The following is a 56,011-nucleotide window of genomic DNA, read 5'->3' on the forward strand; positions in this document are numbered from 1 at the left end:
TGGTGCCCATTTAGGCGTGTATAAAACCCCCGCGCGCGAAGACGACACCCGACACTTTCCACCGAACCTCTACTTTACTCAGGAGGATTACGCTCGCACCTTGCCGGAGCAGGGTATCCGCTGGACGGCATTGCGCCCGGATATCATCATCGGTCACTCATTGGGGTCGGCCATGAACCTGGGTAACCTGATCGGCGTCTACGGCTCTCTCTGTCAGGAAATGGGCGTTGCCATGCAATTTCCCGGTTCGGACGCCGCCTATAACGCGCTGGTAAATATCTGCGATGCGCAGGTACTGGGCGAAGCCGTATTGTGGGCGGCCCAAGAGCAGAAGGAAGGGCCGTTTAATATCACCAACGGTGACCAGTTCCGCTGGCGCCACGTGTGGCCGAAACTGGCGGAGTGGTTTGATGTTGAAGTGGGCGAGCCACAGCCCATCAGCCTGCAAAACCGGGTAAATGAAGCCTGTGCCGAGCGCTGGAATGCGCTGGCGCAAAAGCATGGCCTGAAAGAAAGTAATGTTGATCAGATTGCACTGGGCAGCTTCGGCGACTTTATTTTCCACGTTGAGCGCGATGCCGTTTTTGATGTCACCAAAGCACGTATTGCAGGCTTTAACGCCATGAAAGTACGCTCGGATGAGTGCCTGTTAAATCACCTTGGCGCTATGCAGGAGCGGGAATTAATTCCGGGGCGTTGAGAACTCAGTGAGAAGTGCACCTGAGCTGGGAGGTTCGGGTGCATTGGATTTCGCTATAGCACAAAGCTCAATAGTCTCCTTCACGGCGTAAGGGTTTTAGGTACTGCAATTGTGCTCCCATCTTTCGTAAATCGTTGAATACAGCCTTTCTTCTATCGATGTCACTCAGACACTGGAACCGACGCTCCCCGCAGGCTACTTAATGTCAAAGTCCGTTAATCATCGGAAGAGACATCATGCAGGTATCAAACTTTAGCGGTGGAAATCAGCCCCCGATTGGCGGGGACAAACAGCTTGAGGAAGGGCTGAAGTTGCCTTTGCTGGGCGCTCAGAAAACCGTTGTGCAAAAGGACGGGATCACCTGGGGCTCGGCTAACTCCAGTGAAAAGAACCCGCCTGCCGAAGCGACGCTGGAATCTGGCGATGCCTCGGAGCTGTTACAAGCGCTCTTTGGTGGCATTAAGTCATTGATGGCTCGCCGTGAAGGTCAGCAGGCTGATGGCACCATGCCTCAGTCCTCTACCCAGCAGCTGCCTGTTAATAAGACGGTAAGCACGCTTCCGCAAACGACGGGTCAGGAGTCACTGGTGCCAGTGAACCGTCAGACCGATACCGGAACGACGCAGGGTGATACTCAGGCTGCCGCTACTGAGGGTGATACTTCTGCCGCCGCCAATGGCGAAGATGCGCCGATGTCTTTCGAGGAGATCGTGACGACTCTGGGCCGTCATGAAGACCTGCTGAAGAAACCTAAGGACTTCAAAGGTCTGCAAGAGCTGGCCAATGATCCTGATACCCCTTCTGATGCCAAGAAAGCCCTGGAAGCGCTCACCAAAGACGGTGAAGACGGCGCGATGTACCAGGCTTTTGATGCGGCTAAAACCGGTAAAACCGATGGCAAGATCAGCTCCAAGGACATTCGTGAGCTGCAAAAGCTGCCACAGGTGGCTGCCTATGCTGACTTCAAGGCTGAGACTTACACCCACGATTATGTGCCTTCCGATGCGAAGCCAGGTTCCGCTCCTCGTGAGATGACCACGAACGATGCCATGCGTGAGTTGTTCCAGTACTCGGAAAGCCTGCCGGGTAAAAACATTGATCTTGAGACCATGCAGAAGATCGCTGATGGCACGCAGGATATGGGCAAGTGCCCACCCCAGGTGGCAGCAGCTGCCAAGTTCTTCACTGATCACCCGGATCAGTGGCAGATCCTGACCAAGGATGACGGTGGCAAGGTGAGTCGTGATCGTCTCTGTGATCTGGCTGCACAAAATGTCAACCTGTCGCCTCAGGAAAGCAAGGCCATTGACACCTTGCAGAACAACAAAGACATCTTCTTCAAAGGCGGTAGTCTCAACACCGACAAGCTGACGAAGATCGCTAACGATGAAAGCAATAGCCAGGATGTGCGCGATGCTGCCAACCTGCTGGCGCAGCCTCACTCCATGCTGTTCTCCATGCTGGATAATGGTAAGCATGGCGCAGGCGGTAACTTCTTCAACAAGGCGAATGACAAGAAAATCAGTGAAGGCGACCTCAGTGCCTTTGTGAAGAAAGGTACTAATCAGGTAGCTCAGGAGCCTATTCTGTCTGGCGCACCGACCAACAAGCTGGAAGCGGATGCCATTAATGACATGAACGTCGGCCAGGAAACCCAGCCCGACGAGAAGAAAGAGAAAGGTGGCGGCATCTTCAAACTGCTTGAAGCCCTGAGCTGGGTAGGTACTGCAGTTGCTTCTGTCTTCACCGGCGGTGCCGCTGGCGCGCTGATGACGGCAGGTCGAGTTATCGGCCAGACAGTCGCTAAAGTGGTAGCGAAAGAAGTCGGTAAAGAAGTGCTTGAGCAGGGTGCCAAAGGCATTGCCAAGGAAGCCGGTAAGGATATTGCCAAAGAAGTGGGTAAAGATGCTGCGAAAGACATTGCCACCGGCACTGTTAAGAATGCGGCTAAAGACATCACCAAGGATTACGGCAAGGACTACACCCAGGATCAGATTGCTCGCATTGAGGGCGATGATACCGGTATTGATGCACCACGCGTTTGGGCGCAGACCTGATCTGGCGGAACCTTCACGCTGTGTACAGGCTATGTCGTTGATCTGAGAGGAGTTTGAGCGGGGACGATAATGTCATCCTGCTCATATTCCCGGTTCAGGAATAAAAAAACCCCGATTTATCGGGGTTTTTTGCTGTCAGGGGAGGGCTGAATTAGTCCTCAAGATCCTGTCCGGTAGGGTGTGCTTCCAGCCACAGGGCATTGATGATGCCGAAGCTTGAAGCCAGCAACACGCCGAGTATCCAGGCAAAGTACCACATAGTGTTTCTCCTTCCGCTTAGTAGCGAGTGGTGCTGTAAGTTTGGATTTCCTGCACGGTGACGGTGCCCCACATTTTCCAGTAGCACCACAGGGTGTAGCAGAGAATCAGGGGAACGAAGATCACCGCCGCCACCAGCATGATGCCGAGGGTTTTCTGGCTGGAGGTCGCATCCCACATGGTCAGGCTGTGACTAGGGTCAATGCTGGACGGCATGATGAAGGGGAACAGTGCCAGGCCGACCGTCAGGAGTACGCCGGTGATCGCCAGTGAGCTACCCAGAAAACCGATCCAGCGACCACGGGCACTGGCGACAACCGCCAGAATCAGGCCGACATAGGCCACCACAGGTGCAATCCAGGCAGTGGGGTTGGCTTTGTAGAAGTCCTGCCAGCCAAGATTGCTCATGGCCACGGTTTTCATCAGCGGGTTACCGGCCACTGTGTCGCTGGTGAGGCTCATGCCCATGATGCCCTGAGTCAGCCAGAGGCCTGCCAGAGTGAAGGCAACCAGTACAACGATGGCCAGAATGCGCTGCAGTTTGCGAACGCGGGCCAGCACATCACCTTCAGTACGCATCACCAGCCAGGTGGCGCCGTGCAAAGTCAGCATGCACAGGCTGATCACACCGCAAAGCAGGGCGAAGGGGTTCAGCAGTGCCCAGAAGCTGCCGGTGTAGGTAGCGCGCATGAACTCATCAAAGTCGAAAGGCACGCCCTGCAGCAGGTTGCCGAAGGCCACGCCGAACACCAGTGCAGGCACCAGTCCACCGATGAACAGACCCCAGTCCCACATGGCACGCCATTGTGGGTTGGTCAGTTTGGAGCGGTAATCAAAGCCGACGGGGCGCAGAAACAGGGCGAACAGCACCAGTAACATGGCCCAGTAGAAGCCTGAAAAGGCGGTGGCATACACCGGCGGCCATGCGGCGAACAGCGCACCACCGGCAGTGATCAGCCAGACCTGGTTGCCATCCCAGTGAGGCCCAAGAGTGTTGATGACCACACGACGCTCGCCGTCATTTTTGGCCACCCAGGGCAGCAGGATGGCGGTGCCCATGTCAAAACCATCGGTGAGGGCGAAGCCGATCAGAAGAACGGCAATCAGCACCCACCAGATCACTTGCAGTACGGAATAGTCGAGCATGATCTCTCTCCTTAACCTTGTGCCGCTGCAGATTTTTCGAAGTGGTAGCGGCCGGTGTGCAGGCTGCTTGGACCTTTCTTGGCAAAGCGGATCATCAGGTACATCTCGGCGATCAGCAGCAGAGTGTAGAAGGCGATCAGCGCGGTCAGACTGCCGATAACATCACCAGCGGTCAGGCTGGAAGCGGCCAGATGGGTGGGCAGAATCTCACCAATCGCCCAGGGCTGACGGCCATACTCGGCCACGATCCAGCCTGTCTCGGCGGCAATCCAGGGCAGAGGCAGACTGAACACGGCTGCTTTCAGCAACCAGGTTTTCTGGGTTTCCACACGCTTGGCGACGGCCCAGAAGCTGGCGATAAAGAGCAGCAGCATCAGCACGCCACAGCCAACCATGATGCGGAAGCTGAAGAACATGGGCGCCACTTTGGGGATGGAGTCGATCACCGCCTGCTTGATATCAGCTTCGGTCGCATCCACCACATCAGGAGCGTAGCGTTTCAGCAGCAGGCCGTAACCCAGATCCTGTTTAACCTCATTGAAGGCCGCTTTAGTGGCATCAGACTTATCGCCACCGCGCAGTTGTTGCAGCAGTGCGTAGGCTTTCATGCCGTTGCGAATGCGGGCTTCATGCTCGACACGCAGCTCTTTGATGCCCTGAACTTCTTCATCCAGCGAGCGGGTCGCGATCAGGCCAAGTACATAGGGGATCTCGATGGCGTAGTCGGTGTGCATGGTTTCTTCGTTAGGCAGACCGATCAGGGTGAAGGGCGCGGGCGCTTCCTCGGTATGCCATGCCGCTTCGATCGCTGCCAGTTTGGCTTTCTGTACATCACCGACTTCATAGCCGGACTCATCACCCAGCACGATGACAGACAGGGTTGCGGCCAGACCAAAGGCCGAGGCAATCGCGAAGGAGCGACGTGCGAAGGGCAGGTCACGTTTCTTCAGCAGATACCAGGCGCTGATGGACAACACGAAGATAGAGCCAGTCACGTAGCCAGCGGCCACGGTGTGAACGAATTTCACCTGAGCGACCGGGTTGAAGATCAGAGAAGCGAAGCTTTCCATCTCCATGCGCATGGTCTCAAAGTTGAATTCGGCACCGACCGGGTTCTGCATCCAGCCGTTGGCGATCAGGATCCAGAGGGCGGACATGTTCGAGCCAATGGCGACCAGCCAGGTACACATCAAATGCTGACGACGGCTCAGGCGCTCCCATCCGAAGAAGAACAATCCCACGAAGGTGGATTCGAGGAAGAATGCCATCAGGCCTTCAATGGCCAGCGGCGCCCCGAAAATGTCACCGACATAGTGAGAGTAGTACGACCAGTTGGTACCAAACTGGAATTCCATGGTGAGACCGGTGGTCACACCCAGGGCGAAGTTAATACCGAAGAGTTTGCCCCAGAACTGCACCATATCCTTGTAGACCTGTTTGCCGGTCATCACGTAGACCGACTCCATAATCGCCAGCAGGAAGGACAATCCCAGAGTGAGAGGAACAAACAAAAAGTGATATAGCGCCGTCATGGCGAATTGTAGCCGCGACAAGTCAACGACTGAGTCACTGATCATGGCTGGACTCCTCAACAGGATGGGTAATAAGGGGTGGAACGGATGGGGCCTTGCCTGCTGAAGCGATGCCATCAGCGGGCGCAGTCCCGTAAACGTGTTGGGCAAAGGTCGAAGGCGTGGCTGGCCGCATGGGAACATCGAAATATTCCATCTTGATGTAGGTCAGAATCACGCTTTTGATCGCCAGCACCACCAGTAGGTGGCGGGTCATGTGGTGGCGTAGCCAGAAGGCTTTGAACCTTTGCCAGCGGGAAGCGCCCGGCGGGGCTCCTCGCTGCAAAACCTGAGATGTCATAGGGCGGCTCCTGTGTACCCGATGAAGCCTTTCTGTCGCGAACAGCCGGAAAATGCGCATTTAAAGCCGGTTCAGGGCAGGAAGGTTCCAACATCTATATTAGATTTTGCTGATTTTGCGCCTGTCACGGCTTTGCCGCCTTGACGGAGGTCAATTTCTGGAGCGTTGTTGAAATAAAGGTGACAAAGTCTTTCAAACACCGAACCGCAGAAAGGTTGTGGGGTAATCTTGCGGACAACAGCAAATTTGCCTGCACAGGCCAGACTCTGGATGGCAGGCGAGATGAGGGAAGGATGACAGCATGGCGATGAAATCCCACGAAGTGGACTACCGTATTGTCGGCAACAGCATGCAGTTGCTGGAAATCGAGCTGGACCCCGGTGAAACCGTGATCGCTGAAGCGGGCAGCATGACCTTTATGGAGGAGGGCATTCGCTTCGAAACGCGGATGGGTGATGGCTCCGATCCGGACCAGGGCATCTTCAGCAAACTGTTCTCGGCCGGAAAGCGCTGGATGACGGGCGAGTCCATCTTCATGACGCACTTTACCCATGAAGGTCAGGGCAAGGCGCAGGTCGCTTTTGCCGCACCCTATCCCGGCAGCATTGAGCCGGTGAATCTGGCGGAAATCGGCGGCGGGCTGATCTGTCAGAAAGATGCCTTTCTCGCCGCTGCCCGTGGCACCAAGGTGGATATCGTCTTCAACCGCCGTCTGGGCTCAGGTTTCTTTGGTGGCGAAGGTTTTATTCTGGAGAAACTGACGGGCGATGGTCTGGCTTTTATTCACGCCGGCGGCACTTTGGTTCGTCGCCAACTGAATAACCAGACTCTGCGGGTGGATACCGGCTGTCTGGTGGCCTTCACGCCGGGGCTGGATTACGACATTGAGTTGTCACGCGGTCTTAAAACCATGCTGTTTGGCGGCGAGGGTATGTTCCTCACAACCCTGAGCGGCACCGGCGAAGTCTGGCTGCAAAGCCTGCCTTTCTCTCGTCTGGCGGATCGGGTATTGGCACTGGCGCCTTCTGCTGGCGGCAAAGAGCAGGGTGAGGATTAATTTCCCAGTGCATTGTTACAACAGAACCCGGCCTTGGCCGGGTTTTTTGTTTTTCCACGCAGATTGGGTCGTGGAGAAAAAGGTTCAGATGGGTGCAGAGTTTTTACGTCTGACGTACTGACTGAGTTTCTGTAGAAGAAACCCGGCCAGTAGTGGTGCGGTGAGCCACAGGGCGCTGCCCAGGCCAAAATACCAGGCTTCGGTCTGGGGATCGGTGATCATGCCAAGCTGTGTGAAGTAGTCGAGACTAAAAAGTGCCAGATAAAGCAATGGCACCAGCGCAACAGCTTTCCATGAGTTGACAACATAGCGACCGAAAATCAGCCCAATACCCATCATGCCAATACCCGCTGCAGTGGGGGCATGGTCCGTCAGTACGGCAGACAGAACCAATATTGCCATCACATAGACCAGCGCATGAATAAACCCCTGCTGCATGGAAATACCTCCAGATCCTTCTTTTGGGCGAGTGGAGTTTAGCCGACTTTGAAGCCAGCCTGCAGTGGCATGTGGCGGCATGTGGTCAGCCGCCGGTATGTCCAATCGTCGTAGAGACGATGCGCTGAGAGCGCCGGGAAGAGGGTCGATAGAATGCGTTTCGACCCTGACGCACTCCGGTTGAATGGCTTCTGTAATGACTTAAATAACTGATCCCAAAGCACTTTATTCCTTACTTTAGCGCTGCAATTGCTGCCCCTTTGGCAGAACTCCCTTCGTTCTACCTTCGCATAAACCACCAAAGTATAAATAAAAGTTCTTGTTGTCATAATAGTCATATATGACACAATAAGTATTAACGCGCATTAAGTTCGGCTGTTATGCTTTTTTCACATCATCAGGGAGCAGGTGGCAGGTTGGAAAACCTGAGCGGGCGAGGGAAGCCATGCCGCATTTCATTGCGAGAAATAACAACAAGAACCTGAGGAGAGTAACCATGGCTCTGGTGAAGAAACCCGCCCCACAAGCCCCTGTCGCCGAGGTTGTTGCGGTAGGTGAGCGTAAAGCTGCCGTGCAGGATCGTAACAAGCCTTCCGCGTCTGCGGTACGTGAGGCCGAAGCTCAGCGCAAACGTGCCCGCACCCTGGCCAAACAGCAGCAGGCGGCAGAGCGCATTGCTGCGGCGACCGGTCAGTTATCCTCCGGTATTACCGAAGCGGCGGCGGCTGCAGAAGAGTTAAAACGCGCTTCTGACCTGATTGCCGCTGGCGCCGAAGAAGCCTCCGGTGCGACGCAGGAAGCGCTGGTGTCTTTCCAGCAGATTTCCCTCGCCGTGGGTAGCCAGCGTGAAGCGGCCACTTCCAGTCGCGAGCGCTCACTGGCGATTCAATCGCTCACGGCCCGCACTGGTGAAGATATCCGCCGCCTGATTGAGAATGTAGGCCATGCCTCCAGGCGCCAGAGCAATTCCGTGGGCATGGTGGCAGAGCTTGAGAAACAGGCCTCCAACATTGGCGATATCGTCAAAGCGGTGGTGCGCATTGCTGATCAGACCAATCTTCTGGCGCTGAATGCCGCGATTGAAGCTGCCCGCGCCGGAAAGCACGGTAAAGGCTTCGCGGTAGTGGCGGATGAAGTCCGCACTCTGGCGGAAACCTCCGAGAAGAGCGCCCAGCAAATTCAGGATCTGGTGAGCCAGATTCAACAGGAAGTGCGCAGCATCGCCGATGGTATCAAGCAGTCCGCGGACACCATCGAGGGAGAAGTGAGCAAAGGCGGTGAGATTACCCAGCGCCTCGATGCCATCAGCAATGACATGCATGAGGTGGTGGAAGGTATCAGCGAAATCGCCGTGGGGGCGGATCAGTCGGACTCCGCAGCGCAGCTGGCATTAAAAGGCATCGAAGAGATTGCTTCCGCTGCGGAAGAGCAGTCCTTTGCCGCCAATGAATCCGCCCGCACCATCGACCTGCAAACCGCCGCGTTGAATGAGTGTGAGCAAACCGCGCAGTCACTCTCCGAACTGGCGGAAGACCTGAAAAACTCCACCGATGTCAGCAAAAGCGCCGAGGAAGTGGCGTCGGCCGCTGAAGAGCTGTCTTCCGCCGTACAGGAAATTAACCGCTCAGCTTCCCAGATCATGTCGGCCATTGACCAGATCCGCCGGGGGAGCCAGTCCGCCGCGGCAGCCAGCGAGCAGTCCTCCGCTGCCATTGTGCAGATTGAACGCGGCCTTGAGGTTTCCCAGACCCGTGCTGAGCAATCCAAAGCCAAGGTCACCACCATGGTGGAGGATCTCAAGATCAATAAAGCCGGAGTCGATGCGCTGATTACCGGTATTACCCAGTCCGTGGCGGCTACCCAGAACAGTATTCGGCAGGTGAAGGATCTGGAGCGGGTGTCACGCCGCATCGACAAGATTGTCGAGGCCATCACCACCGTGTCGATCCAGACCAATATGTTGGCCGTGAACGGCTCCATTGAAGCCGCGCGCGCCGGGGAATTCGGCAAGGGTTTTGTGGTGGTTTCCACGGATATTCGCAATCTGGCGCGGGATTCTGCTGAGAATGCGGACCGCATCAAGGATCTGGTCAAAAGCGTGCAGGATCAGATCACGCTGGTGAGTGGCGACCTTGAAGATATCGTCCGCTCGGCCATCAGCGAAACGGAACAGGCCAAATCCAGCACCGACAACCTTGAGCAGATGGAACGCGACATTCTGCAGATTGACCAGGGCACCGTCGACATTCTGGATGCCGCCAACAGCATTGCTGCGGCCATTCTGCAGAGCAAGCGTGGCATTGAGCAGATTGCCTCCACTGCGCAGGAGTCCGAGAAAGCCGCGACGGAGTCCGCCACGGCTGCCGAGCAGCAATCCCAGGGCACCGAGGAGCTGGCCGCTGCCATTGAAGAAATCGCCTCACTGGCGGATGAGCTGCAAAGTCTCTGAGGGAGGTGAGTGATGGCTTCATTGAATACGATGACACCGGCCGCCAATGCCCATCCTGCACAGGTGATGGCTTCCCTGCCTGAGGATGATCTTGCCACCGGCAGCCAGTACGTCACCTTCATGATCGGTGAGGATGCCTTCGCCGTCGATATGGCGCCGGTGCAGGAAATCATCCGCGTGCCCAACGTGGTGAAGGTGCCGCTGGCGCCCGGTTCACTCCACGGCATGGCGAATCTTCGTGGTCAGGTTTTGCCGATTATTTCCCTTCGTCGCATCTTTGCTTTCGCGCCTCAGGCCGAAGACGACGCTACCCGTGCCATCGTGATTGATGTGGGTCAGCCACTGGGTTTTGTGGTGGACCGTGTTGCCAGTGTGGTGACGGTCGAAGACAGCCAGATCGAAGGTGTCGAAGGGCTGAAAAGCACCATCAATACCGAGATGCTGACCGGCGTTCTTAAGAATGTGGCCGGTCACGCCATGGTCATGGTGCTGGATTTTGATCGCATCGTCGGTCAGGAGTTCGAGCAGGTTCAGGCACTGTCCCAGCATGCCTTGCTGGCCAACAGCATCGTGACGGCAGAAGACGAGGCGGCGGATGAACCCTCCGATGAGCTGCAACTGGTCAGCTTCTGTGTGCACGGGCAGGAGTACGCCATCGATATTGCCCATGTGCAGGAAATCGTTCAGGTCCCTGAAACCATTACCCATATCCCCAATGTGCCTTCCCACGTGCGCGGCATGATGACCCTGCGCGAACGCCTGCTGCCGCTGGTGATGCTGCGTTCTTTGTTCGGTCTGCCAGCCTCTGAGCTGGATGAACGTAACCGTGTGGTGGTGATTGGCCTTGGCAGGCATGCCATCGGCCTGATTACCGATAGTGTTGCGGAGGTATTGCGGGTGCCGCTGACGGATATCGACACCATGCCCGGTTTACTCAGCCGCCATCAGGAGCTGGATGATATCGAACAGATCTGCCGCCTGGATGAAGGCCGCCGTCTGGTGTCGATTCTCAGCCCGCAGAACATGTTCAACCATCCCGGTGTTCAGGATGCCCTGAATTCCATGACTGACCTGACTTCCCACGCTTCCCCAACGGTGACTGCCATGACTGACGATGCCCTCACGGAACACGACGACAGCCCACTGGATGATGAAGAGCAGATTGTGGTTTTTCGTTTGGCCGACGGTGAGTTCGGGGTGCCCATCGCCAGCGTGCAGGAGATCGTACGCGTGCCTGAAGAGCTGACCTTTGTGCCCCGCGCTCCTGCCTGTGTGGAAGGCGTGATCAATCTTCGCGGTGTGGTGTTGCCGGTGCTGGATCAGCGCAAGCGCATGGGACTCGATCCCATGGAGCGCAACGATCGCCAGCGCATCATGGTGTTTCTGATCAACGACATTCGCACGGGTTTTATCGTCGATGCCGTCACTGAAGTGTTGAAACTGCCTTCCTCGGCGATTGAGCGTTCACCGCATCTTTCAGATATGCAGGCGCAGCTGCTGGGCCGTGTGGCCAACCTCGAAGCCCGCGGACGAATGATCCAGCTGATTGACCCGCTGTTTCTCATTGATGAAGCCGATCAGCGCAGGCTCGGCACGGTCTGCCAGGGCGAGTAAGGAACGGGTGAGCCTATGATCAAGGTATTGATTGTTGATGATTCCGCGCTGATGCGCCGCCAGTTCAGCCAGCTATTGGAGGCACAGGGCGATATCCGTGTGGTCTGGGCCCGTAATGGCCAGGAAGCGGTAGAGATGAATCAGAGCGAGCGGCCTGATGTCGTTACGCTGGATATCAATATGCCCGTGATGGATGGCATCGAAGCGCTGTCGCTGATCATGGCGACCCGCCCGGTGCCGGTCATCATGCTGTCGTCTCTCTCCAGCAAGGGCGCATTACTGACTTTTGAAGCGCTGGCGCTGGGAGCGGTGGACTACATGACCAAGCCCTCCGGCACCATTTCCCTGAGCATTGATGTGATTGCCTCTGAGCTTGTCGACAAGATCCGCGAAGCGGCCAAGCTCAAGGTGGTTGCGCCTTCTCACGGAGCCGGGTTGCTGAAAAAGGTGCAGCACAGCTCACGTCAGGCGAGCAGTCGTAACCCGACGTCTTCCTATGGCATGACGCCGAACGATCAGGCCTGGGCGACCTCGTCTGACCGGCGTGGCCTGCCACGCCAGATTTCGGAAGGTCTGGTGGTGATCGGCGTCTCCACTGGCGGCCCCTGCACGCTGGAGAAAATTCTGCAGACGCTGCCCGCCGGCTTCGCTCACCCGATAGTGGTGATCCAGCACATGCCGGGCTCTTTTACCGGCCCTTTCGCTGAGCGCATCAACCGCAGTTGTGCACTTGAGGTGCTGGAAGTGAATGAGCCAACCGCGCTGCTGCCAGGCAAGGTCTACATTGCCCGGGGCGATGCCGATGCCGTGGTAACCCGGCGCATGGGCCGATTAACCATGTTGCCGCGCCCGGAGACCGACGGGCATCCCTGGCATCCCTCGGTGGAGTTGATGGGCCGCTCGGTGCTGGAGCACTGCAAGGCGACTAACGTGCTGGCCATTATGCTGACCGGCATGGGTTACGACGGCGCAGATGCTTTTGCTGCCCTGAAAGAAAAGGGCGCAAAAACCATTGCTGAGTCCGAAGCATCCTGCGTGGTTTTCGGAATGCCACGCGAACTGATTGAACGGGGCGGCGCATCCACTGTGCTCAACGCCAAGGATATTGGTGCCCAGATGATTCAGTGGGGGAACGGGTTATGGCCTTGATCCGACGAAGCCAGTCTCTGCAGTGCGAATGGGGGATTATGGAGCGCGGTATGCCGAAGGACCGTGAAGGTCTGGAAGCCTGCCTGTTCTCTGGCGATGTGTCGATTCGACGCTGGGCGGCGCGGGATCTGGTGTGTTGCTCCGAATCTGCGCCGGTGCTGGTCGAACGCTTGCTGAGCGAGCCGCATCCGGTGGTGCGCGAGGCGATTTTTGTGAGCCTGCTGCAAATCAGCGGCCCGATTGCCATCGAAGGCATGATCCAGTGTCTGCGCAGCGAAAGCGCGGCGCTGCGTAACGAAGCCATCGAAACCATGAAAAACCTGCCGGAGAGCATCGCCCCGTTAATGGCCGAGCTGCTGGAGGATGACGACCCGGATGTGCGCATCTTTGCGGTCAATATTCTGGAGTCACTGCGTCATTTCAAGGTGGAGTCCTGGCTGATCAAGGTCATCTCTGAGGATGCCCATGTGAACGTCTGCGCAACGGCGGTGGATCTGCTTGGCGAGGTCGGCAGCTTTGAGGCGGTCGAGCCGCTGCAGGAGCTGAAAGCCCGTTTTGCCGATGAGCCTTACATTCAGTTCGCGGCGGATCTGGCCCTGCGACGCATCGAAGGGGATACCCAGTGACGGCGCCGGTGATCTCGACGGAGGACTTCCGCAAGTTCCGGGAATTTTTCTACCGGAAGACCGGCATCCTGTTTGAGGACTCCAAGCGCTATTTCGTCGATAAGCGGCTGCAGGAGCGCATCGTTAAAACCGGTAGCGACAGCTTTCGTAACTACTTTATGCAGGTGCGCTTTGAGGCCTGCGGCAGTGAGCTGCAGACCCTGACCAACATCATGACGGTCAATGAAACCTACTTCTTTCGCGAGGAGTACCAGTTTGAGTGTCTGGTGAAGTCGATGCTGCCGGAGATTATCCGCCGCAAGGCACCGGGCGAGGTGATCCGCATCTGGTCGATCCCGTCCTCCAGTGGCGAAGAGCCTTACTCCATTGCCATTTATCTCTACGAGTACTGGCCGGAGCTGGCGCAGTGGGATGTGGAGCTGATCAGCTCCGATATTGACACCTCGATTCTGCAGAAGGCCAAAGACGGGCTCTACAACACCCGCTCGGTACAGAACCTGCCACCGGCGTTGCTCAACCGCCATTTTGAGGCGCAGGGCAATGGCAACTACCGCATCAGCCAGGAGCTGCGCGAATCAGTGGAGTTTACCCGGGTTAACCTCAGCAATCTGGAGGAGACCCGACAATACCGCGGCTTTGATGTGGTTTTCTGCCGCAATCTTTTGATCTATTTCGATGCCTTGTCACGCACCAAGGCAGCCGATGTGTTTTACGAGGCGTTGAATCCCGGCGGCTTTATCTGCCTGGGGCATTCGGAATCCATGAGCCGGATTTCATCCGTGTTTGCGGTTCGCAAGTTCCCCCACGCCATCGTCTATCAGAAACCGGAGGAGCGATGAACAAGACCGATAAACGCATCCTCATCATTGATGATGCCGCCACCGTCAGAATGTATCACCGCAGTATTCTGGAGGCCGAGGGCTTTCAAGTAGATGAGGCCATGAATGGCGTTGAAGCCATCGAGAAAGTGCTGGTCAACGACTATGACCTGTTTCTGGTGGACATCAACATGCCGAAACTGGATGGCTACGGCTTTCTGATTGACATGCGCGGCCGCGATATTCGTCAGGCGCCGGCCATCATGGTGTCAACGGAATCCCGCGCGAACGACTGCGCCAAGGCCTATGAGGCCGGGGCCAATTTCTATCTGGTCAAACCCTGTAAACCCGAGGCGCTGCTGGCCTATTGCAACGGCCTGCTGGGCTGCCTTGAAGCGCCCGTTGAGAAAGACAGCGGAGGTCAGCCATGAACCCGATTCTGCGTGAGTTTATTCTGGAATCCCGCGAGAGCCTGCAGGGCATCGGCAGTACCTTGCTGGCGCTGGAGTCTTCGCCTTCTGATCCCGGCTTGATTCAGGAGCTGTTCCGTCTGGTGCATACCCTCAAGGGTAACTCCGGCTTGTTCGACTTCCCGCAAATGACTCAGCTACTGCATGCCGCAGAAGATCTGATGGATGCAGTCCGCGAAGAGCAGATTCCCTTCACCCCGGAGCTGGCGGACCAATTACTGGATGCCATGGATGTGGTGGTGTTGCTGGTCGATGAGATCGAAAACACCGAACAGCTGAGCAGTCATTATCCGGCTGCCGTTGAACAAATGACGCGGCTGCGCGAGTGCCTGAGTGGTGCCGCCTCCGATCAGAACCCCCCAGCCGGGCAGGCGCCTGCCGTTATCGGTGGTCTCTTTGATGACAACGCCACGGTGTTTGTCAGCGCAGGCTCTGAGTCTGACGCCGCTGCTGTTGAGAGCCTTGACGCTGTCGATAGTGTTGCCGCTGTTGAGAGCACAGCCGCAGCGCAAGAGGTGAGCGATGTCGCCTGTCGGCAGGATCACCTGAGTGATGTGATTTCTGCGGAAGTTGCCCAGCGGATTCCTGAGTCCGTTCAACAGAATATCTGGCGTGAACTGCAACAGGGTCGTGATTTCTGGTGGGTGTTGTATCGGCCCGAGCCCGATTGCTTCTTTAAAGGTGAGGATCCTTTTTATCAGGTGCGGCAAACCCCTTCCTGCCGCTGGCAGGCCATTCTTCAGTCTGACCGCTGGCAGGATAACGACCCTGACTTTGACTGCTATCGCTGTCAGGTGGAATTCATTCAGCTGTGTGCCGGTGAGGAAGCGCCCTTGCGTGAGCATTTCCGCTATGTGCCTGAGCAGGTCGTGATTCTGCCGGTCAGTGAAGCGGATCTGCTGATGCCGGGCGGTGATGCCGATGAGAACGGTCAACACATGGCCTTTGTGCGTGATGCCCAGGCCACACTGCAGTGCGGTGATATCAAAGGGCTGGCTGAGCAGGGCTATGGATTACTGGAAAAACTCTCGCCGGATCTCTGGCGTGCCAGCGTGCTGCGTTGGTTATTGCTGGTCACCGAGGTGGCACCGTCGCGCACTCGCTTGATGGGGGATTTGCTTGCCAGTCTGGAGGCGGGGGAGTTACTGCGTCCTTCCTTGCAGGAGTCCAGGCCGTCAGGCGCGAATGAGGCGGGCGCCTGCACGCGACTTTCGGCAGAGCAGCAAGGGTTTATTCGCGAGCTGATCGAGGCGCAGTGCCGGGTGCTGGCGTGCGAAGCCACTGCGACCTGGGCCAATGGCCGTCTGGAATCGGTCATGAGCAGTGTCCACGGCCTGTTTCTTTCCATGGGCAATATGCCGGAAAGCCTGAATCACCTTTTGGCAGGACATCGGGATGCAGCGCTGGCCAGTGAGCTTAAGGCATGGCTGGAAAACTGGCTGGCAGCGCAGCCCGAACTGCCGGATGACTCATCCACTGCCGCCCCTGCGCTGATAACAGAAGAGCCTTCGATGCCTTCTTCCGCAGAGTACGCGGCTTCGCCTGTCTCTTATGAGGTCGAGGCTGCTCCTCTTTTGAACATAAGCAATGAGCCTGCGGCAGAGATAGCGGTTAACGCTCTAGAACAAACACCGCAGGAGATGCCTGCTCCGGCAACGGCGCGCAATGAAGATCACAGCGTCAAAGTGCTGAAGGTTGATCAGAGCAAGGTTGACCGGCTGATGAATCTGATCGGCGAAATGGTGGTGGCCAAGAATGCACTGCCGTATCTGGCCAACCGTGCTGAAAATCACTTCGGCGTGCGTGAGCTATCGCGGGAAATCAAAGCCCAGTATGCCGTGATCAATCGCATCGCCGAGGAAATGCAGGATGCCATCATGCAGGTTCGCATGTTGCCGGTGTCCTTTATCTTCCAGCGCTTCCCCCGCCTGGTGCGCGATATTGCCCGCAAGCTGGGCAAGGATGTGAATCTGGTACTGGAGGGTGAGGACACTGAAGCCGACAAGAACATTGTCGAATCCCTCGCTGACCCGCTGATTCATATCGTTCGTAACAGCCTGGACCACGGTCTGGAAACCGCTGAGCAACGCACCGCCGCGGGTAAGTCGGCGCGAGGCACGCTGCTGATCCGTGCCCGTCAGGATTCTGACCGGGTGCTGATCGACATTATTGATGATGGCCGCGGCATTGATCCGCAGGTCATCAAGCGCAAGGCCTATGAATCCGGCGTGATTGATGAAGCGCAACTGGAGCGCCTCACCGATAGCGAAGCCATTCAGCTGATCTTCGCGGCGGGGTTCTCCACGGCAGCAGCCATTTCCGATATTTCCGGCCGTGGTGTGGGGATGGATGTGGTGCGCACGGCGGTGGAGAAAGTGGGTGGTACGGTCACGCTCTCCAGCGAGATTGGCAAAGGCACCACGCTGCGTCTTTCACTGCCGCTCTCCATGGCGATCACTAACGTCATGATTATCGAATCCCACCAGCAGATCTTCGGTGTGCCTATGGATCAGGTGGTGGAAACCGTCCGCCTGCCTCGCGCCAGTCTTCGCGACATCAAACAGCGTGCGGTCACGACGTTGCGTGGTCGCCTGTTGCCCGTGCTTGCCCTCAATGACCTGCTGGCGATTCCCGCTGCACCGGTGGCCAACGAGGAGGATGAACTGGCGGCGCTGGTGGTGCGCATTGGCAATGAGCAGGTGGCGCTGCTGGTCGATGAATTCCGCGAAGTGGTCGATGTGATTCTTAAGCCGCTACCGGGCGATCTTTCCCGTCTGAGCTGTTATTCCGGTACCGCCTTGCTGGGCGATGGCTCGGTACTGATGGTGCTCAATCCAAAGGAGTTGCTGTGATGCCGATCCACTACAAAAAGAAGGTCGCTCATCTGCAGGGCGAGATCAGTGTTGAGGAGGCTGAAAACCTCTGGCAATGGCTGAATGAGGCCAATAAGCCGGGCCTTAATCTGAGCAAGTGTGAGCACCTTCACACCGCTAACCTGCAGGTGCTGCTGGCCTGCCGACCTGCAATTACACACTGGCCGGAAAATGCCGAACTTACGGCCTGGCTCAAACCTGTCCTTACGATAACCGAGGAGACTGCCTCATGAGCAAAACCATCATGATCGTAGATGACTCAGCCACGATGGTCATGGCCGTCAGTCAGAGTCTGGAAATGGGCGGCTTCAAGGTCGAAAGCGCACGCGATGGCACCGAGGCCCTGAGCAAGATTCAGAAGGGGTTAAAGCCTGACTTACTGATTACTGACATCAATATGCCGAAAATGGATGGCCTTGAACTGATCCAGGCGGTGCGACCCATTCTGCGCTTTATCCCGATTCTGGTGCTTTCGACGGAAAGCCAGGCCGCCAAGCGTGACGAGGCCAAGCGCCTCGGTGCCACCGGCTGGCTGGTAAAACCGGTCGCCGGTGTGGATCTGGTTAATGTGGTTAAACAAGTGCTGCCGGGCGCTTGAGGAGTGCAGTTATGAGTGAGGTCATCACACGACGTCGGGCAGGGGGCCGCTTTCTGGGCATCAGCCTTCTGATTGGGCTGGCCAGTTGGGCAGGATGGGTTTCCTTGATTCAGCTGCATGGCCTCACACTGACGCTCTGGCATCCTTCAGGCATCGTCACCGCGTTAATGATCGGCCTGCTGGCCGGGATCGTCGCTGCCTGTCCGAAGCGGGCCATGATGCAACAGGCCGAAGTAACGCCATCGCCGGAGGCTCTCCCCGAACAGATTCAGATCAATCATGAGCGACTGGCGCTTAACGCTGAGCAACTGCGCCAGTATTTGCCCGTCATGCAGAGTCACCTTGCCAGCGCCAACGATGAAACCGAGCGTGGCGCCCTGGGTATCATGACCGTTCTTAATAAAGTGCGAAAAGAAAGCTCGGCGCTGCTGGATCGACTGCGGGAAGAAGAACAGCAGGCTACCGTGCTGATGGAAGAGAACGTGGCGCATCTTCAGGAAAACCATCAGCTGCTGGATGAGATTGCCGCCATCGTGGATCAAACCAGTGATGCCATGAGTCGAGAAAATAGTGATATCGAATCCGTGCTTGAGCAGGTACAGGGGCTGGCCGGGCTGGTGGACATGATTCGCAATATCGCCAAACAGACCAATCTGCTGGCACTGAATGCGGCCATTGAAGCTGCGCGTGCCGGTGAAGCCGGGCGAGGTTTCGCGGTGGTGGCGGATGAAGTGCGCAAACTCTCGCAGGAAACTGAAAAAGTCACTGTCAATATTGATGCGGCGATTTTGCAGGTCTGTTCGGCGGTGGAGTCAAAACTGACCATGCTGCTCAACAACAGTCAGCAGGCGGAGCAGCTGCAACAGGTGAAAGGCATTTCGGAGGGCTTTGGTCGGATCAACCAGACGTTTACTGAAGTGCTGGCGTATCTCAACCGCATTACCCACGACAGCTATACCACCATGGATTCCATCCATCACGGGATTCTCGACAGTCTGGGCCACATGCAATTTCAGGATGTCTCACGCCAACAGCTGGAGTCAGTCGGTCACATGCTGGACAAGGTCGTCAGCCACATCACCCGCCTGATGATTGATATTCGTGACTCGGGAAATCACTCGCTGCATGAGCAGGATCTGGCCTGCCTTCTTGAGCAGCATCGGGAGTCCTATGTGATGTCTCAGCAGCATGATGCCCACGAGCAGGCATTGGCGAAAACCGCGGCTTCTGCTGATGAAGTGGCCGCATCCTCTGGTTTAAATGGCGAAATCTTCCTGTTTGAGAGCGCAACGGCAGAAAGTGCCGAAGAAGACAGTACTGCTGAACCAACGATGGCATCGCAGAATGATAATGCAGATGGCTGGGCGCCGCAGGAGTGGGAGATGAACCAGTGGGAAGCGTTTGAATCTGAGCAGGAGGAGGGTGACGCCAAACCTCAGGAAGTGTCTCCAGCGCTGGCGGTTGCTACAACCCCGGTGAACACCGCTCAAGCGGCGCGTCCCAATATCGAGCTTTTCTAGAGTGGTGGAATCAGGCTTCCGTCGCCTTGAAGCCAAACTGCTTGCGGTATTCCGAGGGCGAAAGATGACAGGCTTTCTTGAAGACCTTTCTCAGCGCACTTTCATCGCTGTAACCGCAGCGGTCGACAATCTGGCTAAAGCGCAGGGAAGTGGTGGACAGCAGGAGTTTGCATTTCTCAATGCGCAGCTGCTGAAGGTACTGCTGTGGGCTGAGCTGTACATGTTCCTGAAAATGCCGGATCAGGGTGCGGCTACTCACAGCAAGATGAGAGGCCAGCTCTTCAACTTTTACATCGCGGGTGAGGTTCGCCTGAATCCAGGCTTCCGCGCGAGCCACCAGCGCACTGCCGCCGCTGAAACGCTGGGCTAAATACGAACTCAGTGCCGATGGCCGGTATGCATTGCCGTAATCCTGAGCGACCGTTCGGGCGAAATTTTTACCGCAGTATTTTTCCAGCACTGCCATACAGAGATCTGCCATCGCGCTGCCATCCGGCGTACAAATCACGTTATCCGCATGAATGCCGAAGCTGCCTTCGCGCCCCTGCTCCTTGAACATCTCGCTGATGCGCTGGCGCAGTGTCGCCGGAGCCGACTGCCAAAGGCCCTGGTCGGCCAGCAGACGGCTGCCTTCAAAATTGCAGGCAAACAGCCAGAGTCGACTAAGATGAGTTCTCAACCACTCACTGAAATCCATGCCAGCATGCTGCTGGCGATCACGTTCAAGCAGGGCTGCCAGGGTATTGGCGTGAAAGAGCACAATGCTGTTTGGCGGAATCTGGTCAAATCCGCCATCACAGGGCAGGGGATAACCCAGAGAGCAGGGAGCGGCTTCGCCCTCGGCTGCAATGAACTGGAGCTTAAAGACCTGGCCCGAGGCTTCATCCAGTGAAGTTGCCACATGATTAGCGTGATTCAGCAGCTCTGCCGCACTCAGCAGAGGGCCCTGGGCAATGCCTGGGTAGGTAATCAGCGATAAGGTACAGGTCATAATGACCCCCCTTAATAGGGCAAATGGATGGCAGTGGCCTGCCTCGCAGTTCGATCTCTGTGTCGTATTTTGCCTTGTTTTAGGCAGATACGCCGGTCTTAATTGTTGCAAGGATGTCGCATAGTGGTTTGATCAGCCCGTTTGGGGCCAGAGAATCCAAGGTTTACTACAGGAGAAAACCAATGCGCAAACGTGTCGTCGTTACAGGAATGGGCGTTCTCTGCCCGTTGGGTAATGATCTCGACACTGCCTGGAGAGCCTGTCGCTCGGGCATTTCCGGGATTGATCAGATTACCCGCTTCGATCCTTCGGAATTGAAAACCCATATCGCTGGCGAAGTCAGAAACTTCCAGTTACCGGAGATTCTTTCGCCCAAGGATGCGCGCAAGATGGATGTGCTTAACCACTACGCCATCGCCGCGACCGAGCAAGCCCTTAAGGATGCCAAACTGACCATCACCGAGGATATCGCTGAAGATGTCGGCGTGAATCTTGGGGTCGGCATCGGTGGCGAAGTCTCACTGGAAAATAACGTCCTGCTCATGCAGGAAAAAGGCCCGAGCCGTCTTTCTCCTTTCTTTGTTCCCATGATTTTGCCGAATATGGCCGCTGGCCACGTATCTCTGACGTTCGGCACCAAGAATTACAATGCAGTGACCCTGTCTGCCTGCGCCTCCTCCAGCCATGCAATCGGCGATGCCTGCCGTCATATCGAACGCGGCGATGCCAAAGTCATGATCGCCGGTGGTGTCGAAGGTGCGCTGACCAAGCTGTGCCTTGCCGGTTTCTCGGCCATGCGCGCGCTGAGCACCCGTAATGATGAGCCTAAGAAAGCCAGCCGTCCTTATGACCGTGACCGTGATGGCTTTGTGTTCTCGGAAGGGGCTGCAGTGCTGATTCTCGAAGAACTGGAGTTTGCCCTGGCCCGTGGCGCACGTATTTACGGTGAAGTGGCCGGTTATGGTGTGAGCTCTGATGCGCATCACATTAGCGCGCCGACCGTGGAAGGCCCGTCGCGAGCGCTGAAAAATGCCATGCGTGATGCCGGGATAACGCCTGAGCAGGTGCACTATGTGAATGCGCACGCCACCTCAACGCCGATGGGCGATATCAACGAGTTAACAGCGATTCATCAGGTGATGGGCGATGCCAGTAGTCAGGTCTCGGTCTCGGCAACCAAGTCCATGACCGGTCACATGCTGGGTGCTGCGGGTGCGATTGAAGCCGTGTTTAGCCTGATGGCAATTCAGGATAACTATGTACCCCCGAGCATCAATATCGAGAATATCGACCCGGACTGCATGATGGATGTCACGCCGAATATTGGTAAAGACCGACAGGTGGATATCGCGGTATCCAACTCTTTCGGTTTCGGCGGCACCAATGCCACGCTGGTATTCCGTCGCTACGTGTAAACGAGCGCTAGGCTCAAAACAAAAAAGCCCTGAGTTGATCAGGGCTTTTTTATGTCCGAAGGAACTTGTCAGTCGGGGCGAATCTGACAGGCATGCAGCAGGAAAATAATATTGCGACTGATCATGGCTTTTCGCTCCATGGTCATGAAAGAGGCTTCAACGGCATTGAGTGACAGCCGCGCCAGCTCTTCATTGGTCATCCCCAGACCGTCCTGAACGGCTTTAAAGTTCTCTTCGATATAACCGCCAAAGTAAGCCGGGTCATCGGAGTTTACGGTGACGCAGGCGCCCTGATGGAGCAGGCTGCGGATGTTGTGCTCTTTGATATCGCTGAAGACTTTCAGCTTGATATTGGACAGCGGGCAGACCGTCAGCGGCATGCGTGAGGCAATCAGGTCATCAACCAGATTGTCATCCTCAGTGCAGCGTACACCGTGATCAACCCGATCCACGCCCAATACATCAACGGCGGTGCGGATATACGCCGCAGGGCCTTCCTCACCGGCATGGGCGACACGCTTAAAGCCCAGGCTTCGGGCTTTATCAAACACGCGGGCGAACTTCTCGGGAGGGTGTCCTTTCTCGGAAGAATCGAGCCCGACACCGATAAACATTGAGCGATACGGCAGGGCGGCGTTGAGAGTCGCCAAGGCATCCTCTTCACTTAAATGTCGCAGGAAGCAGAGGATCAGGTGGCTGGTAATGCCAAACTCCTGTTCGGCCTGCTGAAGGGCATCGTGAATACCGATGATGACATCCTCCATGGCAACACCACGGGAAGTGTGACTTTGAGGGTCAAAGAAGATCTCGGTGTGTACAACATGCTGATCCTGGCAGCGCTTCATATACGCCCAGGTCAGGTCGTAAAAATCCTGCCGGGTCAGCAGTACGGCCGCACCCTGATAATACAGGTCTAAAAACGATTGCAGATCATCGAACTCATAGGCATTACGCAGGCTTTCAACGCTGTCGTATGGGAGAGGTATCTGATTCCTTTCAGCCAGTTCGAACATTAGCTCAGGTTCGAGTGTCCCTTCGATATGAAGGTGCAATTCAACCTTGGGCAACACATGGATGAAGTGCTCCATGATCAAACTCCCTGTGAGAATAAAGTCATCGTCTTGGGCAACTTTGGCGAGGTATTTACTGGATAAGTTGCAAGTTGCCGCTTTCATTCAACTCTATGAGACTAGCAGCAAAAAATGTTCCGCGCCCAGTGAAGATGTAACGACCTTAGGGGTACGGTAATCCCCTATAAATAATCGTGATTTGTCAGTGAAATGCCACAATCGGGCAGTTATAATCGTCGGCTTTCTTTAAATGTACTAACTGGCCCGGATATACAGGTTTCAGCACTGCAACAAGGCATGCTGGCGGGTATGTCCGTCCCTTACGGGGTGGAGGTGACGAAAATTGTTCTTTGAAGGTTCTGAGAAAAAGGTTGAGATTGCGGTTCGTCCGGGAAGTCGTTCCCTGCGCGAACTGGGTGAGGAATACTGGGCTGAAATCGTTGCTCAGTCGAATGCGACCATCCTGTCGCGTGTCACCAACGAGGAATGCGATGCTTACCTTTTGTCAGAAAGCAGTCTGTTTGTATGGGATGACCGCTTTTTGATGCTCACTTGTGGTACCACCACACTGGTGAATGCCATTTTGCAGTTTCTTGGAACCTACGGTCAGGACAATGTTTCGATGATCGTGTTTCAACGCAAGAACGAGTACCAGTCTCACTTGCAGCATACCTGCTTCGAGCAGGACATTGTCGCGCTGGACAAGATCGTCACCGGCAAGGCCTATCGCCTTGGCCACCTTGATGCGCACCATAACTACGTTTATCACCTCGATGCGCCATTCACCCCCCCTGAAGATGACAAAACCGGCGAGCTTTTGATGTACCACATCAGCGGTCCGGTTGCTGAATACCTGCGCTCGGAAGGTCAGACGCGTGAAGGTATCCGTGAGCGCCTGCAAATTGATGCGCTGCTACCAGGCTTTGCCATCGATGACTTCGTCTTCGAGCCCTACGGCTATTCACTGAATGCGATTCGTGGTGGTGACTACGCCACGTTCCACATCACGCCGCAGGAAAACAGCTCCTACGTCAGCTTTGAAACGAATCTGACCACCGATGGAGAAAATGCGAATCTGTTCAATCAGATCCTGCAGATCTTTTGTCCGAAGAGTTTTGACGTTATCAGTTTTAATTCGTCGCCGGTGATCAGTGTTCCAGCAAACGTGAACTGCATTGGTCACTACGCGCAGCGTCTGGAGTGTGGTTACGACATGGTGTTCCGCCACTACCTTGAGACGGTTGATCAGCCCCTGCCAGCAGAGCAGATGCTGTAATTCTGTCCGCCAATCGGTGATGGTAGCCAATGCGTTGCTATCACCCTGTGAAGGAGTCTTGTGAATGTCTGTCCAGGAAAACCTGCAATCCAGACTGGAAAATGCCCTGAAGCCTGAGTATCTGGTGATCGATAACGAGAGCCATATGCACAGCGGCCCTGCGACCGAGTCTCACTACAAGGTGACTCTGGTCAGTAACCTTTTTGAAGGTAAGGGCAGGGTGGCACGCCATCAGGCGGCCTACGCTGCGGTAGCTGAGTTAATGCAAAACCCGATTCACGCGCTTGCACTGCACCTGTACACCCCTGAGGAGTGGGTGGCCAAAGGGCAGGCCAGTCCGGATTCGCCGACCTGTCGTGGTGGCAGCCTCAAAGGTTGAGCCTGAATCACCCGGAGGTTGATCCCGGTCAGTGTTTCGCACATGACCTGCGGCCATACTGCTCCTGACAGTAATCAAGACAGGAGTCTGATATGCAACAGCATGACCTGGTACATGAGTTTCCCGAGCTGCGTGATCGAATTCACGAACTAAAGGTAAACGATGCCCATTTCCAGAAGCTGTTTGATGAGTACCATGACCTGAATCGTGAGATTCAGAAAATGGAAGCAGAAGTTCAGCCGGTTTCTACCGAGCGTGAAGAAGTCTGCAAAAAACAGCGACTCAAGCTCAAGGATGAACTTTACGGCATGCTAAAGGCGAGTTAATCGCAGCGTCTAAGATGAAAAGCAGACTTTCGGGTCTGCTTTTTTTATGGACGGAAACTTTAATTGGTCTGCAGGCTGTCTGACTTCTGAGCCAACTGGCAATAAGCGCTCCTTCATTTGGCAAAGACTGTATAGCTTTTCTCAAGAGCCGGTAACATGCTGAACCGGACAGGCTTTGTCTGCAAAGCTATGATGCCTCTGGCAACGACGGCAGCCCTCTGACCATTCCCTCAGTGGCTAGAAAAGTGGCTTCCTCGGCCCCATTAAAAGCGAATCCAAGTATTCACTGCCTCAGTATCCTGCCAGGGATTCGGTAGCATCAGGTCAGTGGATGCAGCAGCAAGAACGGGAGTTTCGCCTCTGGCGACACCCACCAAGATCAATCGAGGGAAAGGGATAAATCGATGACTATGTTTACTTCTGGCCGCAAAGCGGTTGTTGCCTCCGTGCTGATCGCAGGCTCTTTATTGATGAGTGGTTGTGCTTCCACCCTGACGGGCGACACCTACAGCCGTGGCGAAGCGCGACAGATGCAAAATGTGCAGTACGGCACGATTACCAATATCCGCATGGTGAAAATTGAAGGCAATCAGAGTGCCATCGGTGCACTGCCGGGCGCGGTTGTCGGCGGTATCGCAGGTAGCACCATCGGTGGTGGTACCGGTCGTGGCATCGCTACCGTTCTGGGAGCTGTTGCCGGTGGTGTTGCCGGTTCCGCGATCGAGAAGAACGTGACGACTGCCCAGGGTATCAATATGACCATCCGTCTGGATAACGGCCAAAGTGTGGCTATTGTTCAGGAAGTGGATGCCAACAGCCCGGTCAATGTCGGTGATCGTGTTCAGGTGCTGACAGCCTCTGACGGCTCTGCACGTGCGACGCGTATTAACTAATGCCTGTTAAGGGGTGATGAAGCCTCTGGTATGAGCACAAAAAAAAGCGAGGTAGTTAACCTCGCTTTTTTATTGGCTGTGTTCAACGGATGGCCTCATAACGTTCAGACGAATGAGGCACTCACGAGAATCGGCGATTACTTGCGACCTTTCGGTGCGCCTTTCTTGGGGCCTTTGCTTTCTGCCGGAGCACGGAACAGCAGATACAGGTCCGTCAGGATGTCCGGGATTTCCTGGCAGAACTGATCCGTCAGCTTCTTGTTCTTGCGAATGGCCTGCATATCAGGATCTTCAAACAGTTCTGAAGCAACCATGATAGGCAGCATCAGCTCGGCCACTTCGCCTTCATGCTCGCCAAACCAGGCTTTTTCATCCAGATAGACGCCTTCAATAAAGGCCTGAGCCCAGGACATCAGCAGTCCTTCTTCGTCGTCCAGCTCCAGGTCGCAAGGCAGCTCTACCGGCTCTTCACCTTCCAGCTCATGCAGAATAACGCCCAGCTCACGCTCCAGCAGGGACTCGATGTACTGCTGTTGCTCTTCAGATTCCCACTTGGGCATCTCAACGAAGATTGCTTCCATCCAAGTGGTCTTGGGGACCGGGTTAGGGCAGATAGCGACAGCAGTCAGTAACGCATGCAGGCCGATGTAATCCATCGCCTCTTCGTTGACCGCAGGAGAGAAAAGAAAGTCTTCCAGCTTGTCGAATTCTTCATCCGTCAGCGGGCGAGGTTGTGTAGATAGCATCATGGCTCAGGGTGTCCTCGATAAATCAGACGGGCATTCTACTCTTTCCCGCGGCAATGAGCGATGACAGAAAGGGCTCTTTCACGGATAATGCCCGGCATGATTGAACAGGCTCGACAACTCCTCAAGCGTTTGTACGGCTACGATGACTTCATCGGCTCCCAGCAAGAGGTAATCCGTACCGTCCTTGAAGGGCAATCCGCGCTGGTATTAATGCCAACGGGTGGTGGCAAATCCATGTGCTACCAGCTCCCGGCCCTGATTCGCCCCGGCGTGGGTATCGTCATTTCCCCCTTAATTGCACTCATGCAGGATCAGGTCGACAGTCTTTGTCAGGTCGGTGTGCGTGCAGCCTGCTTTCATAATGGTCTGGACGCTCACGAAAACAGCGAACTGCTGCGTCAGTTACGTCAGGGCGAACTCGATATTCTGTATGTCTCCCCTGAACGCCTGATGCTGGGCGGTATGCTCGACATTTTTGAGTCGATCAATATCGCCCTGTTTGCCATTGATGAAGCCCACTGCGTTTCGCAGTGGGGACATGATTTCCGTCCTGAGTATATGCAGCTTAATCAGCTGGCCGGACGCTTTCCGAAGGTGCCACGACTGGCATTGACGGCGACGGCGGATAGCCAGACCCGGGAAGAGATCCGCAAACAACTGTCGCTGGAAAACAGCCCGGTTTTTATCTCAAGCTTCGACCGCCCCAATATTCGCTACCGGGTATTACCCAAACAGGGGGCGAAAGAGCAGCTACTTAACTTTATCCGCCGTGAGCACCGTCAGGATTCTGGCGTGGTGTATTGCCTGTCGCGCAAACGGGTAGAGGAAGTCGCGGCATTTCTGCGGGACAAAGGCCTTCCGGCATTGCCTTATCACGCCCGCTTACCTGCGGATGTCCGTGAAGCTAATCAGCGAACTTTCCTAAAGTCATCCCATTGCATCGTGGTGGCTACCGTTGCCTTCGGTATGGGCATCAATAAGCCGGATGTGCGCTTTGTTGCTCATCTGGATCTGCCAAAAAATCTGGAAGCCTATTATCAGGAGACCGGTCGGGCAGGGCGTGATGGTTTACCGGCGAATGCCTGGATGGTCTTTGGCCTGCAGGATGTCATGATGCAGCGAATGCGCATTCAGGAAAGTACCGTACCGGAAGATATCCGTGTGCGCGAATGGCGACGACTGGAAGCGCTGCTGGGCTTTGCCGAAGCGGCCACCTGTCGGCGCCAGCAGCTGCTTGCCTACTTTGATGAAGAAAGCCCTGCCTGCGGTAATTGTGATAATTGCCTGCATCCTCCCAAAACCTGGGAGGCGACCGATGCGGCACGCAAGGCTTTATCCTGCGTGCATCGCACCGGCGGTTTTGGTGTCAGTCATCAGGTCGATGTGCTCCTGGGTAAGTCCACCACCAAGGTCAAAAATGCCGCGCATCAGCAGTTGTCGACGTTTGGTATCGGCAAGGAGCTGAGTCAGTCCCAATGGCGCAGCGTGTTTCGTCAGTTGCTTGGCCGTGGCTATCTTGAATGGCATGGCGATGAAAATGAAGGTCTGCGCCTCAACGAGCGCTGCCGTGCCTTGCTGCGGGGTGAGGAGACGTTACGTCTAAAGCAGGATGATCTGGATGACCATCTGACCCGGCAGGAGCGCGGGCAGACCCGCCTTCATGGTGACCAGCGTAAACTCTGGGATGCACTGCGCTATACCCGAAAACAGCTGGCGCAGGAACGCGGTATCGCTCCTTATATGGTGTTCCATGATGTCACGCTGATGGAAATGGTCGAGCGAATGCCGAGGGATGAAACGGCCTTTGGTCGGTTGCCCGGCGTAGGTCGCGAAAAAACGCAGCGTTATGCCACCGCTTTTCTCGATGTGCTGGAGCGTTTCCAGAGCGTGACGTCAGGTTTGGGAATACTCAGTGAAGATGCCCATGAAAGTCTGGCGCTCTTCAAAGTGGGCATGGAGCCCCGAATGATTGCACGTCAGCGGAACCGTCCTGAGAACCGTATTTATGCGGACCTTGCTGAAGCCATACGGGAAGGGCATCTGGCGTTAACTGAAGTTGTGACTTTGCCGGGCTGGCAGGTCAAAGAGATTCAGGAAAAGCTACAAGTATTCGAACAGGACGGCGAAGGAGCAGTACTCAAGCGCGCCTTTGACTGGCTGCAAGGTGTGGTCAGTCTGGGGGATCTTCGTTGTATTCGTGCTGCTATCACGCAACAGGAATTAGCGGAGACTGGAACCTGAGTCTGCTCACAGCCTACTGGCTATTGGGCTTGTCGGCATTTTCGGCGGCGACCTTATTGCCAGGAGGCTCCGAGTTGGCGTTAACGGGTTTTGTGCTTAAGTACCCGCACGCAGTTTTTGGTGGCTGGCTGATTGCTTCCATCGCCAATGGATTGGGCTCTATGGTGACCTTTGCAATGGGGCATGCCGGTCGCAAAATTAAAAGTGCTGATCAGGTGCTGAGTGCCAACTGGCTTCAGCGATTACAGCGCTGGGGGCCGGCGTTACTCATTCTGGCCTGGTTGCCCATCGTTGGTGATGGGCTGTGCCTCGCTGCAGGCTGGCTGAAAATGCCGCGCTGGTATTCCTTTGTGATGATTCTACTGGGCAAAGCGCTGCGTTACGCACTGATAATCCTGCTGATCGACCAGTGGCCAGCGTGATGTGGTGGGATGATTTGCTGGCAGATACGATCTTGTCACCGCAGAGACTCCACAAAGGTCATCAAGCTGGGTACAATGTCAGGTCTTCTTTAACGCCACCCTGTTCCGCAGGGTGTTGTTGTTTATGGAAGCCGTTCGTGGAATGGCTTTCCCCAAGACAGAATTTAACGGGAGAGGCTGGCACCGCATGTCGGGCGTAGCGATCCTTTCATTCATAACAGACGAAGATTTCGAATCACTATGAATCCCTTGGTTGGTATCATCATGGGCTCCAAGTCCGATTGGGAAACCATGAGTAATGCAGCAGATATGCTGGAAAAACTGGGCGTCCCTTTTGAAGTGAAAGTCGTATCTGCCCACCGTACGCCTGACCTCCTGTTCTCTTATGCTGAAACCGCCCGCGAGCGTGGTATTCAGGTCATTATTGCTGGAGCAGGCGGCGCGGCTCATCTGCCGGGTATGGTGGCTGCGAAAACCAGCCTGCCTGTATTGGGTGTGCCGGTGCAGTCCAAAGCCCTGAATGGCATGGATTCTTTACTGTCTATCGCGCAGATGCCAGCAGGTATTCCTGTCGGTACGCTGGCGATCGGTAAAGCCGGTGCCGCTAATGCGGGCATTCTGGCGGCCAGTATCCTCAGCAACCATGATGAAAAAATTCTGGCGGCACTGGATGCATTCCGTACTCAGCAAACTGAAACCGTTCTGGCCAATCCTGATCCGAGGGAAGCGCAGTGAAAGTAGGTATTCTTGGCGGCGGTCAGCTGGCACGTATGCTGGCAATCGCAGGTTATCCTCATGGTCTGACTTTTACCGCGTTCGATCCTGCCAAGGGTGTTTGCGCGGGGGATGTTTGCCCGGTAGTTGAGGCGGATTATGGTGATGACGCTGCGCTGAAGCATTTTGGCGAGCAGGTGGATGTTGTCACCTTCGAGTTTGAGAATGTGGCTATCGAAAGTGCTCAGGCACTTGAGCAGACAGTTCCACTGTATCCATCAACAAAAGCATTGGCTGCAACTCAGGATCGTCTGGTCGAGAAGTCTCTGTTCCGTGATCTCGGTATCAAGACGCCCGGTTTCCAGGCGATTGATACTCGTGATGATGTGCAGGCAGCCATTGATGCTCTGGGTTTGCCTCTGGTCATCAAGACCCGTCGCTTTGGCTATGATGGCAAAGGCCAGTTTGTTCTGCGTACGACCGAGCAGATTGACGAGCTTTGGAATGAACTGGGTGGTCAGGCGCTGATCGCTGAGGCCTTTGTGCCTTTTGATCGCGAAGTGTCAATTATTGCGGTGCGCAGCCAGCAGGGTGATGTACGTTTTTATCCCCTGACGCAAAATGAGCACCGCAGTGGAATTCTTCATCTGTCACGTCCGCTGGTGAATGGCGATAGCCGTACTGCGCAGGCTCAGGAATTTATTTCTACGCTGCTGAACAAACTGGATTATGTCGGTACGATAGCGCTTGAGCTGTTTCAGGTCGGTGACGAACTGCTCGCCAACGAGTTTGCTCCGCGGGTTCATAACTCTGGTCACTGGACGATTGAAGGTGCTGAGACCAGCCAGTTTGAAAACCACGTCCGTGCCGTTGCCGGTATTCCGCTGGGCGATACCCGTGCGATCGAACACTCTGCGATGATTAATATCATCGGTGACTTCCCTGATCGTCAGGCGATTCAGGCGATCGACGGTGCACATTTCCATGATTACGGCAAAGCGCCACGGGCGGGCCGCAAGATCGGTCATGTGACAGTGACCGCACCCGATGCGGTAACCCTTGACCAGCGCATTGCTGCAGTGACTGGAGTCATGTTTCCAGCCTGATAGCCAGCGCATTTAAAGCCATAAAAAACGCCATGTCAGACTATCTGCATGGCGTTTTTTTGCGTTCAGGCTTGTTTAGTTAGAAACCAAGTACTTCTTTGCAGTGGGCCAGAGAGCGCGACTGGGTATCGGCATACAATGCCAACTCATCCAGTGTTTTGCGTCCCAGCTCTTTCTCGAACTGATCACGGTTGGCATCGGCCTGATAGTGAGACTGGGCATCATCTCCCAGATTGGACTGGAAAATACCTGCCGCACTTACCGGAAGAAAATCTTCATACACCAGCGGCTCTACAACGATCACGCCCTTGCTTAACGCTTCCTCCAGCGTATTGGCGCTAGCGCTTTTGTCAGTGATGACATAGCGGAAGTAGGCAAGTTCCTGTTCGCGCAGGGTGGTGTAATCGTCCGGAAATGCAGTGAAGGTCTCTTCAAGAATCGACATATAGTCAGCAGCATTACTTTCATTGGGGAAAGCGCCGAGGGTATCGCGTGCTTTGTTAAGTAGATCGTCATAGAGTGCGCGGCCTTTAGGCGTCAGTGCAACGCCGCGCTGTTCGATCTCACCAAAGCGAGCGGAATGGCTGCCTGCTTCTTCACCGGTAAACTCAATCGCCTCATTCAGTGCTTTAAAGCTGGTTTGGCGAAGAAGGATGGGGCAATGGCGTCTGGGCGGGCCTTCGATAACGGCTTTGGGAGTAATGTCGTGTCTTGGCATGCCAGCCTGAATGCTGTCAATGTCCAGCGTACGTGGCGTCAGGTGGTTGATGTGTGGCCCTTTAAAAGCCACCACATCGGCAATCAGACGATGCTGATTCAGCAAGCGCTGGTAATCTGCCAGTGACACTGTGGCGCTGTGGTGCCAGCGGAAAGTTTCAAGCGCTTCTGTAACAAAGGTATCGGCATCTTCTTCGCTTAAGCCGCCGTCTTGCTCTGCCTGTTCAATTAACTCAAGCGCACGCTGTGTAAAGATGGAGCGTTTATTCAGCGTCGCTTCTGCAAATGCGCGAAGTTCTTTGTCCTCGATCAGCTCCATACGCAGAAGTGAGGTGAACACACGGAACGGGCTAACCTGCAGGGAGCTTTCGTGAACGGCACGAAAGGCGGTGGAGTGAACCGGAACGCCAGCGGGCGCGAGGTCGTAATAACCTACAGGCTCCATCCCCATCACTGCGAATAAACGTGCGATGGTCGCCAGCTCCTGTGGTGTGCCTACCCGGATTGCTCCGTGGCGCTCGGCATCCAGTCGCTCCATTTCACCGGTGTTTTCCAGCTGAGCTTTAAGCTCTGGAGAGCTTTGTAATGTCGCCTGATTGACCTCTGCGACCAGTCCAAGCAAGGTGCCATAAAGAGGAACTTCGTTGCGGTACATCTCAGACATGGCCTGAGAGAAGCGTGCGCGGATCAGATCCGGATTCAGAAAGGGGGTGCTCATCGGGAATTCCCAGCCGTTCATCACAAGTAGGATATCTGCCTGGCTGAATTACCATGACGATTCAGCAAGGCTTTGATAGGTAATAAGTCTATTAAGGCGTATTTGCACAAGGGCAACAAGCGAAATCTTGGCACAACTTCATTCCTCGAGGGAATGAAGTGAGGAGGTGATCCATTCGACAAATGCGCGAATCTTGGGAACGTCTCCTTGTTGTTCGGCATGAGCAATGTAGTGAAGCCCGTGACTTGGCATCGGGGCATTAAAGGCGATCATGAGTTTGCCTTCGCCAAGTTCCTCTTCCACCAGATAGCGAGGAATCAAAGCGATACCATAGCCGGCCTGAGCCGCTCGGATACACATATAAAAAGTATCAAATCGGGGGCCGTGGTAGCTGTTGCTTGGAGTTAGCTCCAGTCGGGAAAACCAGGTGTGCCAGGCCTCAGGCCGCGAGGTGCACTGAATCAGAGTGCATTGCCCCAGCATTCTTGCATCGGTAATGGGCTGATTTTTCAGTAATGATGGCGTACAGACGGGGACCACTTCTTCACTGAATAGCGCTCTGCAACGAGCGCCGGGTAGCTGCCCCTGGCCGAAGAAAAATGCAATGTCGGTTCGCGATTGCTGAAGATCAAAAGGTTCCAGCTCATTACGAATATCCAGTTGAATATTGGGATGCAACCGGGTGAATTCAGGCAGGCGTGGAATCAGCCAGCGGGCACCGAAGGTTGGTTGTGTCGCAATCCGAAGCACTTCGGCATCGCCTCCATACGTCAGGATATAGCGGCTGGAAATATCGACCTGATTAAGGATCTTATCCACTTCAGTCAGGTACAGCGCACCTGCTGGAGTCAAATGAAGCCGTCGTCTCACCCGCGCAAAAAGCGGCTGACTAAGCATATCTTCCAGCTGAGCCACCTGCTTGCTGACAGCGCTTTGGGTCAGGTGAAGTTCTTCGGCCGCACGGGTAAAGCTCAAATGCCTTGCCGCAGACTCAAAGCATTGCAAAGCCGTTAATGAGGGCATCAGGCGTTTACGCATAGCTGACCTGCTTTTAGAAGGAGTATTTATGGATTATTCCAGTTTGGAATGAACAGTAATAGTCCAAAGCGTACTCATCTGGCGCTGGCGGTAGAAAAGAATAAGAAATAAAAAAAGCCGCTCAAGAAGCGGCTTTTCACAAGTGCTGGATTGGCGGGTCAGATTTCTGCGGCAACCACGGAAATTTCGACCAGAAGCTCCTGGCGCGCCATACGAGCTTCAACACAGGCCCGGGCAGGGGCGTGACCTTCAGGAACCCAGGCATCCCATACCGCGTTCATGGCGGCGAAGTCTTTCATATCACGAATATAGATGGTCGCAGAAAGCATATGTTGGCGGCTGGAGCCCGCCTGAGTGAGAAGTGCGTCCACTTTGTCCAGCATGGTGCGAGTCTGCTCAGTGATGTCGGTATTGGCATCTGCGGCAACCTGACCACACAGGTAAATAGTACCGTTATGCTTAACGATACGGCTCATACGCTGGCCAACTTCGAGGCGTTCGATGGACATTCAGCTATCTCCCACTGGGCATTAATAAAGCCTTGTATGGTAGCACAGCAGTATAAAGGCGTGAAAATGATAAGGCCGACAGTGATTTGCTGTCGGCCTTAATGGTGATCATGAAATTAAGAGCTTTGAATCTGTGGTGCTGCAAGATGATTTATCGTCGATGGGAAGTCTTATTCAGGTGCCATCTGCAACGGAGGACTCCAGCGCTGCGGCCTCGCGGATTCTCGCATCGCGGTATCTCACGACAGACTCAGGCAGCTTGGTGCTCTCTCCGGTCTCCAGGTAATGCCTCAGGCGCTGCGCATCGGCGAAGTGGGTGTATTTGCCATAGGCGTTCAGTGTCACGGTTGTGACAGGAACTCCTTTGAAATACGTTCGCATTACAAGGCAGTGACCCGCTTCATCGGTATAGCCCGTTTTGGTTAAGGCGATTTTCCAGTCTTTGTCATAGCGAAGCAGGCGATTGGTGTTGGCAAAGTGCAGACGATAGGTGGGTTTCTTGAAGATCACATCCTTGCCTACTGTCGTCGATAGCTCGGTCAGCATCGGGTATTGACGAGAGGCGACCAGCAGACGAGTAAGGTCGCGAGCGGTAGATACGTTGTTAGGTGATAGTCCGGTGGGATCTTCGTAATGGGTATTCTTCATGCCCAGGCGCTTTGCTTTGGCATTCATCGCTTTTATAAAGGCTTTGTAGCCGCCAGGGTAATGTTCCGCTAATGATGATGCCGCCCGGTTTTCAGAAGACATAAGCGCCAGCAGCATGACTTCCTTTCGGCTTAATGTGCTGCCGACCCGGACCCGAGAGTATTCGTTTTCTAAAAACGGATTGCTTTTGGTTTCAATGCTGATTTGTTCGCTCATTGATTGCTTGGCATCCAGCGTGACCATGGCAGTCATTAGCTTGGTAACGGAAGCAATCGGCATAATCTTGTCGGGATTGAAAGAATAGATAACGCGGTTATGTTTGAGGTCAAATACCATGGCGCTGGAAGAGGCAATTTCCTGCACCTCTGGCTTTTTATCCTTTGGCCCTGCCATTACGGCAGAAGGACTGCCTATGACCAGCGATGTGGCAATAAACAAAGATGCTGCGAGTTTGCGGCCGGAAATCTGAATCATAGGTATCTACTACTGTCCTGCCTGCAGTAACATTGAGTGACAATCGCAGGCGAGTTGCTGAAGTCTTATTCCAGACTATCCATTCTTCTCAAATCCGGCAATGCCCCGTGGATTGGCAAGTTGTAGAATTCTGGGACATTTGAGTTTCTGAGTATTACGGTCTGGTTTTAAAGTTACCTAAAATTACAAATAGGCTTGAATAAACGACGCTTTCGCTCGAATTAAGGCTGTTTGCAGTGCAGGGTTTGATTCAGTCTGGAATAAAAAATTCTTTGAACACTTTAGGCGTAGGGCGATAACAAATGATCCAGGGTTTTATGATTCTGCTTTTTTGTCAGTTATTGGGAGAGTTTATTGTTCGGGGCTTTGAATGGCCATTTCCAGGTCCGGTAATGGGTATGGTTATTCTATTAGTGGGTTTAGTTGTATACGGCGAAGTGCCGGAAGGTCTGCGCCCTGTCAGTGATGGCCTACTCAAATATTTATCACTGCTTTTTGTCCCGGCGGGAGTGGGGCTCATGACTCATTACGATCTAATCAGCCAGGATCTGCTGGCGATTGCCTTGGCCATTGTTGTGAGCTCAATAGTGAGTATGGTGGTGTGCACTTGGCTAATGAAGCACCTTCTTGGACGTAGCCAGCACGAGGAGTTTCAGGAGTGAGTTCTGTAAGCGAAGTCATCAAAGGGGTGGAACAGGGAAATCTTATCTGGCTACTGATGACGCTTGCGGCTTATTCGCTGGGCCTGTGGCTCAACCGAAAGCTGGGTGGGTCTCCCTGGTTGCATCCGGTCTTGCTGGCGATGGCAATGCTTATTACCTTGCTGGTGGTGTTGGGCGTTCCCTATAAAACCTACTTCTCTGGCGCTCAGTTGATTCATTTTTTGCTTGGGCCTGCGACGGTGGCGCTTGCTGTACCTCTTTATGATCATCTTTCCAAAGTACGAGAGATTCTCGGCGTCTTACTAATGACTTGCCTGGCTGGCGCTATCGTTGCTGCATTGACCGCTGCCGGAGTTGCCCTGCTTTTGCGGGCTGATCATCAGACCGTGCTTTCAATTATGCCCAAGTCTGTCACTTCGCCGATTGCGATGGGGGTTGCTGAAACCCTGGGTGGTATTCCTTCATTAACTGCGGGACTTGTGCTGATAACCGGTGCCTTTGGTTGTATGGCAGGGCCACTGGTTTTTCGGTGGATGAAGGTTGAAGATCCGCGAGTGAAGGGCTTTGTGCTTGGCGTGACGGCCCATGGCTTTGGAACGGCGCATGCTTTTCAGTATGGCGCTGTCGCAGGGGCGTTTGGTGGGCTGGCTATTGGCATGGCAGGACTGTTTACCGCATTTTTTCTACCGGCGCTAGCACACTTACTGGGTCTGACCTGATTCAACTAAATTCACAGACTTCTGAGCTTAAAGATATCTGAGTTCAGAGACAGCTGAACTGTCAGGATGAGACTCTTCTCACCCTGACAGAGTCGTTCGCACTTTTAATCGAGAAATATGCTGTTCTGCCCGCCAACTTCATCAAATTTGGCTGAACCTGTGTAACCGGGAAGATCAGTCGGAGCGCCGATCATAGCTGAGTTCTGTGCTGCCCTGAATTGCGCCGCGCAGCCGATGGTTTCATCTTTGGGGGTGGTTTTCATCTGACCATTAATCAAACCGGATGCGGGATTAAAAACACCGGTGAATACCACTTTACGCTCAGAGGTGAAAATCGGCAGGCTGCCATCAATGAACCAGCTTCCACCTTTTACCGGCGCTTCTGCATAGAAATAGCCTCCAGGGCTAACAGGCGTTTTAAAGGTGATGGGGTCGCTGGGGCGCAGGGTGCCGGTTACCCATCCATCCTTAACGTTCAGCTCTATTTGGTCAGAGAAGCCTGGGCAATAGATCTGAGCGCGGGAAGACATCACATGGGCAAAGTGAGTACGGGTCTGCGCCCAGGCCTGACCTTTCCACGTACCGTCATAAGTGTGAGCAAGATCCCGTCCTTCCGGTGCCACTGTCTTGGGCTGGTTGGCTTGGCATCCTGCCAGTAGTGTTGCTGCAGCAACTGCCGAGAGTAGTAGTTTGGTGCGCATGAGTAGATGTCCTTTGGGTAAACAGCCTGAGACATTCGCAATGTCTGAATGCTGCATCATTCCTTGTTTATCTGGGGTTTGGAGCATCATTAAGCAACGTCCCGGACAAGAGATGCACAGTTGCCAGAAATGCAAAGAAAGTGTGATGCAAATCTGTACAGAGGATGGTTGTTATAAGTGAAAAATCATCCAGAGGGATCACTGTACAGAAGTGAGGTGAGTGCTAGTCTTCTATTAACAGTTTTGATGGTTAAGCTCCCCTGAGGGGATAGGAAACGCTACTTTGATTGGGCGTCTGTTTTAAGTCTCAAAACTGTACGGATGCAGCCTTGCGCTGCATCCGGGCATTATTCTACCGGTGCTGCCGGTTTGCATGGTCAACCTTCAAGCGTAAAGGGACTTTCTCTTCTCAACGTCAGCAGAGCCAAGGCTCTGCTTTTTTTTGTCTCGATAAATCCCGGACCTGACTTGAGGGTTAGCTGTTAGCGAATCCGCGCCGGCAGGACGTCTTTCAGCTTGGCATGCATGTCACGCAGGCATTTATCCGTGGTTTCCCAGCTGATGCAGCCATCAGTGATCGACACGCCGTATTTCATGTCGTTCAGGTCGGCAGGGATGCTCTGGTTGCCTTCATTAATATGGCTTTCGATCATCAGGCCAATAATGGACTTGTTGCCTTCCAGAATCTGGTTGGCGACGTTGTCTGCGACCAGAGGTTGCAGTTGAGGTTTTTTGCTGGAGTTAGCGTGGCTGCAGTCGACCATAATGTTGGTGGAGACGCCCGCTTTGCTCAGTTCCTCTTCACACAGGGCTACGCTTACCGAGTCATAGTTAGGTTTGCCGTTGCCACCACGCAGAACAATGTGGCCATAGGCATTGCCGCGAGTGCGGGTAATCGCCACTTTGCCTTGCTCATCAATGCCCAGAAAACGGTGAGGATGAGCGACTGACTGCAGAGCGTTGATGGCCACACTGAAGCCGCCATCGGTGCCGTTCTTGAAGCCGACTGCGCAGGACAGGCCACTGGCCATTTCACGGTGAGTCTGGCTTTCAGTGGTACGGGCGCCGATCGCTGACCAGCTGATCAGGTCCTGCATGTATTGGGGAGAAATCGGGTCAAGCGCTTCAGTTGCCAGCGGCAAGCCCATTTCAGACAGATCCAGCAACAGTTTACGCGCAGTAAACAGGCCGGTTTCGATGTCAAATGAGTCATCCAGATAGGGGTCGTTAATCAGACCCTTCCAGCCAACGGTCGTTCTGGGTTTTTCAAAATACACACGCATGACAATATACAGAGTATCGGAGAGCTCATCCGCCAGGGCTTTGAGGCGTTTGGCATAATCCTTTGCTGCATCAACATCATGGATAGAGCAGGGGCCGATCACCAGCATCAGGCGGTGGTCTTTGCCATCAAGGATATTACGTACGGTTTCACGACCGTTAATAACGGTGTTGCGCGCGCGCTCAGAGATGGGCAGCTTGGCTTTCAGCTCGTCCGGGGTGGACAGCAGGGTTTGAGATTCGATATTGAGATTGTCAACGCGTGAGTCTGTCATTTTCTTTCCTGGTCTTTCGACCTATATACTTAAGCCCTTTTGTGACGGCTCGGGCCGTCCCCGGTATTTTTTACCATAGAGCGGCGGTGTGCCCAAGCTTGGAATGCTCAGTTGATTGATTTTACGGGCATTTCGACGGGAACTTATTGTCGTTTGGCGGCTCTATCTGGTGTGCTGTTCATGGATTGGTCATCTTTATGCATTTAGTAAGAATTTCTCTGGCGCTGCTGGTTCTGCTGTCCGGTCAATGTTTTGCCGGTCTGTTTGATAAGCCTGCCAATCCCTTGGCTTCCTCATCCGGTAATGAGCCTTTACCTGTTGAACAGGCGTTTGTGTTTACCACGAACCCTTCTTCCCCCGGCGTATTGGATCTCACATGGGCAGTTCAGCCTGACTATTACCTGTACCGCGATAAAATCCATGTGAGTGTCGATACCGACAAGGTGAAGACCGAAGTGGACATTCCTGAGCTGGGGGATCTCAAACAAGACCCGTTATTCGGCGATGTGCAGGTTTTCCACCAGAGTGCGGATGCTCATGTTCGCTACTGGTCACCACAAGGGCTAACTTCCGCGATTCTGACGGTGTCTTATCAGGGGTGCTGGGAAGGGGGGATTTGCTTTCCTCCCCAGCAACGCACGATCCAACTGTCGGGCATTCCTCAGGAGAAGCCGGGTCTGACAGCGGGCAATGCCGCTGCTTCAGCTGCTAAAACTGAAGCAGCGCAAGGGAAAGGTGTCACCCCACCGCCTGAAAATATCGATGCCTGGCTGAGTGCCGGCCAGGGGGCTTTCTTTTCACTGTTGAATGGCCAGTCGCTCTGGTTTGTCCTTGGAGTGTTCTTTATCGCTGGGCTGGGTCTTTCTCTGACTCCCTGCGTGTTTCCGATGATTCCTATTCTCTCCAGCATGATCGCTGGCCAAAAAGGTGCGATGACCGGAAGACGTGGTTTCGTGCTCTCATTGGTATACGTCCTCGCCATGTCGATGACATATACATTGGCAGGTGTGTTTGCCGGTCTTGCAGGAGCCAATATTCAGGCGCAGCTGCAGTCTCCCTGGGTCCTTGGATCCATGGCGGTCTTCTTCGTGCTGTTTGCCCTGGCGATGTTCGATGTCATTACTATCCAGATGCCTTCTGCTCTGCAGTCACGCCTTAACGACCTGTCCGGACGTGGTCAGAAACGCGGTGGCTATCTCGGTATTACGCTAATGGGCATACTGTCTGCCCTGATCGTCGGCCCCTGTGTCGCAGCACCCTTGGCGGGAGCACTGCTCTTTATCGGTCAGCAGGGTTCTCCTGTTGTTGGTGGAGTGGCGCTGTTCGCCATGAGTCTTGGGATGGGGGGGCCTTTATTAATTGCCGGGAGTTCGGCGGGGCACTTTTTGCCACGCGCTGGCCAATGGATGAATACAGTCAAAAAAGTCTTCGGTGTCCTGATGCTGCTGATGGCGCTATGGCTGCTTGAACGTTTTATTCCTTGGGTGTGGGTGTTGTTGTTATTGAGTGCGCTGTGCGTCGTGACTGCTGTCGTGATGGGTGCATTAGATACGGCGGTGTCATCAGGCCAGCGTTTTGTCAAAGGGTTAGCCTGCTTGCTATTGATCTATGGTTTATCACTGGCGCTGGGTGTGGCGGGTGGCGGCCGTAGCTTGCTGACTCCACTTGATGTGTATACCGGTGGCGTATCCAGCAAAACCGAGCAGCCAGGGCTTAAGTTTGAGCGCGTTACCGGTTGGGATGAGTTACAGCAGGCGCTCTCTGCTGCTCATGCTGAAGGTAAGCCCGTAATGCTGGATTTCTACGCTGACTGGTGCATTTCCTGTAAAGAGCTGGAGTTTGGCACCTTTAAGGATCCGCAGGTCATACAGGCGCTGAGTTCTTATAAGCTGATTCAGGTGGATGTGACAGCGAATACTGCGGACCATAAGCGTATGTATGATTTTTACCAACTGGTTGGGCCGCCTGCGATGATCTTTTACAGCAAGGATGGCGAGTATCTGCAAGATAAAAGCTGGTCGGGCGTTCTTAATGCGGAGCAGTTTCTCGGCCACCTCCCAGTGTATTAACGAAGCTGGGAGCCTTCTTTCCAGAAGCCGAATTTCATAAGAAAAGAGATATAAGAAATTCCCTGCTTGTATCCTGTTCCGAGGTTATCTAGATTTAGTGAATTAAGATGGTTTCTTTTATAACTTTATCTTATATTCCTCGACGCTCATATCAGGTTCGGTTCGGGAGGAGCAATGAAACTCCAGCAATTACGCTACATCTGGGAAGTGGCCAAGCACGATCTTAATGTATCTGCAACGGCCCAGAGCCTGTATACCTCGCAGCCGGGGATCAGTAAGCAGATCCGGCTATTGGAAGATGAGCTGGGAGTCGAGATTTTCTCCCGAAGCGGCAAGCACCTGACTCATGTCACACCGGCAGGTCAGAGTATTCTCGACATGGCAGGGGAGATTCTTCGCCGCGTAGAAAGTATCAAGCAGGTCGCTCAGGAGTTTTCCAATGAGCGCAAAGGAAGTCTTTCCATTGCCACGACCCACACCCAGGCAAGATATGCTTTGCCTAAAGTGATACAGAAGTTCATGGGCAAGTATCCTGATGTCAGCCTGCACATGCATCAGGGCACGCCAATGCAGATCGCGGAGGAAGCGGCGGATGGCATCGTCGATTTTGCTATCGCTACCGAGGCGATGGAGCATTTCTCTGATCTCATCATGATGCCTTGCTATACCTGGAACCGTTCGGTGGTCGTACCAAAGGATCATCCACTGGCGTCTGTCTCCAAATTGACGCTTGAAGATGTCGCCAAATATCCCATCGTCACTTATGTATTCGGATTCACCGGGCGCTCCAAGCTGGATGATGCATTTGGGACGCGTGGATTAACGCCCCGAGTAGTCTTTACCGCTGTGGATGCGGATGTCATCAAGACTTACGTTCGCCTTAATCTGGGGGTGGGCATTATTGCGTCTATGGCAGTCCTTGAAGAAGACACGGATCTGGTCGCGCTGGATGCAAGCCACCTTTTTGAACCCAGTCAGACCAAGATTGGCTTTCGTAAAGGTACTTTCCTTCGCGGCTATATGTACGATTTTCTTGAGCAGTTTGCCCCGCATCTTACGAAAGATAAGGTGCAGCGAGCGCTGGAGTGTGGCAGTCGTGCAGAGATTGATGAATTGTTTGCAAACGTCGAGTTGCCTGTTCACTAGATCATTGATTCTTCTGCAAAAAAACAGCGCCTGATTAGGCGCTGTTTTGCTATCCGGGTGTCGAAATTTAATGGGGTTCCGGTAAGGCGAAAGCTTTGAGTAGGTTACCTATTTTGCTCAGGGTTTCCTGATATTCAGACTCTTCATCAGAATCATCGACGATTCCGCCACCTGCCCAGCAGTAAAGCCGGTCATGCTGCAGGATCAAGGTGCGGATAGTGATGCTGCTGTCCATGCGACCATTGCTACTGATATAGCCAATGCTGCCGCAGTAAAGGCTTCGGCAGTGAGGTTCAAGTTCTTCGATAATTTCCATGGCCCGAATTTTGGGTGCCCCCGTAATCGAGCCACCAGGGAAAGCATGTTCAAACAGCGGTAGACGATCAGCCTCTGAACCCAGCGAGCCTGTCACTGTGCTGACCATGTGGTGCACGTTAGGGTAGCTTTCAATATCGAAGAGCTTGGGAACGCTGATGCTACCGGGTAAGCAGGTGCGTCCCAGGTCATTGCGGAGCAGATCAACAATCATCAGATTCTCTGCGCAGTCCTTCTCACTTTGACGCAGCTCAATTCGTAGTTGCTCGTCTTCTTCCGGAGTCTTGCCGCGAGGGCGTGTGCCCTTAATAGGTTTGGTCTCAACCTGATTCTCCTGCGTCTGCAGAAAACGTTCAGGAGATAGGCTCAGAATGGCGCCTTGCTCTGTGGGGATAAAAGCAGCAAAAGGTGTCGGCGCATGCTGGCGTAGCTGCAAGTAGGCTTGCCATGGACTGCCCGTGAAGCCTGCATCAAAGCGCTGCGCAAGATTCACCTGATAGCAATCGCCCGCCTTGATGTATTCCTTGATTCGGCGAAACGCTGTGCCGTAGGACTCACGAGTCATATTGGCTTGCCACGTGGTGGTGAGCCGGAATGCACCTCGCATCTCCCGTGACTTAACTGTTGCGGTTGTGAGTCGGGTCTGAAGCGCTGTGACTTCATCGGTGGACACGCTGGGGTGACACACCAGCCAGCATTTTTCTTCAATGCCATCACTGATGATTGCCCAGTGATAGAGGCCCACTCCCAGCCAGGGCAGGTGAATGTCATCGACGCATGAGGCTGTGCGTGATTCAAGAAGGCGACCAAGATCATAGCTCCAATAACCCATCAGACCGCCAGTAAAGGGAAGGCTGGTATTCTCAACGGGATCAAGGCTGTCCAGCATGGCTTGCATGACTTCGAAGGGGGAGGTGCTGGAGTTCAGTGTTTCTGAATCGTCGTGACGGGTTAGCTGAAGCTGAGTCTTGTCATAACTCAGCCACTGAGAAGGGGCGGCAGCAACGATATCGAAGCGACCCTGATAGCTTTTCGGCGCATTGCTATCCAGCAGGATTGGATGAGGTAAATCCGAGACTATTTCGAAGGCTTGAGGGCCAGAAAGGTAGGGGATCTCTTCGCAATGCACGACGGTTACTCCTTTATGTCATCGCGCGCATTCTACCCAGCGTCAGGTGAAAGGTGTAGGCTAGAGCGTTTTCTGAACCCGCTTTTAGCTCATTTTCTGATACGGTCCCGTAGTAATCGTTATGGCCCCTTCTTCTCGTTTTTCGGTGAAAGTTCGCTCTCTGGCGCTGCCAGACGTCAAAGTCACTTATCGTCTTTATAGTCGCGATGATATTGCCCCTTCGGCAAAGCTTTTGCTGCTGCATGGAGCGGGTGTTGCTGGCGAGTTGACCTGGGATGCCATCATTGAGCATCTGGAGCATTGGGGTGAGATTTTGGTGCCCGATCTTCGTGGCATGGGCGATACCGTCAACTTGAGCGGTGATGAAGAGGCGTTTTCAGTTATCGATGTGATGGGCGATGTGCTGGCTTTGGTTGATCAGCTGGGTTGGTGGCAGTTTGACCTTGCGGGCTATTCCTTTGGTGGTCTGGTGGCGATGCTGCTCAAAAATCGTCACCCGTCGCGTGTGGGGAAAATGTTCCTTCTGGAGCCGGCGCTGCTTGATCGCCAGAATCTTGAGGATGTAAAAGAAGTCCGGCGACAGTTTTCCCGGGCGGCAGCGTACATTCGAGAGGCGTCCTCTCCTGAGGAAGGTATTCGGTTGTTTCTGGACACGATTTCACCTCAGCGCAGTCGGGCACCTCAAATTGAGGCAGTAACGATGCAACGTTTAGGAGAGCGGCCCTATGGTTTTGCGAATGCTCTGGATGCCGTCACCCATGCTGCTCATCAGCTTGACCGGGATGAGCTGATTGCGTCGCTAAACGATGTGCTGCTGATGGCGGGCGGCAAGAGCGTTGACGCGCTGCATCAGCATTATCAGCGGCTGGCACACCAACGGGATGATCTCCATTACCATGAAGTCCCCGGTACTGATCATTCCTTGCCTTACCAGAAACCACGGCATATCGGCCGGGCAATGAATTCGCATAAGGTCGGTGGTGAGTAGGTTTTTAGATACTCAGCTGGGCTAAATATTTCCCGCCACAGAGGCAGAAAATGAATGATGTATGAGCTGATAATCTTCGACTGGGACGGCACATTGGTGGATTCCAAGGAGCGGATTGGGCTCTCCATGCAGCGCGCAGCAAAAGATGCAGGCCAGCCTGTTCCGTCGCTGGAAGCTGTTTATCCCTATATAGGGTTAGGTTTGCCTGAAGTCATTGAGGCGCTCTTTCCGGATGCTGATGCTGTGTTGCATCAGTCCATCAAAACATTCTACAGCCATCATTTCTTTGAGTTGGATCAGCAGCCTGCTGTCCTCTTTGCTCATGCAGAGGAAACCTTGGGTTTGCTGCGTGAACGGGGTTACCGGCTGGCGGTGGCGACGGGAAAATCTCGGCGGGGTCTCAATCGTGGTTTTGATAAAACGGGCTGGCGCTGTTTTTTTGAAAGCTCACGCTGCGCGGATGAAACCACTTCCAAGCCTGATCCACGTATGTTGAATGAAATCCTGGGGGAGCTTGGAGTCGCACCCGAAAGGGCATTGATGGTGGGCGATACCTCATTTGATCTTCAGATGGCAGAGCTTGCCGGAATGGATGCGGTGGGTGTGAGTTATGGTGTGCATCCGCTCGAAAGACTTCAAAGTGCTAATCCTGTGAAAATGATTCACAGCCTGCGAGAGCTTAGCGACTGGTTGATAACGGGTAAGGAGTTCGTGTGAGTGGAAATAATTGGGGACCGGAGTCCCGGGATGAGAAGCCTGAGTCTTCACTGAGTAATGAACCCGAACATTTGCAGGTGAACTCTGCTGATGAGGCTAAGGTCAAGGCAGCATTTGAAGCAAGAAACTGGCGGCTCATCGAAAAAGTGGTGATGTCTCAGTTTAAAGAGCAGCGTCGGGCACGTCGCTGGGGCATCTTTTTTAAGTTCATAGCACTTGCCTATGCGCTGGTATTGCTCTTTTTGTGGTGGGGAGCACCTGTGCTGGAAGATGATGAGCCCGACTCTCCTCACGTTGCGCTGATTAATATGAAAGGTGTTATCGCCGATGATAAACCTGCAGGTGCTGATGCGATTATCTCCTCTCTTGATCGGGCTTATGAAAACCCGGCGGCCAAGGCGATCATTTTACAAATCAACAGCCCAGGCGGTAGCCCTGTGCAGGCCGGTTATATCTATGATGAGATCAAGCGTCTGCAGCAGCTCCACCCGGATAAGAAATGTTATGCAGTGATCGAAGATATTGGTGCATCTGGTGGTTATTACGCTGCAGCTGCGGCAGACGAAATCTATGCAGATAAAGCCAGTATCGTGGGCTCTATCGGGGTGATTTCTTCCAGCTTTGGTTTTGTTGATTTGATGGACAAGCTGGGAGTCGAGCGACGCACGATGACTTCCGGGAAATACAAGGATCTGATGGATCCGTTCAGTCCTCGCTCTTCTGAGGTCGAGGTGAAGTGGCAGCAAATGCTGGATATCACCCATCAACAATTTATTAGCAAGGTCAAAGAAGGGCGTGGCGACCGGTTGAAGCAAAATCCAGACATGTTTACCGGGATGGTATGGACGGGTGAGCAGGCGCAACAGCTTGGGCTGGTCGATGCGTTAGGTAGTGCTCGAACTGTGGCAAGGGATGTTGTTGGTGTACCGCTATTGAAAACCTATGAGCCATCGAGAAGCCCATTTGACCGTCTGACGGAGCGGCTTGGTGTGAGTGTTGGAGAGACAATTGCGCAACAGATGGGATTTACAGGTCCTTCCATTCGCTAGTTTCGGAACTGACTGCCTTCACTATCATAAGCTGGCCTTGGCCAGCTTCTTTTCTTGGTGTCTACTCACGCTATGGGGAGTTGTATACCCGTATTGCCTAGCAGTGTGGTGAGCCGAATCAGGGGAAGGCCAATCAGCGTGTTGGGGTCGTCACCGATCATGCGTTCGAATAGACAGATGCCTAGCCCCTCGCACTTAAAACTTCCTGCACAGTCATAAGGCTTTTCTGTGTTTAAGTAGCGAGATATTTGCTCATCACTTAGCACTCGAAACTGAACGCTGAAGGGCTCAATAATGGTTTGGCTTTTGTTGCTTCTGGCATCAAGTACCGTGAGACCTGTGTAAAAATCTACCTGTTTACCGGAAAAGCGACGCAGCTGGGCAAAGGCATTTTCAAAAGAGCCGGGCTTTCCCAGATTTTCACCTTCAAAAGCGACGACCTGATCTGATCCAATGATCAGGGCATCTGCAAACTGTGAGCGAAGGCTATCTGCCTTGAGCAATGAAAGGCGTTCAGCCAACGCTTGAGACTGTTCACCCGCAAGGGGGGTCTCGTCAGTTGAGGGAGATGCTGTTGTAAAAGGAATGCACAGCTTCTCAAGCAGAGCTTTGCGATAAGGGCTGGTGGAAGCCAAAACGATAGGTTGCATGAATAAAACCTGGAGGATGTAATGAGTGAATATCTGCGGTTTTATATAAAAAAGCGGCAATAATTGAAAATAGCATTGGTTTACAATGGCGTTAATTGGGTAAAATGTATTTTGACACCACCCATTCTGGTGAATATCATTGCGCGCTTATGTCGAATCAAGCATTTCCGGCAAGAATTAACCCACGTAAGTGGGCTGAAAAAGGAAGCTCCTGGACCGGAGAGCTTCCGCTGTCTCAATTTACTCGTCTGACCGGGGCTCTGCAGGACTCGGAAGGTCAGGTAAAGGCGTCAGTTGAATTTGGCGTGGATGAAGAACGCATTCGCTATATGAAGTGCGATCTCTCTGCAAGCGTCAAAATGACCTGTCAGCGTTGTCTGACACCGGTTGAGCTGACGGTGGAAACCTCGTGTTCCCTTGGGATTGTCTGGCATGAAGAGGCAGCTGAAAATCTGCCCTCTCATTACGATCCGATGATTGTAAGTGAGGAAACGGCAGAAATACTGCCGGTGCTAGAAGATGAGCTGATCATCAGTCTGCCCATAGTGCCTGTCCATGAGGACTGCACGGTGCAGACAGAGTTCAGTGATCCGGACGAACCCATATTGGACGACAGGCCAGCGTCCAATCCATTTGATGTGTTAGCACAGTTAAAACTGAAGAAATAGACTTAGGAGCTTCTTAGTCATGGCAGTACAACAGAACCGTAAAACCCGTTCTAAGCGTGGTATGCGTCGTTCTCATGATGCCCTGAGCGCGCCTGCTCTGAGCATCGACGCAACTACAGGTGAAACTCACCTGCGTCATCACGTATCCGCTGACGGTTTCTATCGCGGTCGTCAAGTAGTAGCAAGCAAGTCTGAAGACTAATCTTGCCGCTGCGCTCAACCATTGCAGTTGATGTGATGGGCGGGGACTTCGGTCCCCGCGTTACCCTTCCTGCTGTATCTCGCTTTTCCTCCCAATACCCTGACTCCCGATTCATTCTTTGTGGCAATGAGTCTGTTATTTCTGACTATCTTGTTGCAGAGCCTGAACTCTCCGCTCGCATTGAAGTTGTTGTCTCCTCGAATGATGTCGCCATGGCTGATAAGCCATCGGTAGCGATTAGAACAAAGCGGGAATCATCTTCAATGGCTCTTGCGCTTAAGCAAGTGGCTTCAGGCAGGGCTGATGCTGTTGTTAGTGCTGGTAATACCGGTGCACTGATGGCGATGGGCTGCATGGTACTTGATCGTCTTCATGCAGTGGATCGGCCAGCCATTACAACCACAATACCGACGCGCAAAGGGCAGTGCATGCTGCTTGATCTTGGCGCGAATCTGGACGCCAGTCCCAAGCATCTTTGCCAATATGCTGTGATGGGAGCCGCTATTGCCAAAGCCAGAGGTTTGCAAGGGTTACCGAAGATCGCTCTGCTTAATGTCGGCGAAGAGGCGGGTAAGGGCGGGCAATCTTTGCAAAAGGCGTCGCAGTGGATATCTTTGCAGAACAATCTCGAATATTGCGGTTTTGTGGAGGGCGATTCCATGTTCTCCGGCGACTATGACGTGGTTGTATGTAATGGTTTTGTCGGTAATGTGGCGCTGAAAACCGGAGAAGGCGTGGCTCAGTTGATAGTGGACTCTCTTCGTGATCATCTTGCCTCGCGTTGGTACACCAAGGCATTGGCGGCATTGCTTATGCCAGCGCTTAAGCAATGGGGAAAAAGGTTTGAGCCGGCTATTTATAACGGGGCCATATTCGCTGGGTTGAAGGGGAATGTTGTTAAGAGTCACGGAGCTGCCTCCGATACAGCGTTTTTTAACGCGCTGAGTTATGCTGCTAGACTGACTCAACTAAAACTGCCTGAAAAACTGCAGGCAGCTTTAGTTGAATCAGACAGAGTTACCCCTTTTGACGAGCAATAAAAAAGAGAGAAGATGCATGGATTCTAAGCTGGCGTTTGTATTTCCAGGACAGGGATCCCAACATTTGGGAATGTTGAGTGAACTGGCGGATACTTACCCGCTGATCAAGGATACCTTTGCGGAAGCATCCGAAGCGATCGGTGAAGACCTCTGGGCAATGTCTCAGAATGGCCCGGAAGAGGCGCTTAATCAAACTCATAACACGCAGCCGTTACTACTGGCCTCGGGTGTTGCATTGTGGCGCTTATGGCAATCGCAAGGTGGTGCAAGTCCAGAGTTTATGGCGGGTCACAGTCTTGGTGAATACACTGCGTTAGTGTGTTCAGGTGCAATGGATTTTGCTGATGGTGTTCGCCTTGTTCGTACGCGCGGTGAGCTAATGCAGGAAGCGGTTCCAGCTGGCGCAGGCGCTATGGCGGCTATTATCGGGCTGGCTGATGAACTGGTTGAGGCTGCTTGTATTAAAGCTGCGGAAGGGCAGGTGGTATCCCCTGTAAACTACAATTCGCCAGGGCAGCTTGTTATTGCTGGAGAAGCGCAAGCGGTTGAACGTGCGATGATTCTTTGTAAGGAAGCGGGTGCCAAACGTGCTCTGCCTTTATCGGTCAGTGTTCCTTCGCATTGTGCGTTGATGAAGCCTGCGGCTGAAAAGCTGGCTGATGTTATGAAAATGATCAGTCTTTCTGTGCCTGAATGCAAAGTAGTCCAGAACGTGTCTGCAGCTATTGCTAAAGATGCTGATGAAATGCGTTCGCAATTGCTGAGTCAGCTTTATAGTCCGGTTCTGTGGACGCGTTCTGTAGAGTTCATGGTTGCTCAGGGTGTCGAGACTATGCTTGAATGCGGCCCTGGTAAGGTTCTGTCTGGCCTCAATAAGCGTATTGTTAAAACTCTGAATGTGGCTGCGATCAACGATCCATCATCGTTCGCAGCAGCGCTGGCCTAATGAAAATCGGAAGCGATATAACAATGAGTATTGAAGGAAAAGTGGCACTGGTTACTGGTGCTACACGCGGAATTGGTAAGGCTATTGCGCTTGAGCTGGGCCGTCAGGGTGTTGTTGTCGTAGGTACGGCGACTTCTGAAAAAGGTGCTGAAAGTATTAGTGCTTATCTCGCGGAAGCGGGAGTGCAAGGTAAAGGTTTGGTACTGAATGTGGCGGATGCTGACAGCGTCGATGCTGTGCTTGCAGCCATTACCGCTGACTTTGGTGCGATTCAGATCCTTGTGAATAATGCCGGTATCACTCGCGATAACATCCTCATGCGCATGAAAGATGATGAGTGGAATGACGTTATCGCGACCAATCTTAGTGCGATCTTCCGCCTGTCTAAAGCAGTACTGCGCGGTATGACCAAAGCTCGCTGGGGTCGTATTATCAGCATCAGTTCTGTGGTTGGATCCATGGGTAATGCAGGTCAGGCAAACTACGCAGCAGCGAAAGCGGGCGTAGAGGGTTTTAGTCGGGCTTTGGCTCGTGAGGTAGCATCACGTAATATTACTGTGAATGCTGTCGCTCCTGGTTTTATCGATACTGATATGACCAGTGGTCTCCCGGAAGAGCACAAGGAAACCCTGAAGGGGCAAATTCCAATGGCGCGTCTTGGTCAGCCAGAAGAAATTGCTTCCGTTGTTGGCTTCCTGGCCAGTGAAGGTGCCGCCTACATGACAGGCGAAACTCTTCAGGTAAATGGTGGTATGTACATGGGTTGATGCAAATCGCATCAATCCTTGTAATCTGCGTTAAATTATTGATAATGTGCCGCAGTTGAATGTGGCACCTTGTTGTTAAACAGGCGCCTCTCCTGCCAAGCTTGGCAATGGACGTGGGTTTACCTAAAATAGCCATCCACATGTTTTCATGTGGGTTGTGTTGAGCAAATAGGATACGTTATGAGCACTATTGAAGAGCGCGTAAAAAAGATCGTTGCTGAGCAGCTTGGTGTTAAAGAAGAAGAGATCACTCTTGAATCTTCTTTTGTTGATGACCTGGGTGCAGACTCTCTGGACACTGTAGAGCTGGTTATGGCTCTGGAAGAAGAATTTGAGACTGAAATCCCTGACGAAGAAGCTGAAAAAATTTCTACTGTTCAGGCAGCAATCGACTACATCAAAGCTCATCAGTAAGCATTGATCTGATCGGTTTCTCGGAAAGCCGCTTCTATTGTTAACAATAGGGCGGCTTTTCTTTTCTTAACCTGGAGGATTATTGGATGGCTCGGAGACGAGTGGTGGTCACAGGATTGGGCATGCTTACCCCGTTGGGTAATACCGTGACTGAGACCTGGAGCAACATTCTGGCCGCAAAGAGTGGTATTGGCCCGATTGAACACTTTGATACCTCAGCATTCAGTACACGCTTTGGCGGATGCGTAAAAGATTTTGACGCGTCGCTGTACATGGATAAAAAAGACGTCAAAAAGATGGATTTATTTATCCAATACGGCGTCGCTGCTGCCCAGCAGGCTATTGAAGATGCCAGCCTGATGTCCGATGGCTTGGATCTTGAGCGTGTTGGTGTGGCTATTGGTTCTGGCATTGGCGGACTGCCGATGATCGAAAAGAACTACGATATGCTGTTAGGTTCAGGTCCTCGCCGTATTTCACCTTTCTTTGTGCCTGGTTCCATCATCAATATGATTTCCGGGAATCTGGGTATTCGCTATGGCTTTAAAGGGCCAAATATCGCGATTACTACCGCCTGTACCACGGGAACCCATAACATTGGTGTAGCTGCGCGAATGATCAGCTATGGCGATGCCGATGTTATGCTGGCGGGTGGCGCTGAAATGGCAACTACGCCTCTTGGCCTTGGTGGCTTTGCTGCGGCACGAGCTCTGTCAACACGTAACGATGATCCGCATGCGGCCAGTCGTCCTTGGGATGCTGATCGTGATGGCTTTGTGCTGAGTGACGGTGCGGGAGTGCTTGTGCTTGAAGAATATGAGCACGCTAAAGCTCGCGGTGCCAAAATCTATGCAGAGCTTATCGGCTTTGGTATGAGCGATGATGCTTACCACATGACCTCACCTCCCGAGGACGGTGCTGGCGCTGCTCAATCCATGAAAGCGGCACTAAAAGATGCTGGTCTTAATGGCAATGAGGTGGATTACATCAATGCGCATGGCACTTCCACTCCTGCCGGTGATAAGGCTGAATCGAATGCTGTGAAGCAGGTCTTTGGTGATCATGCATACAAACTTACTGTTAGCTCAACAAAGTCCATGATTGGTCATTTGCTGGGAGCTGCAGGAGCGGTTGAAGCGCTATTTTGTGTTTTGGCGTTGCGAGATCAGGTGATCCCTCCAACCATCAACCTTGATAACCCATCCGAAGGTTGTGACCTTGATTATGTGCCGCACGAAGCACGTCAGGCTGAGTTGAACGTTACTGTCTCCAATTCTTTCGGTTTTGGTGGCACCAACGGTACACTCGTCTTTCGCAAGGTGTAATGACGGTATCCAGTCTCGTTAATGGGCTGCCCGCCACGGTAGTAGAAGCTACTGATCGCGGGCTTGCCTATGGTGATGGCCTTTTTGAAACGTTGCGCGTTGTCGATGGCCATGTTCTTTTGTGGAGCTATCATTCTGATAGGCTTGCACGAGGCTTTTTAAGGCTGGGTTTTTCTTCAATAGAAGTTCTGCTTAGTCTCCTTGAATCGGAGCTGCATCAACTTCTCTCCTTGCAGTCCTCATCTGCCAATGGACTGATAAAGCTTTTGATTACCCGTGGAGCGGGTGGCCGAGGCTACCGTGCAGACCCTTCTCTTACTCCCACACGCGTACTTTCCTGGCATTCCTATACCTCGCTCTCAGAAGAACAGCGGGCAAAAGGTGTTTCTTTACGCCTGTGTCAGACGCGTTTTGGTCATAATCCTCTTACTGCTGGTCTGAAGCACCTTAACCGTCTTGAACAGGTATTGGCGCGTTCTGAATGGTCAGATAATTCCATCTTTGAGGGTGTTGTGTGCGATATTTCGCAGAATGTAGTTTCAGGCACAATGAGCAATTTATTTATTGTGAAAAATGGCTGCTTAAAGACTCCCAAGCTGGAACTTGCAGGCATTGATGGTACCCGGCGGCGCTGGATCATTGAAAATGCATCCTGTCTTGGTATGCAGGTGAATATCTGCCAGTTGTCGTTGGATGAGCTTTTTCAAGCAGACGAAATCCTAATTTGTAATGCAGCTATGGGCATTGTGCCTGTGGCAGAATTTGAAATGTCTTCTTTCAGTTCGACAGCTACAGGTGTTGAGCTTCACAGGTTATATGAGAGGTCAGTGCTTTCATGCGTTGGTTAATGCGCTTGCTTTTGCTGGGAATTATTGTGGTTATAGCCGTTGCTTATGGCTGGCAATGGGGTGTGAAGCAACTCAATAGTCCTCTCACTATTGAGGGTGAAGAGCAGCTCTATAGTCTCCGTCCAGGGAGTTCATTGAATACGGTTGCGCGTGATCTCGAATCGAATGGCTGGATGGAATTCGGCAAGCTATTGCTTGTCTATAATCGCGTTGAGCACATTGGTGGCTCAATCAAGGCTGGCGAGTACCGTATAACCAAGGGGATGACGCCTCTTGAGTTGCTTGAGCACATGCGCAAGGGTGATGTGGTTGAGTATCGGGTAACGTTAGTGGAAGGCCAGACCTTTAAGCAGTTTCTTGCCACCCTTCATGCGCAATCCAAACTTTCATCCGAGCTGGCTAATATGTCCTCAGCCGCAATTATGCAGCGTCTGGGTCATGAGGGGCAGCATCCGGAAGGCCGATTCTTCCCGGATACTTATGTTTACCACTCCAGTATGACGGATGCCGATATCCTGACTCAGGCCTATGAGCGCATGAAGTCAGTCTTGCAGAAAGAGTGGGATGGCCGCGCTGATAAGCTTCCCTACAAAAACTCATATGAAGCGCTGATTATGGCCTCCATCGTTGAGAAGGAGACCGGTATACCTTCTGAGCGTGACGAGATTGCTGGTGTCTTTGTGCGTCGACTGGAAAAGAATATGCGCCTGCAGACTGATCCTACCGTGATATATGGTATTGGAGATGGCTATGACGGCAATATTACCCGGCGTGATCTTCAAACCATGACCCCTTACAACACTTACATGATCAGCGGTCTTCCTCCAACGCCTATTGCAATGCCTGGGGAAGCCGCTATTCATGCAGCGCTGCATCCTGCTGCGGGTGATGCTTTATATTTCGTTGCGACCGGTAACGGCGGCCATAAGTTTTCTAAATCACTGAATGAGCATAATCAGGCAGTCCGTGACTATCTCAAGGTTCTCAAGGAGAAGCGTCAATGATTCCAGGTAAGTTTATTACTCTGGAAGGGACGGAGGGGGCAGGTAAAACGACCGTTATTCGGCACTTGCGAGACGGGCTTTTAGCTCAAGGGTACGATGTAGTGCTTACTCGGGAGCCGGGAGGCACGCCGCTGGCTGAGGAGCTAAGGGCGCTGCTGTTAACTCCCAGGGATGAGTCGGTGGATGCAGATGCTGAGCTTTTGATGGTTTTTGCTGCCAGGGCGCAGCATATGAATCAGCTTATCAAACCTGCGCTGGCTCGCGGAGCCTGGGTGCTGTGCGACCGTTTCACTGATAGCACTTTTGCTTATCAGGGCGGTGGGCGTGGTTTGTCGTGGCAGTCGATTGAAGATCTGGAAATGCTGGTACAGAAAGGGTTCTCCCCCGATCTGACGCTATGGCTGGATATTGAACCCTCGATAGGTCTGGGGCGAGCATCTCGTCGGAGTGCTGCTGATCGTATAGAACAAGAAACGATCAGCTTTTTTGAGCGTGCCCGATCAGCTTTTCAAAAACGATTCGATGCTAACCCTGAGCGTTTTGCCCGCATTGAGGCAGCGGCCGATGAAGAGAGTGTGAAAGCAGCAGCGATGCTGGCATTAGGACGTTTGCATGGCTGAGCTTTTTCCCTGGCAGCTGAACAGCTGGAGTGAGTTGGTGCAGCGAGCATCCTCTAACAGGTTACCGCACGCTTTACTGCTCACTGGACCAGAAGGGATCGGCAAGCAAGTTTTCGCAGATTATCTGGCTAAGGGGTTTGTATGTTCATCGCCTTCCATAGAGCCATGCGGAGTTTGCAAAAGCTGTCAGCTGATTTCACACCAAACTCACCCTGATAAGTTAACACTGTTACCGGAAGGTGCGGCTAATGTTATTAAAGTGGATGCTATCAGGCAGGTGTCTCATTTTATTAACGAAACTGCCCAGCAGGCCAACGGTAAAGTTGTGGTAGTGACGCAGGCTGAACGATTGAATGTTCAGGCTGCTAACGCCTTGCTAAAAAGCCTGGAGGAGCCTTCCGGGAAGTCCTTATTTCTGCTTATTACTTCTCAGCCTTCACAGTTGATGCCCACTATTCGTAGTCGCTGTCAGCAACTAATCCTTAAGGCTCCAGATATTAAAGACTCATTGGCGTGGTTGCAGGCTGCGGATGTGGATGCAGCGGTAGCTCATGAGCTTCTGGTTATGTCTGGTGGGGCTCCCTTGACCGCACTTGAGTATAGGGCGAGTGATAAGCTTGGGCTATGGCGATCCTGGCAAGAAGATCTTGGTGCCATTTTGTCCAGTCAAAAAGCGTTAACAGAAGTCGCTGAAGGATGGAAGGGCAGTGATCCGGTCTTGATACTTGCCTGGTGGTCGGATTGGTGTGGTAAAGTCATCAAAGTATGCGCTGGGGATCAGTCCTGTGAGCTCAATGACTTACAGCAGCGTGCAGTGTCAGACCGGATGCTGACACCATGGTTAGCTTTCCAGCTGCGAGTTCAGCAACTGAGGAAGCAGTTGACCGGTGCGATAACGCTTAATGTGAACTTGGCGCTCGAATCGCTATTAATTGAATGGATCAAGCTGTTCAGATCGGCTGAACGCACACATCGTTAGGATGCTTTCATGGCTCACGGGATTCTGAACTGTACCTATGAAACCAAAACCATGCTCTATCAGTGCTATATGCCTTTTATTGAGCGTGGAGGCCTGTTTATTCCTACGCAACGTAACTATCAGTTAGGTGATGAGGTCTTTGCGGTTCTCACCATTATGGGTGAAG

Annotated in this window: 56 protein-coding genes and 1 pseudogene (2 of these 57 only partly in view); 41 read left to right on the forward strand and 16 right to left on the reverse strand. The window is 53.4% G+C overall.

Annotated features, from left to right (window positions below):
- A protein-coding gene (locus tag ACKC9G_RS17345; RefSeq protein ID WP_411407741.1) for an SDR family oxidoreductase crosses the window boundary here: on the forward strand, positions 1-700 show its 3' portion. Its footprint begins 341 nt before the window's first position; only the last 700 of its 1,041 coding nucleotides appear in the window; its start codon lies beyond the left edge, outside the window; the stop codon is at positions 698-700.
- Between the two features lie 236 nt (positions 701-936).
- Positions 937-2,757, forward strand: a complete 1,821-nt coding sequence (locus ACKC9G_RS17350) for an HrpF/NolX family T3SS translocon protein (protein ID WP_411407743.1) — start codon at positions 937-939, stop codon at positions 2,755-2,757.
- Positions 2,758-2,908: 151 nt separating this feature from the next.
- Here the strand turns inward: ACKC9G_RS17350 and cydX are convergent, their stop codons facing one another.
- Genes cydX through ACKC9G_RS17370 form a run of 4 tightly spaced genes read right to left on the reverse strand, consistent with a single transcriptional unit; the run spans position 2,909 to position 6,033 of the window.
- Positions 2,909-3,016 carry a cytochrome bd-I oxidase subunit CydX gene (cydX, locus tag ACKC9G_RS17355; protein WP_411407745.1) on the reverse strand — a complete coding sequence of 36 codons (108 nt, stop codon included), beginning with the start codon at positions 3,014-3,016 and terminating at the stop codon, positions 2,909-2,911.
- Between the two features lie 17 nt (positions 3,017-3,033).
- A complete protein-coding gene (cydB, locus tag ACKC9G_RS17360) occupies positions 3,034-4,161 on the reverse strand; it encodes a cytochrome d ubiquinol oxidase subunit II (protein WP_411407747.1) in 1,128 nt (375 codons plus the stop codon).
- An 11-nt stretch (positions 4,162-4,172) separates the two neighbouring features.
- Complete coding sequence (locus ACKC9G_RS17365) at positions 4,173-5,738, reverse strand: cytochrome ubiquinol oxidase subunit I (protein ID WP_411407749.1); 1,566 nt, start codon at positions 5,736-5,738, stop codon at positions 4,173-4,175.
- Positions 5,728-6,033, reverse strand: a complete 306-nt coding sequence (locus tag ACKC9G_RS17370) for a hypothetical protein (RefSeq protein WP_411407751.1) — start codon at positions 6,031-6,033, stop codon at positions 5,728-5,730. The genes ACKC9G_RS17365 and ACKC9G_RS17370 overlap by 11 nt, the downstream gene beginning before the upstream one ends.
- A gap of 307 nt (positions 6,034-6,340) precedes the next feature.
- Here ACKC9G_RS17370 and ACKC9G_RS17375 point away from each other — a divergent pair, with 307 nt between their 5' ends.
- Positions 6,341-7,090, forward strand: coding sequence for a TIGR00266 family protein (locus ACKC9G_RS17375; protein WP_411407859.1), 750 nt, complete (start codon positions 6,341-6,343; stop codon positions 7,088-7,090).
- An 84-nt stretch (positions 7,091-7,174) separates the two neighbouring features.
- Here ACKC9G_RS17375 and ACKC9G_RS17380 read toward each other — a convergent pair whose 3' ends face one another.
- Positions 7,175-7,528 carry a hypothetical protein gene (locus ACKC9G_RS17380; protein WP_411407753.1) on the reverse strand — a complete coding sequence of 118 codons (354 nt, stop codon included), beginning with the start codon at positions 7,526-7,528 and terminating at the stop codon, positions 7,175-7,177.
- 496 nt (positions 7,529-8,024) lie between these two features.
- On the opposite strand from ACKC9G_RS17380, the gene ACKC9G_RS17385 reads away from it, so the two are divergent.
- From ACKC9G_RS17385 to ACKC9G_RS17430, 10 genes and pseudogenes are all read left to right on the forward strand, one after another.
- Positions 8,025-9,977, forward strand: coding sequence for a methyl-accepting chemotaxis protein (locus ACKC9G_RS17385; RefSeq protein WP_411407755.1), 1,953 nt, complete (start codon positions 8,025-8,027; stop codon positions 9,975-9,977).
- Positions 9,978-9,989: 12 nt separating this feature from the next.
- A complete protein-coding gene (locus ACKC9G_RS17390; protein WP_411407757.1) occupies positions 9,990-11,591 on the forward strand; it encodes a chemotaxis protein CheW in 1,602 nt (533 codons plus the stop codon).
- 15 nt (positions 11,592-11,606) lie between these two features.
- Positions 11,607-12,740: a chemotaxis-specific protein-glutamate methyltransferase CheB gene (gene cheB / locus ACKC9G_RS17395; protein WP_411407759.1), complete on the forward strand. Its 1,134-nt coding sequence runs from the start codon at positions 11,607-11,609 to the stop codon at positions 12,738-12,740.
- Positions 12,731-13,366, forward strand: coding sequence for a HEAT repeat domain-containing protein (locus ACKC9G_RS17400; RefSeq protein WP_411407761.1), 636 nt, complete (start codon positions 12,731-12,733; stop codon positions 13,364-13,366). Before cheB ends, ACKC9G_RS17400 begins: the two co-directional genes overlap by 10 nt.
- Positions 13,363-14,205, forward strand: coding sequence for a CheR family methyltransferase (locus ACKC9G_RS17405; protein WP_411407763.1), 843 nt, complete (start codon positions 13,363-13,365; stop codon positions 14,203-14,205). Before ACKC9G_RS17400 ends, ACKC9G_RS17405 begins: the two co-directional genes overlap by 4 nt.
- Positions 14,202-14,615 (forward strand): response regulator transcription factor, encoded by a 414-nt coding sequence (locus ACKC9G_RS17410; protein ID WP_411407765.1) that lies wholly within the window; start codon positions 14,202-14,204, stop codon positions 14,613-14,615. The genes ACKC9G_RS17405 and ACKC9G_RS17410 overlap by 4 nt, the downstream gene beginning before the upstream one ends.
- A complete protein-coding gene (locus ACKC9G_RS17415; protein ID WP_411407767.1) occupies positions 14,612-17,506 on the forward strand; it encodes a chemotaxis protein CheW in 2,895 nt (964 codons plus the stop codon). The genes ACKC9G_RS17410 and ACKC9G_RS17415 overlap by 4 nt, the downstream gene beginning before the upstream one ends.
- Positions 17,506-17,760, forward strand: coding sequence for a hypothetical protein (locus ACKC9G_RS17420; protein ID WP_411407769.1), 255 nt, complete (start codon positions 17,506-17,508; stop codon positions 17,758-17,760). The genes ACKC9G_RS17415 and ACKC9G_RS17420 overlap by 1 nt, the downstream gene beginning before the upstream one ends.
- A complete protein-coding gene (locus ACKC9G_RS17425) occupies positions 17,757-18,125 on the forward strand; it encodes a response regulator (protein WP_411407771.1) in 369 nt (122 codons plus the stop codon). The genes ACKC9G_RS17420 and ACKC9G_RS17425 overlap by 4 nt, the downstream gene beginning before the upstream one ends.
- Before the next feature lie 617 nt (positions 18,126-18,742).
- A pseudogene (locus ACKC9G_RS17430) lies at positions 18,743-19,645 on the forward strand (methyl-accepting chemotaxis protein); the annotation flags it as partial.
- 10 nt (positions 19,646-19,655) lie between these two features.
- On the opposite strand, the gene ACKC9G_RS17435 reads toward ACKC9G_RS17430, so the two are convergent.
- The gene (locus ACKC9G_RS17435; protein ID WP_411407773.1) at positions 19,656-20,636 is read right to left on the reverse strand and encodes a GlxA family transcriptional regulator; all 981 of its coding nucleotides are present in this window, start codon (positions 20,634-20,636) and stop codon (positions 19,656-19,658) included.
- 182 nt (positions 20,637-20,818) lie between these two features.
- On the opposite strand from ACKC9G_RS17435, the gene fabF (ACKC9G_RS17440) reads away from it, so the two are divergent.
- Positions 20,819-22,051 (forward strand): beta-ketoacyl-ACP synthase II, encoded by a 1,233-nt coding sequence (fabF, locus tag ACKC9G_RS17440; protein ID WP_411407775.1) that lies wholly within the window; start codon positions 20,819-20,821, stop codon positions 22,049-22,051.
- Positions 22,052-22,119: 68 nt separating this feature from the next.
- Here the strand turns inward: fabF (ACKC9G_RS17440) and ACKC9G_RS17445 are convergent, their stop codons facing one another.
- Positions 22,120-23,139 carry an adenosine deaminase gene (locus ACKC9G_RS17445; protein ID WP_411407777.1) on the reverse strand — a complete coding sequence of 340 codons (1,020 nt, stop codon included), beginning with the start codon at positions 23,137-23,139 and terminating at the stop codon, positions 22,120-22,122.
- 325 nt (positions 23,140-23,464) lie between these two features.
- On the opposite strand from ACKC9G_RS17445, the gene ACKC9G_RS17450 reads away from it, so the two are divergent.
- From ACKC9G_RS17450 to ACKC9G_RS17465, 4 genes are all read left to right on the forward strand, one after another.
- A complete protein-coding gene (locus tag ACKC9G_RS17450; protein ID WP_411407779.1) occupies positions 23,465-24,397 on the forward strand; it encodes an adenosylmethionine decarboxylase in 933 nt (310 codons plus the stop codon).
- 64 nt (positions 24,398-24,461) lie between these two features.
- Positions 24,462-24,776: a BolA family protein gene (locus ACKC9G_RS17455; RefSeq protein ID WP_411407781.1), complete on the forward strand. Its 315-nt coding sequence runs from the start codon at positions 24,462-24,464 to the stop codon at positions 24,774-24,776.
- A 92-nt stretch (positions 24,777-24,868) separates the two neighbouring features.
- Positions 24,869-25,102 (forward strand): YdcH family protein, encoded by a 234-nt coding sequence (locus ACKC9G_RS17460; RefSeq protein WP_411407783.1) that lies wholly within the window; start codon positions 24,869-24,871, stop codon positions 25,100-25,102.
- A gap of 404 nt (positions 25,103-25,506) precedes the next feature.
- A complete protein-coding gene (locus ACKC9G_RS17465; RefSeq protein ID WP_411407785.1) occupies positions 25,507-25,995 on the forward strand; it encodes a glycine zipper 2TM domain-containing protein in 489 nt (162 codons plus the stop codon).
- Positions 25,996-26,132: 137 nt separating this feature from the next.
- On the opposite strand, the gene ACKC9G_RS17470 is transcribed toward ACKC9G_RS17465, so the two are convergent.
- A complete protein-coding gene (locus tag ACKC9G_RS17470) occupies positions 26,133-26,744 on the reverse strand; it encodes a YecA family protein (RefSeq protein ID WP_411407787.1) in 612 nt (203 codons plus the stop codon).
- Between the two features lie 96 nt (positions 26,745-26,840).
- Between ACKC9G_RS17470 and recQ the strand changes: the two genes are divergently transcribed.
- From recQ to ACKC9G_RS17490, 4 genes are all read left to right on the forward strand, one after another.
- A complete protein-coding gene (gene recQ / locus ACKC9G_RS17475; RefSeq protein WP_411407789.1) occupies positions 26,841-28,985 on the forward strand; it encodes a DNA helicase RecQ in 2,145 nt (714 codons plus the stop codon).
- A 74-nt stretch (positions 28,986-29,059) separates the two neighbouring features.
- Complete coding sequence (locus ACKC9G_RS17480; RefSeq protein ID WP_411407791.1) at positions 29,060-29,407, forward strand: YqaA family protein; 348 nt, start codon at positions 29,060-29,062, stop codon at positions 29,405-29,407.
- 240 nt (positions 29,408-29,647) lie between these two features.
- Positions 29,648-30,142: a 5-(carboxyamino)imidazole ribonucleotide mutase gene (gene purE, locus ACKC9G_RS17485; protein WP_411407793.1), complete on the forward strand. Its 495-nt coding sequence runs from the start codon at positions 29,648-29,650 to the stop codon at positions 30,140-30,142.
- Complete coding sequence (locus tag ACKC9G_RS17490) at positions 30,139-31,227, forward strand: 5-(carboxyamino)imidazole ribonucleotide synthase (RefSeq protein WP_411407795.1); 1,089 nt, start codon at positions 30,139-30,141, stop codon at positions 31,225-31,227. The genes purE and ACKC9G_RS17490 overlap by 4 nt, the downstream gene beginning before the upstream one ends.
- Before the next feature lie 79 nt (positions 31,228-31,306).
- On the opposite strand, the gene ACKC9G_RS17495 is transcribed toward ACKC9G_RS17490, so the two are convergent.
- The 4 genes from ACKC9G_RS17495 to pbpG all read right to left on the reverse strand — a co-directional run bounded on the left by ACKC9G_RS17495 (position 31,307) and on the right by pbpG (position 35,331).
- A complete protein-coding gene (locus tag ACKC9G_RS17495; protein WP_411407797.1) occupies positions 31,307-32,662 on the reverse strand; it encodes a VOC family protein in 1,356 nt (451 codons plus the stop codon).
- Positions 32,663-32,800: 138 nt separating this feature from the next.
- On the reverse strand, positions 32,801-33,700 hold the full coding sequence (locus ACKC9G_RS17500; RefSeq protein ID WP_411407799.1) for a LysR substrate-binding domain-containing protein: 900 nt from the start codon (positions 33,698-33,700) through the stop codon (positions 32,801-32,803).
- Positions 33,701-33,858: 158 nt separating this feature from the next.
- A complete protein-coding gene (locus ACKC9G_RS17505; RefSeq protein ID WP_411407801.1) occupies positions 33,859-34,209 on the reverse strand; it encodes a RidA family protein in 351 nt (116 codons plus the stop codon).
- Between the two features lie 174 nt (positions 34,210-34,383).
- On the reverse strand, positions 34,384-35,331 hold the full coding sequence (gene pbpG, locus ACKC9G_RS17510) for a D-alanyl-D-alanine endopeptidase (protein WP_411407803.1): 948 nt from the start codon (positions 35,329-35,331) through the stop codon (positions 34,384-34,386).
- Positions 35,332-35,633: 302 nt separating this feature from the next.
- Between pbpG and ACKC9G_RS17515 the strand changes: the two genes are divergently transcribed.
- Both ACKC9G_RS17515 and ACKC9G_RS17520 read left to right on the forward strand, forming a co-directional pair.
- Positions 35,634-35,993, forward strand: a complete 360-nt coding sequence (locus ACKC9G_RS17515; RefSeq protein WP_411407805.1) for a CidA/LrgA family protein — start codon at positions 35,634-35,636, stop codon at positions 35,991-35,993.
- Positions 35,990-36,712, forward strand: coding sequence for an LrgB family protein (locus ACKC9G_RS17520; RefSeq protein WP_411407807.1), 723 nt, complete (start codon positions 35,990-35,992; stop codon positions 36,710-36,712). Before ACKC9G_RS17515 ends, ACKC9G_RS17520 begins: the two co-directional genes overlap by 4 nt.
- A 104-nt stretch (positions 36,713-36,816) precedes the next feature.
- On the opposite strand, the gene ACKC9G_RS17525 is transcribed toward ACKC9G_RS17520, so the two are convergent.
- On the reverse strand, positions 36,817-37,413 hold the full coding sequence (locus tag ACKC9G_RS17525; RefSeq protein WP_411407809.1) for a hypothetical protein: 597 nt from the start codon (positions 37,411-37,413) through the stop codon (positions 36,817-36,819).
- Positions 37,414-37,895: 482 nt separating this feature from the next.
- Entirely contained in the window at positions 37,896-38,969 is a 1,074-nt protein-coding gene (locus tag ACKC9G_RS17530) for a 3-deoxy-7-phosphoheptulonate synthase (protein WP_411407811.1), read from the reverse strand.
- Positions 38,970-39,166: 197 nt separating this feature from the next.
- On the opposite strand from ACKC9G_RS17530, the gene dsbD reads away from it, so the two are divergent.
- A complete protein-coding gene (dsbD, locus tag ACKC9G_RS17535) occupies positions 39,167-41,038 on the forward strand; it encodes a protein-disulfide reductase DsbD (RefSeq protein ID WP_411407813.1) in 1,872 nt (623 codons plus the stop codon).
- 174 nt (positions 41,039-41,212) lie between these two features.
- A complete protein-coding gene (gene cysB / locus ACKC9G_RS17540; protein WP_411407815.1) occupies positions 41,213-42,184 on the forward strand; it encodes an HTH-type transcriptional regulator CysB in 972 nt (323 codons plus the stop codon).
- Between the two features lie 67 nt (positions 42,185-42,251).
- Here the strand turns inward: cysB and pabB are convergent, their stop codons facing one another.
- Complete coding sequence (gene pabB / locus ACKC9G_RS17545; protein WP_411407817.1) at positions 42,252-43,628, reverse strand: aminodeoxychorismate synthase component I; 1,377 nt, start codon at positions 43,626-43,628, stop codon at positions 42,252-42,254.
- A 121-nt stretch (positions 43,629-43,749) separates the two neighbouring features.
- Here pabB and ACKC9G_RS17550 point away from each other — a divergent pair, with 121 nt between their 5' ends.
- The 3 genes from ACKC9G_RS17550 to sppA all read left to right on the forward strand — a co-directional run bounded on the left by ACKC9G_RS17550 (position 43,750) and on the right by sppA (position 46,382).
- Positions 43,750-44,616: an alpha/beta fold hydrolase gene (locus ACKC9G_RS17550; RefSeq protein WP_411407819.1), complete on the forward strand. Its 867-nt coding sequence runs from the start codon at positions 43,750-43,752 to the stop codon at positions 44,614-44,616.
- Between the two features lie 57 nt (positions 44,617-44,673).
- Positions 44,674-45,333: an HAD-IA family hydrolase gene (locus ACKC9G_RS17555; protein WP_411407821.1), complete on the forward strand. Its 660-nt coding sequence runs from the start codon at positions 44,674-44,676 to the stop codon at positions 45,331-45,333.
- A gap of 77 nt (positions 45,334-45,410) precedes the next feature.
- Entirely contained in the window at positions 45,411-46,382 is a 972-nt protein-coding gene (sppA, locus tag ACKC9G_RS17560; RefSeq protein WP_411407823.1) for a signal peptide peptidase SppA, read from the forward strand.
- A 65-nt stretch (positions 46,383-46,447) separates the two neighbouring features.
- Here the strand turns inward: sppA and ACKC9G_RS17565 are convergent, their stop codons facing one another.
- Positions 46,448-47,032, reverse strand: coding sequence for a Maf family protein (locus ACKC9G_RS17565; RefSeq protein WP_411407825.1), 585 nt, complete (start codon positions 47,030-47,032; stop codon positions 46,448-46,450).
- Positions 47,033-47,136: 104 nt separating this feature from the next.
- Here ACKC9G_RS17565 and ACKC9G_RS17570 point away from each other — a divergent pair, with 104 nt between their 5' ends.
- The 12 genes from ACKC9G_RS17570 to ACKC9G_RS17625 all read left to right on the forward strand — a co-directional run.
- Positions 47,137-47,700 (forward strand): YceD family protein, encoded by a 564-nt coding sequence (locus ACKC9G_RS17570; RefSeq protein WP_411407861.1) that lies wholly within the window; start codon positions 47,137-47,139, stop codon positions 47,698-47,700.
- 19 nt (positions 47,701-47,719) lie between these two features.
- On the forward strand, positions 47,720-47,902 hold the full coding sequence (rpmF, locus tag ACKC9G_RS17575) for a 50S ribosomal protein L32 (protein ID WP_411407827.1): 183 nt from the start codon (positions 47,720-47,722) through the stop codon (positions 47,900-47,902).
- A 2-nt stretch (positions 47,903-47,904) separates the two neighbouring features.
- The gene (gene plsX, locus ACKC9G_RS17580; protein ID WP_411407829.1) at positions 47,905-48,942 is read left to right on the forward strand and encodes a phosphate acyltransferase PlsX; all 1,038 of its coding nucleotides are present in this window, start codon (positions 47,905-47,907) and stop codon (positions 48,940-48,942) included.
- Positions 48,943-48,958: 16 nt separating this feature from the next.
- Positions 48,959-49,888: an ACP S-malonyltransferase gene (gene fabD, locus ACKC9G_RS17585; protein ID WP_411407831.1), complete on the forward strand. Its 930-nt coding sequence runs from the start codon at positions 48,959-48,961 to the stop codon at positions 49,886-49,888.
- 23 nt (positions 49,889-49,911) lie between these two features.
- Complete coding sequence (gene fabG, locus ACKC9G_RS17590) at positions 49,912-50,655, forward strand: 3-oxoacyl-ACP reductase FabG (RefSeq protein ID WP_411407833.1); 744 nt, start codon at positions 49,912-49,914, stop codon at positions 50,653-50,655.
- A 180-nt stretch (positions 50,656-50,835) separates the two neighbouring features.
- On the forward strand, positions 50,836-51,069 hold the full coding sequence (gene acpP, locus ACKC9G_RS17595) for an acyl carrier protein (RefSeq protein ID WP_411407835.1): 234 nt from the start codon (positions 50,836-50,838) through the stop codon (positions 51,067-51,069).
- Positions 51,070-51,155: 86 nt separating this feature from the next.
- A complete protein-coding gene (gene fabF / locus ACKC9G_RS17600) occupies positions 51,156-52,394 on the forward strand; it encodes a beta-ketoacyl-ACP synthase II (RefSeq protein ID WP_411407837.1) in 1,239 nt (412 codons plus the stop codon).
- Entirely contained in the window at positions 52,394-53,242 is an 849-nt protein-coding gene (gene pabC, locus ACKC9G_RS17605) for an aminodeoxychorismate lyase (protein ID WP_411407839.1), read from the forward strand. The genes fabF (ACKC9G_RS17600) and pabC overlap by 1 nt, the downstream gene beginning before the upstream one ends.
- Positions 53,230-54,246, forward strand: a complete 1,017-nt coding sequence (gene mltG / locus ACKC9G_RS17610; protein WP_411407841.1) for an endolytic transglycosylase MltG — start codon at positions 53,230-53,232, stop codon at positions 54,244-54,246. The genes pabC and mltG overlap by 13 nt, the downstream gene beginning before the upstream one ends.
- Positions 54,246-54,866 carry a dTMP kinase gene (gene tmk, locus ACKC9G_RS17615; protein ID WP_411407863.1) on the forward strand — a complete coding sequence of 207 codons (621 nt, stop codon included), beginning with the start codon at positions 54,246-54,248 and terminating at the stop codon, positions 54,864-54,866. Before mltG ends, tmk begins: the two co-directional genes overlap by 1 nt.
- Positions 54,859-55,845: a DNA polymerase III subunit delta' gene (locus ACKC9G_RS17620; protein ID WP_411407843.1), complete on the forward strand. Its 987-nt coding sequence runs from the start codon at positions 54,859-54,861 to the stop codon at positions 55,843-55,845. Before tmk ends, ACKC9G_RS17620 begins: the two co-directional genes overlap by 8 nt.
- Before the next feature lie 9 nt (positions 55,846-55,854).
- On the forward strand, positions 55,855-56,011 hold the beginning of the coding sequence (locus tag ACKC9G_RS17625) for a PilZ domain-containing protein (RefSeq protein WP_411407847.1). The gene runs 176 nt beyond the window's last position; 157 of the gene's 333 nt are visible here — the first part of the coding sequence; the start codon lies at positions 55,855-55,857; its stop codon lies beyond the right edge, outside the window.

This window comes from Pokkaliibacter sp. CJK22405, assembly GCF_046614695.1.
Lineage (GTDB): Bacteria > Pseudomonadota > Gammaproteobacteria > Pseudomonadales > Balneatricaceae > Pokkaliibacter.

What these genes read in the sequence shown, in the direction of transcription:
- ACKC9G_RS17350 (WP_411407743.1), top strand. Translation starts at nt 937, where the DNA reads ATGCAGGTATCAAACTTTAGCGGTGGAAATCAGCCCCCGATTGGCGGG.
- cydX (WP_411407745.1), bottom strand. Translation starts at nt 3,016, where the DNA reads ATGTGGTACTTTGCCTGGATACTCGGCGTGTTGCTGGCTTCAAGCTTC.
- cydB (WP_411407747.1), bottom strand. Translation starts at nt 4,161, where the DNA reads ATGCTCGACTATTCCGTACTGCAAGTGATCTGGTGGGTGCTGATTGCC.
- ACKC9G_RS17365 (WP_411407749.1), bottom strand. Translation starts at nt 5,738, where the DNA reads ATGATCAGTGACTCAGTCGTTGACTTGTCGCGGCTACAATTCGCCATG.
- ACKC9G_RS17370 (WP_411407751.1), bottom strand. Translation starts at nt 6,033, where the DNA reads ATGACATCTCAGGTTTTGCAGCGAGGAGCCCCGCCGGGCGCTTCCCGC.
- ACKC9G_RS17375 (WP_411407859.1), top strand. Translation starts at nt 6,341, where the DNA reads ATGAAATCCCACGAAGTGGACTACCGTATTGTCGGCAACAGCATGCAG.
- ACKC9G_RS17380 (WP_411407753.1), bottom strand. Translation starts at nt 7,528, where the DNA reads ATGCAGCAGGGGTTTATTCATGCGCTGGTCTATGTGATGGCAATATTG.
- ACKC9G_RS17385 (WP_411407755.1), top strand. Translation starts at nt 8,025, where the DNA reads ATGGCTCTGGTGAAGAAACCCGCCCCACAAGCCCCTGTCGCCGAGGTT.
- ACKC9G_RS17390 (WP_411407757.1), top strand. Translation starts at nt 9,990, where the DNA reads ATGGCTTCATTGAATACGATGACACCGGCCGCCAATGCCCATCCTGCA.
- cheB (WP_411407759.1), top strand. Translation starts at nt 11,607, where the DNA reads ATGATCAAGGTATTGATTGTTGATGATTCCGCGCTGATGCGCCGCCAG.
- ACKC9G_RS17400 (WP_411407761.1), top strand. Translation starts at nt 12,731, where the DNA reads ATGGCCTTGATCCGACGAAGCCAGTCTCTGCAGTGCGAATGGGGGATT.
- ACKC9G_RS17410 (WP_411407765.1), top strand. Translation starts at nt 14,202, where the DNA reads ATGAACAAGACCGATAAACGCATCCTCATCATTGATGATGCCGCCACC.
- ACKC9G_RS17415 (WP_411407767.1), top strand. Translation starts at nt 14,612, where the DNA reads ATGAACCCGATTCTGCGTGAGTTTATTCTGGAATCCCGCGAGAGCCTG.
- ACKC9G_RS17420 (WP_411407769.1), top strand. Translation starts at nt 17,506, where the DNA reads ATGCCGATCCACTACAAAAAGAAGGTCGCTCATCTGCAGGGCGAGATC.
- ACKC9G_RS17425 (WP_411407771.1), top strand. Translation starts at nt 17,757, where the DNA reads ATGAGCAAAACCATCATGATCGTAGATGACTCAGCCACGATGGTCATG.
- ACKC9G_RS17435 (WP_411407773.1), bottom strand. Translation starts at nt 20,636, where the DNA reads ATGACCTGTACCTTATCGCTGATTACCTACCCAGGCATTGCCCAGGGC.
- fabF (WP_411407775.1), top strand. Translation starts at nt 20,819, where the DNA reads ATGCGCAAACGTGTCGTCGTTACAGGAATGGGCGTTCTCTGCCCGTTG.
- ACKC9G_RS17445 (WP_411407777.1), bottom strand. Translation starts at nt 23,139, where the DNA reads ATGGAGCACTTCATCCATGTGTTGCCCAAGGTTGAATTGCACCTTCAT.
- ACKC9G_RS17455 (WP_411407781.1), top strand. Translation starts at nt 24,462, where the DNA reads ATGTCTGTCCAGGAAAACCTGCAATCCAGACTGGAAAATGCCCTGAAG.
- ACKC9G_RS17460 (WP_411407783.1), top strand. Translation starts at nt 24,869, where the DNA reads ATGCAACAGCATGACCTGGTACATGAGTTTCCCGAGCTGCGTGATCGA.
- ACKC9G_RS17465 (WP_411407785.1), top strand. Translation starts at nt 25,507, where the DNA reads ATGACTATGTTTACTTCTGGCCGCAAAGCGGTTGTTGCCTCCGTGCTG.
- ACKC9G_RS17470 (WP_411407787.1), bottom strand. Translation starts at nt 26,744, where the DNA reads ATGATGCTATCTACACAACCTCGCCCGCTGACGGATGAAGAATTCGAC.
- recQ (WP_411407789.1), top strand. Translation starts at nt 26,841, where the DNA reads ATGATTGAACAGGCTCGACAACTCCTCAAGCGTTTGTACGGCTACGAT.
- purE (WP_411407793.1), top strand. Translation starts at nt 29,648, where the DNA reads ATGAATCCCTTGGTTGGTATCATCATGGGCTCCAAGTCCGATTGGGAA.
- ACKC9G_RS17495 (WP_411407797.1), bottom strand. Translation starts at nt 32,662, where the DNA reads ATGAGCACCCCCTTTCTGAATCCGGATCTGATCCGCGCACGCTTCTCT.
- ACKC9G_RS17500 (WP_411407799.1), bottom strand. Translation starts at nt 33,700, where the DNA reads ATGCGTAAACGCCTGATGCCCTCATTAACGGCTTTGCAATGCTTTGAG.
- ACKC9G_RS17505 (WP_411407801.1), bottom strand. Translation starts at nt 34,209, where the DNA reads ATGTCCATCGAACGCCTCGAAGTTGGCCAGCGTATGAGCCGTATCGTT.
- pbpG (WP_411407803.1), bottom strand. Translation starts at nt 35,331, where the DNA reads ATGATTCAGATTTCCGGCCGCAAACTCGCAGCATCTTTGTTTATTGCC.
- ACKC9G_RS17515 (WP_411407805.1), top strand. Translation starts at nt 35,634, where the DNA reads ATGATCCAGGGTTTTATGATTCTGCTTTTTTGTCAGTTATTGGGAGAG.
- ACKC9G_RS17525 (WP_411407809.1), bottom strand. Translation starts at nt 37,413, where the DNA reads ATGCGCACCAAACTACTACTCTCGGCAGTTGCTGCAGCAACACTACTG.
- ACKC9G_RS17530 (WP_411407811.1), bottom strand. Translation starts at nt 38,969, where the DNA reads ATGACAGACTCACGCGTTGACAATCTCAATATCGAATCTCAAACCCTG.
- dsbD (WP_411407813.1), top strand. Translation starts at nt 39,167, where the DNA reads ATGCATTTAGTAAGAATTTCTCTGGCGCTGCTGGTTCTGCTGTCCGGT.
- cysB (WP_411407815.1), top strand. Translation starts at nt 41,213, where the DNA reads ATGAAACTCCAGCAATTACGCTACATCTGGGAAGTGGCCAAGCACGAT.
- ACKC9G_RS17550 (WP_411407819.1), top strand. Translation starts at nt 43,750, where the DNA reads ATGGCCCCTTCTTCTCGTTTTTCGGTGAAAGTTCGCTCTCTGGCGCTG.
- ACKC9G_RS17555 (WP_411407821.1), top strand. Translation starts at nt 44,674, where the DNA reads ATGTATGAGCTGATAATCTTCGACTGGGACGGCACATTGGTGGATTCC.
- ACKC9G_RS17565 (WP_411407825.1), bottom strand. Translation starts at nt 47,032, where the DNA reads ATGCAACCTATCGTTTTGGCTTCCACCAGCCCTTATCGCAAAGCTCTG.
- ACKC9G_RS17570 (WP_411407861.1), top strand. Translation starts at nt 47,137, where the DNA reads ATGTATTTTGACACCACCCATTCTGGTGAATATCATTGCGCGCTTATG.
- rpmF (WP_411407827.1), top strand. Translation starts at nt 47,720, where the DNA reads ATGGCAGTACAACAGAACCGTAAAACCCGTTCTAAGCGTGGTATGCGT.
- fabD (WP_411407831.1), top strand. Translation starts at nt 48,959, where the DNA reads ATGGATTCTAAGCTGGCGTTTGTATTTCCAGGACAGGGATCCCAACAT.
- fabG (WP_411407833.1), top strand. Translation starts at nt 49,912, where the DNA reads ATGAGTATTGAAGGAAAAGTGGCACTGGTTACTGGTGCTACACGCGGA.
- acpP (WP_411407835.1), top strand. Translation starts at nt 50,836, where the DNA reads ATGAGCACTATTGAAGAGCGCGTAAAAAAGATCGTTGCTGAGCAGCTT.
- fabF (WP_411407837.1), top strand. Translation starts at nt 51,156, where the DNA reads ATGGCTCGGAGACGAGTGGTGGTCACAGGATTGGGCATGCTTACCCCG.
- pabC (WP_411407839.1), top strand. Translation starts at nt 52,394, where the DNA reads ATGACGGTATCCAGTCTCGTTAATGGGCTGCCCGCCACGGTAGTAGAA.
- mltG (WP_411407841.1), top strand. Translation starts at nt 53,230, where the DNA reads ATGCGTTGGTTAATGCGCTTGCTTTTGCTGGGAATTATTGTGGTTATA.
- ACKC9G_RS17620 (WP_411407843.1), top strand. Translation starts at nt 54,859, where the DNA reads ATGGCTGAGCTTTTTCCCTGGCAGCTGAACAGCTGGAGTGAGTTGGTG.